This window comes from Bradyrhizobium sp. 521_C7_N1_3, from assembly GCF_052075975.1.
GTDB lineage: Bacteria > Pseudomonadota > Alphaproteobacteria > Rhizobiales > Xanthobacteraceae > Bradyrhizobium > Bradyrhizobium japonicum.
The window spans coordinates 7,883,220-7,940,890 of the sequence record NZ_CP197232.1 but is presented as its reverse complement, the minus strand read 5'-3'; the positions used below and the strand labels follow the sequence as shown (position 1 = coordinate 7,940,890).

At 60.2% G+C, this 57,671-nt stretch carries 48 protein-coding genes and 1 tRNA gene (1 of these 49 only partly in view); 33 read left to right on the top strand and 16 right to left on the bottom strand.

From position 1 onward, the window contains the following. Window positions 1–129 precede the first annotated feature (129 nt). The 5 genes from AB7008_RS37385 to AB7008_RS37365 all read left to right on the top strand — a co-directional run bounded on the left by AB7008_RS37385 (window position 130) and on the right by AB7008_RS37365 (window position 8,937). On the top strand, window positions 130–2,661 hold the full coding sequence (locus tag AB7008_RS37385; RefSeq protein WP_249156129.1) for an ATP-binding protein: 2,532 nt from the start codon (window positions 130–132) through the stop codon (window positions 2,659–2,661). 633 nt (window positions 2,662–3,294) lie between these two features. Beyond that, on the top strand, window positions 3,295–5,307 hold the full coding sequence (locus tag AB7008_RS37380; RefSeq protein ID WP_441260413.1) for a ParB/RepB/Spo0J family partition protein: 2,013 nt from the start codon (window positions 3,295–3,297) through the stop codon (window positions 5,305–5,307). A 720-nt stretch (window positions 5,308–6,027) separates the two neighbouring features. Beyond that, window positions 6,028–6,339, top strand: coding sequence for a DUF736 domain-containing protein (locus AB7008_RS37375; RefSeq protein ID WP_441260412.1), 312 nt, complete (start codon window positions 6,028–6,030; stop codon window positions 6,337–6,339). Between the two features lie 666 nt (window positions 6,340–7,005). Next, a complete protein-coding gene (locus AB7008_RS37370; protein ID WP_441260411.1) occupies window positions 7,006–7,329 on the top strand; it encodes a DUF736 domain-containing protein in 324 nt (107 codons plus the stop codon). A 519-nt stretch (window positions 7,330–7,848) separates the two neighbouring features. After that, window positions 7,849–8,937: an IS110 family transposase gene (locus AB7008_RS37365; RefSeq protein WP_441259472.1), complete on the top strand. Its 1,089-nt coding sequence runs from the start codon at window positions 7,849–7,851 to the stop codon at window positions 8,935–8,937. Window positions 8,938–9,798: 861 nt separating this feature from the next. On the opposite strand, the gene AB7008_RS37360 is transcribed toward AB7008_RS37365, so the two are convergent. Continuing rightward, the gene (locus AB7008_RS37360) at window positions 9,799–10,197 is read right to left on the bottom strand and encodes a hypothetical protein (protein WP_441260410.1); all 399 of its coding nucleotides are present in this window, start codon (window positions 10,195–10,197) and stop codon (window positions 9,799–9,801) included. A 76-nt stretch (window positions 10,198–10,273) separates the two neighbouring features. Here AB7008_RS37360 and AB7008_RS37355 point away from each other — a divergent pair, with 76 nt between their 5' ends. The 4 genes from AB7008_RS37355 (at window position 10,274) to AB7008_RS37340 (ending at window position 14,163) form a co-directional block, all read left to right on the top strand. After that, entirely contained in the window at window positions 10,274–10,474 is a 201-nt protein-coding gene (locus AB7008_RS37355; protein WP_441260409.1) for a helix-turn-helix domain-containing protein, read from the top strand. A gap of 907 nt (window positions 10,475–11,381) precedes the next feature. Further along, window positions 11,382–12,458: a glycosyltransferase family 4 protein gene (locus tag AB7008_RS37350; protein ID WP_212455319.1), complete on the top strand. Its 1,077-nt coding sequence runs from the start codon at window positions 11,382–11,384 to the stop codon at window positions 12,456–12,458. Between the two features lie 12 nt (window positions 12,459–12,470). Further along, window positions 12,471–13,466 (top strand): L,D-transpeptidase family protein, encoded by a 996-nt coding sequence (locus AB7008_RS37345; RefSeq protein WP_376707397.1) that lies wholly within the window; start codon window positions 12,471–12,473, stop codon window positions 13,464–13,466. 259 nt (window positions 13,467–13,725) lie between these two features. Further along, window positions 13,726–14,163, top strand: coding sequence for a YybH family protein (locus tag AB7008_RS37340; protein WP_071916327.1), 438 nt, complete (start codon window positions 13,726–13,728; stop codon window positions 14,161–14,163). A 250-nt stretch (window positions 14,164–14,413) separates the two neighbouring features. Here AB7008_RS37340 and AB7008_RS37335 read toward each other — a convergent pair whose 3' ends face one another. Next, window positions 14,414–14,755, bottom strand: coding sequence for a hypothetical protein (locus AB7008_RS37335; RefSeq protein WP_441260408.1), 342 nt, complete (start codon window positions 14,753–14,755; stop codon window positions 14,414–14,416). 504 nt (window positions 14,756–15,259) lie between these two features. Between AB7008_RS37335 and AB7008_RS37330 the strand changes: the two genes are divergently transcribed. The 4 genes from AB7008_RS37330 (at window position 15,260) to AB7008_RS37315 (ending at window position 20,385) form a co-directional block, all read left to right on the top strand. Next, window positions 15,260–16,384: an ABC transporter substrate-binding protein gene (locus tag AB7008_RS37330; RefSeq protein WP_249156508.1), complete on the top strand. Its 1,125-nt coding sequence runs from the start codon at window positions 15,260–15,262 to the stop codon at window positions 16,382–16,384. Window positions 16,385–16,485: 101 nt separating this feature from the next. Beyond that, window positions 16,486–17,424, top strand: a complete 939-nt coding sequence (locus AB7008_RS37325) for an ABC transporter permease (protein WP_249156509.1) — start codon at window positions 16,486–16,488, stop codon at window positions 17,422–17,424. Then, a complete protein-coding gene (locus tag AB7008_RS37320) occupies window positions 17,418–18,206 on the top strand; it encodes an ABC transporter ATP-binding protein (RefSeq protein WP_212455318.1) in 789 nt (262 codons plus the stop codon). The genes AB7008_RS37325 and AB7008_RS37320 overlap by 7 nt, the downstream gene beginning before the upstream one ends. Before the next feature lie 1,975 nt (window positions 18,207–20,181). Beyond that, entirely contained in the window at window positions 20,182–20,385 is a 204-nt protein-coding gene (locus AB7008_RS37315; RefSeq protein ID WP_441260407.1) for a hypothetical protein, read from the top strand. Window positions 20,386–20,546: 161 nt separating this feature from the next. Here the strand turns inward: AB7008_RS37315 and AB7008_RS37310 are convergent, their stop codons facing one another. Then, window positions 20,547–20,723, bottom strand: coding sequence for a hypothetical protein (locus AB7008_RS37310; protein WP_193375721.1), 177 nt, complete (start codon window positions 20,721–20,723; stop codon window positions 20,547–20,549). 1,096 nt (window positions 20,724–21,819) lie between these two features. Here AB7008_RS37310 and AB7008_RS37305 point away from each other — a divergent pair. After that, window positions 21,820–22,065, top strand: a complete 246-nt coding sequence (locus tag AB7008_RS37305; RefSeq protein ID WP_080584285.1) for a PilZ domain-containing protein — start codon at window positions 21,820–21,822, stop codon at window positions 22,063–22,065. A gap of 670 nt (window positions 22,066–22,735) precedes the next feature. On the opposite strand, the gene AB7008_RS37300 is transcribed toward AB7008_RS37305, so the two are convergent. Then, the gene (locus AB7008_RS37300; RefSeq protein WP_212102564.1) at window positions 22,736–23,650 is read right to left on the bottom strand and encodes a LysR family transcriptional regulator; all 915 of its coding nucleotides are present in this window, start codon (window positions 23,648–23,650) and stop codon (window positions 22,736–22,738) included. Window positions 23,651–23,949: 299 nt separating this feature from the next. Here AB7008_RS37300 and AB7008_RS37295 point away from each other — a divergent pair, with 299 nt between their 5' ends. The 8 genes from AB7008_RS37295 to AB7008_RS37260 all read left to right on the top strand — a co-directional run bounded on the left by AB7008_RS37295 (window position 23,950) and on the right by AB7008_RS37260 (window position 30,144). Then, window positions 23,950–24,501, top strand: a complete 552-nt coding sequence (locus tag AB7008_RS37295; RefSeq protein ID WP_212102565.1) for a flavin reductase family protein — start codon at window positions 23,950–23,952, stop codon at window positions 24,499–24,501. Further along, window positions 24,498–24,902, top strand: a complete 405-nt coding sequence (locus tag AB7008_RS37290; protein WP_441260406.1) for a nuclear transport factor 2 family protein — start codon at window positions 24,498–24,500, stop codon at window positions 24,900–24,902. Before AB7008_RS37295 ends, AB7008_RS37290 begins: the two co-directional genes overlap by 4 nt. A gap of 21 nt (window positions 24,903–24,923) precedes the next feature. After that, window positions 24,924–26,504: a 4-hydroxyphenylacetate 3-hydroxylase family protein gene (locus tag AB7008_RS37285; protein WP_212102567.1), complete on the top strand. Its 1,581-nt coding sequence runs from the start codon at window positions 24,924–24,926 to the stop codon at window positions 26,502–26,504. Window positions 26,505–28,019: 1,515 nt separating this feature from the next. Further along, window positions 28,020–28,715: a hypothetical protein gene (locus AB7008_RS37280; protein ID WP_212455313.1), complete on the top strand. Its 696-nt coding sequence runs from the start codon at window positions 28,020–28,022 to the stop codon at window positions 28,713–28,715. Window positions 28,716–28,734: 19 nt separating this feature from the next. Beyond that, complete coding sequence (locus tag AB7008_RS37275; protein ID WP_376707398.1) at window positions 28,735–28,878, top strand: helix-turn-helix transcriptional regulator; 144 nt, start codon at window positions 28,735–28,737, stop codon at window positions 28,876–28,878. Further along, entirely contained in the window at window positions 28,875–29,051 is a 177-nt protein-coding gene (locus AB7008_RS37270; RefSeq protein ID WP_212455315.1) for a hypothetical protein, read from the top strand. Before AB7008_RS37275 ends, AB7008_RS37270 begins: the two co-directional genes overlap by 4 nt. Beyond that, on the top strand, window positions 29,048–29,392 hold the full coding sequence (locus AB7008_RS37265; protein ID WP_212455316.1) for a hypothetical protein: 345 nt from the start codon (window positions 29,048–29,050) through the stop codon (window positions 29,390–29,392). Before AB7008_RS37270 ends, AB7008_RS37265 begins: the two co-directional genes overlap by 4 nt. A gap of 335 nt (window positions 29,393–29,727) precedes the next feature. Beyond that, complete coding sequence (locus AB7008_RS37260; protein ID WP_441260405.1) at window positions 29,728–30,144, top strand: hypothetical protein; 417 nt, start codon at window positions 29,728–29,730, stop codon at window positions 30,142–30,144. Window positions 30,145–30,809: 665 nt separating this feature from the next. Here AB7008_RS37260 and AB7008_RS37255 read toward each other — a convergent pair. Together AB7008_RS37255 and AB7008_RS37250 are read right to left on the bottom strand one after the other, a co-directional pair. Then, window positions 30,810–31,367 (bottom strand): cytochrome P460 family protein, encoded by a 558-nt coding sequence (locus AB7008_RS37255; RefSeq protein WP_212455311.1) that lies wholly within the window; start codon window positions 31,365–31,367, stop codon window positions 30,810–30,812. A gap of 278 nt (window positions 31,368–31,645) precedes the next feature. Beyond that, window positions 31,646–32,470, bottom strand: coding sequence for an alpha/beta fold hydrolase (locus AB7008_RS37250; protein ID WP_212455310.1), 825 nt, complete (start codon window positions 32,468–32,470; stop codon window positions 31,646–31,648). Window positions 32,471–32,798: 328 nt separating this feature from the next. Here AB7008_RS37250 and AB7008_RS37245 point away from each other — a divergent pair, with 328 nt between their 5' ends. Further along, entirely contained in the window at window positions 32,799–35,642 is a 2,844-nt protein-coding gene (locus AB7008_RS37245) for an ATP-binding protein (RefSeq protein WP_441260404.1), read from the top strand. A 245-nt stretch (window positions 35,643–35,887) separates the two neighbouring features. Here the strand turns inward: AB7008_RS37245 and AB7008_RS37240 are convergent, their stop codons facing one another. The 3 genes from AB7008_RS37240 to fumC form a co-directional block, all read right to left on the bottom strand. After that, window positions 35,888–36,619, bottom strand: a complete 732-nt coding sequence (locus AB7008_RS37240; RefSeq protein ID WP_212455308.1) for a YoaK family protein — start codon at window positions 36,617–36,619, stop codon at window positions 35,888–35,890. Window positions 36,620–36,621: 2 nt separating this feature from the next. Continuing rightward, entirely contained in the window at window positions 36,622–37,875 is a 1,254-nt protein-coding gene (locus AB7008_RS37235; protein ID WP_212455307.1) for a threonine/serine ThrE exporter family protein, read from the bottom strand. 76 nt (window positions 37,876–37,951) lie between these two features. Further along, window positions 37,952–39,376, bottom strand: coding sequence for a class II fumarate hydratase (fumC, locus tag AB7008_RS37230; protein ID WP_212455306.1), 1,425 nt, complete (start codon window positions 39,374–39,376; stop codon window positions 37,952–37,954). A gap of 317 nt (window positions 39,377–39,693) precedes the next feature. Between fumC and AB7008_RS37225 the strand changes: the two genes are divergently transcribed. Then, window positions 39,694–41,427: an adenylate/guanylate cyclase domain-containing protein gene (locus AB7008_RS37225; RefSeq protein WP_212455305.1), complete on the top strand. Its 1,734-nt coding sequence runs from the start codon at window positions 39,694–39,696 to the stop codon at window positions 41,425–41,427. Between the two features lie 172 nt (window positions 41,428–41,599). Here the strand turns inward: AB7008_RS37225 and AB7008_RS37220 are convergent, their stop codons facing one another. Then, a complete protein-coding gene (locus AB7008_RS37220) occupies window positions 41,600–44,926 on the bottom strand; it encodes an AAA family ATPase (protein ID WP_441260403.1) in 3,327 nt (1,108 codons plus the stop codon). A gap of 500 nt (window positions 44,927–45,426) precedes the next feature. On the opposite strand from AB7008_RS37220, the gene AB7008_RS37215 reads away from it, so the two are divergent. Further along, window positions 45,427–46,989 (top strand): winged helix-turn-helix domain-containing tetratricopeptide repeat protein, encoded by a 1,563-nt coding sequence (locus tag AB7008_RS37215; RefSeq protein WP_212455303.1) that lies wholly within the window; start codon window positions 45,427–45,429, stop codon window positions 46,987–46,989. A 310-nt stretch (window positions 46,990–47,299) separates the two neighbouring features. Here the strand turns inward: AB7008_RS37215 and AB7008_RS37210 are convergent. Continuing rightward, window positions 47,300–47,357, bottom strand: a tRNA-Met gene (locus tag AB7008_RS37210). Window positions 47,358–47,526: 169 nt separating this feature from the next. Between AB7008_RS37210 and AB7008_RS37205 the strand changes: the two genes are divergently transcribed. Next, window positions 47,527–48,363 (top strand): hypothetical protein, encoded by an 837-nt coding sequence (locus tag AB7008_RS37205; protein WP_441260402.1) that lies wholly within the window; start codon window positions 47,527–47,529, stop codon window positions 48,361–48,363. A gap of 538 nt (window positions 48,364–48,901) precedes the next feature. Here the strand turns inward: AB7008_RS37205 and AB7008_RS37200 are convergent. After that, window positions 48,902–49,282 (bottom strand): hypothetical protein, encoded by a 381-nt coding sequence (locus AB7008_RS37200; protein ID WP_212102583.1) that lies wholly within the window; start codon window positions 49,280–49,282, stop codon window positions 48,902–48,904. Window positions 49,283–49,593: 311 nt separating this feature from the next. On the opposite strand from AB7008_RS37200, the gene AB7008_RS37195 reads away from it, so the two are divergent. Beyond that, a complete protein-coding gene (locus AB7008_RS37195; RefSeq protein WP_441260401.1) occupies window positions 49,594–49,779 on the top strand; it encodes a hypothetical protein in 186 nt (61 codons plus the stop codon). A 532-nt stretch (window positions 49,780–50,311) separates the two neighbouring features. Next, window positions 50,312–50,719 carry an ester cyclase gene (locus AB7008_RS37190; protein ID WP_212455300.1) on the top strand — a complete coding sequence of 136 codons (408 nt, stop codon included), beginning with the start codon at window positions 50,312–50,314 and terminating at the stop codon, window positions 50,717–50,719. Between the two features lie 320 nt (window positions 50,720–51,039). Here AB7008_RS37190 and AB7008_RS37185 read toward each other — a convergent pair whose 3' ends face one another. Next, a complete protein-coding gene (locus tag AB7008_RS37185) occupies window positions 51,040–51,204 on the bottom strand; it encodes a hypothetical protein (protein WP_212455299.1) in 165 nt (54 codons plus the stop codon). 181 nt (window positions 51,205–51,385) lie between these two features. Here AB7008_RS37185 and AB7008_RS37180 point away from each other — a divergent pair, with 181 nt between their 5' ends. Beyond that, window positions 51,386–51,715 (top strand): hypothetical protein, encoded by a 330-nt coding sequence (locus tag AB7008_RS37180; RefSeq protein ID WP_373866022.1) that lies wholly within the window; start codon window positions 51,386–51,388, stop codon window positions 51,713–51,715. A 61-nt stretch (window positions 51,716–51,776) separates the two neighbouring features. On the opposite strand, the gene AB7008_RS37175 is transcribed toward AB7008_RS37180, so the two are convergent. After that, the gene (locus tag AB7008_RS37175; protein ID WP_249155617.1) at window positions 51,777–51,992 is read right to left on the bottom strand and encodes a phasin family protein; all 216 of its coding nucleotides are present in this window, start codon (window positions 51,990–51,992) and stop codon (window positions 51,777–51,779) included. Next, a complete protein-coding gene (locus AB7008_RS37170; protein WP_212455324.1) occupies window positions 51,953–52,375 on the bottom strand; it encodes a hypothetical protein in 423 nt (140 codons plus the stop codon). Before AB7008_RS37170 ends, AB7008_RS37175 begins: the two co-directional genes overlap by 40 nt. A 388-nt stretch (window positions 52,376–52,763) precedes the next feature. Here AB7008_RS37170 and AB7008_RS37165 point away from each other — a divergent pair, with 388 nt between their 5' ends. The 3 genes from AB7008_RS37165 (at window position 52,764) to AB7008_RS37155 (ending at window position 55,136) form a co-directional block, all read left to right on the top strand. Beyond that, window positions 52,764–52,949, top strand: a complete 186-nt coding sequence (locus AB7008_RS37165) for a hypothetical protein (protein WP_080588649.1) — start codon at window positions 52,764–52,766, stop codon at window positions 52,947–52,949. Window positions 52,950–53,545: 596 nt separating this feature from the next. Further along, on the top strand, window positions 53,546–53,794 hold the full coding sequence (locus tag AB7008_RS37160; RefSeq protein WP_014493335.1) for a hypothetical protein: 249 nt from the start codon (window positions 53,546–53,548) through the stop codon (window positions 53,792–53,794). 148 nt (window positions 53,795–53,942) lie between these two features. Next, window positions 53,943–55,136: an aspartate kinase gene (locus AB7008_RS37155; RefSeq protein ID WP_441260400.1), complete on the top strand. Its 1,194-nt coding sequence runs from the start codon at window positions 53,943–53,945 to the stop codon at window positions 55,134–55,136. 124 nt (window positions 55,137–55,260) lie between these two features. Here AB7008_RS37155 and AB7008_RS37150 read toward each other — a convergent pair whose 3' ends face one another. Continuing rightward, window positions 55,261–56,091, bottom strand: coding sequence for a glycosyltransferase family 2 protein (locus AB7008_RS37150; protein ID WP_212102578.1), 831 nt, complete (start codon window positions 56,089–56,091; stop codon window positions 55,261–55,263). Between the two features lie 1,152 nt (window positions 56,092–57,243). On the opposite strand from AB7008_RS37150, the gene AB7008_RS37145 reads away from it, so the two are divergent. Then, window positions 57,244–57,671 carry the beginning of a vanadium-dependent haloperoxidase gene (locus tag AB7008_RS37145; protein ID WP_212455391.1) on the top strand. Its footprint extends 1,360 nt past the window's final position, so the window shows 428 of its 1,788 coding nt (coding positions 1–428); its start codon is at window positions 57,244–57,246; its stop codon lies off the right edge, out of view.

Below are 57,671 nucleotides of genomic sequence, written 5' to 3'. Positions count from 1 at the left end.
CCGCTATTCGAGGGATCAGCATGAACCCAAGCGCATGCATAGCCATTCAACGTCGGATGAGTAACTCCGACGAGCGAGTGTTTTAAGGACGGGCCCGGCTCAAAAGTGACCCTTCTATCACGCCTATTCTTGCTTGTTGCTGCGGCCCTCTTGCCTGCGGTCGCGATCCAGGCCTACAGCGAATTCGGCCGGCGTGAAGCGCGTCAGGTCGAAGTGGAAAATCAGGCACTCAGCTTGGCTAAGCTCGCTGCCGCAAACCAGCAACAAATCGTTCAGGGGATTCGTCAGGTCCTGATCGCGCTGTCGGAACTGCCGGCAATCAAGGCGGGGGATCGCGTGGGCTGCAATGCTTATTTGGCTGCGATGAAGCCCCGTTTCCCTGCCTTCATTACCCTTATCGTAACTGACGTTAATGGTCTGTCCTTCTGCCACACAGATGGCAATCGGCCGGCGGTTGATATCTCCAAGCGCACCTACTTCGCGAGCGCTCTCAGGACCAGCTCTTTTACGATCGGAGAATACTCGCAAGGTCTGTCGTCGAAGCAAAGAGTCATACAGTTTGCGATGCCGTTCTACGCCAGCTATGGCAAGATTGGCGGCGTCATAGTTGCAAGTCTTGGCTTGGATTGGCTCGCCGATTACATCGCTCGAAACGGAGTGCCTGAGGGCGCAGCTCTCGCAATCACGGACCGCAACGGCACGTTTCTCGCCCGTTATCCTGATAATGACCGGTTCGCTGGCACAAAAATGACCAGCGGAAAGTCTTTGGACCTAGGCGGCACGGCCGATATCGTCGACGTCGATGGTGTAGAGCGGATCGAAGCCTATTCCGCCCTGCAGGATGGTTTGGGGGCACTTGTTGTCGACTTCGGCCTCGACAAGGCATTGGCGTTCCAGGAGATCCAGCGCCAGACGCTGCGCGATGTCTTCTTGATCATCCTGAGCGCTACGCTGGTATTGCTGCTGACATCATTGGGCGCCCGGCAGTTCATCCATCGCCCGTTCGGGCAACTGGTCGACGCAGCGAACCAATGGCGGTTCGGCGACTTTGCCCGACGTGTAAATATTAGCGGAACTTCGGAGATCGCACACGTTGCTGACGCGTTCAATACCATGGCAAGCGCGTTGGAACATCGCGAGCAGGAATTGTCCAAGGCGAAAGAGATCGCCGAGCAGGCCGCTGCCCGGATCACGACGATCTTTGAGAGCACCAACGACAGCGTGCTCATCGTCGATCGGGATTGGCGCGTCACTTACTCAAATGGGCCGGCTTGGACGCGTTTCGCAGAAGGCCGCGATATCGTCGGTATGAGGCTGCCGGAGGTATTTCAAGGCGTGTTTGATGGGGAGGTCTTGCGCGAGGTTAAGGAGTCGGTGTCGGAGCAGCGGCCGGGCTTTGTCGAAGCGTTCTGTCCCCGTCAAAATATCTGGTGCGCGATCAATGTCTTCCCTTCAAGTCAGGGATTCGCGATTTTTCTTCGCGACATTACGGAGCACAAGCTTGCGTTGGAAGCGCGCCACCAGATCGAGGACCAGTTCCACCAGAGCCAAAAAATGGAGTCCGTTGGCCAGCTCACGGGCGGTGTTGCGCACGATTTCAATAACCTTCTCACTGTCGTCTCCGGCAACCTTGAACTCATCGAGATGACGAGGGACGTAGCCAAGATCCAGCAATTCGCTGCTGTCGCACGGCGTTCCATTGATAGAGGGACAAGGCTGACGGCGCAGCTTCTCGCCTTTTCGCGGCGGCAGACATTGAATCCAAAGCTCGTCAACGCTAGCCGGCTCATCGGTGAATTCCAGGGGCTCATTCGTCAGGCGGTCGGAGCCGCCTGCAAGATCAAGCTGCAGACCGAGGATCGATTGTGGTTGTGCCACGTCGATCCGTCGCTGCTGGAAACCGCCCTCCTCAACCTGACGCTCAATGCGCGGGATGCCATGCCGACCGGAGGCGTACTCGAGATCGCGACGCAGAATGTCGTCGTGGAGGAGGGCGCGGTTGCAGGTTGCCTTGCTGGACAGTATGTCGTGCTCTCCGTCTCCGACACCGGGTGCGGGATGACTCCCGAAGTGCGGGATCGAGTGTTTGAACCCTTCTTCACGACCAAGGAGGTCGGCAAGGGGACAGGGCTTGGCCTCAGCATGGTCTACGGCTTTGTCCGGCAGTCCGGAGGACACATTGTCGTCGACAGCACGCCGGGCGTGGGAACCAGGATGGCTCTCTACCTGCCCAGGGCCGCCCAAGGACCGAACGAAGAGGAGCAAATTGGGCAGCCTGAAATCATGCCGGCAGGCTCCGAGCGCATCCTTGTTGTCGACGACAACGAGGATCTCCTGGAGGCAACTTCGGAGATGCTGACCACTTTCGGCTACTACGTCTCTTGCGCTGGAAATGCCGCGGATGCGCTCCGGTTGCTACAAACCGGCCAGGAATTTGAACTCCTGTTCAGCGATGTCGTCATGCCAAACGGAATGAGCGGTGTCGAGCTTGCCCGCGAGGCGAAGCGACTAAGGCCAGGCATCAAGATACTGCTGACTTCCGGCTACGTGAGAGACGAACTGGAGCGGCATAATGCTGTGGATGAGTTCCCGATCATTCATAAGCCCTTTCGTCTCGCAGAATTGGTGCGGCGCCTGCAGGCAATCCTGCGCGAAGTATGATCCCTGTCATTCGAGGCGCGTGCGGCTATCGCGCACCGGGCTCTTGTGAACCGTACCGCTTCGCGTTGCGGCCTTCGGCTTCGATCCCTCGCGCAAGTACATATAATGTGTCGCTCGCCGGAGGCACTCGCACGAAGGGCTGCCGCTTCGCGGCACCGCTATCACTGCCCGTCGCGCGGGTGCCTTGTTAACCGGTCTCGCGACTGCACTCGGTCCCGGGTCCCGCCGCGTGCCGCGTCGGCGCTATGCTGACCCTCCTGCGGGTGCCTCTCTTGATTTGCTCACTGTTGCTCTTGTTTTCGATTTCTTGCTTTGGCCTGTGCTGACTTGCTCAACATTCCAACGCTTGAGAGCTAAAGGGCGCTGCCCCTCGCGCGCGCCAGGGTGAAGCGCCGGCAGGCCGGCGCCGACCCGAGCGGTTTCCCCGGTCTTCCGTGCTTTCGAACGGTGTCGCCTTCTCGAACAGCTGACATGCGCCCGTGCAGACCCGCTTCTTAGGAGCGGCCCTGATCGGGCGGGCGATACCCCACCGCTCGGGTCGCCCTGGCACTTGCTACCCCCGGTCTCGCCGACGGGCAGGGGTGCAGGCGCGTGGTGCGCCTTGCACCCATAGAAGCAAAAGGAAGAATGATCATGTCGGCAAAGCACGTTGAAATCATTCCCGCGAGCGGGACGGAAGTCTTCATTCCGCTCAACAAGCTCAAGAAGTCCCCGAACAATGCACGCAAGACGCCGCATAGCGAGGCGGCGATCGAGGGCTATGCGGCGAGTATTGCCGCCAAGGGCATCCTGCAAAATCTGGTGGTTGAGCCCGAGCTGGACGGAGAGGGCGCAGCCACGGGGTTCTATTTAGTGACCATCGGCGAGGGCAGGCGGCTTGCTCAGCTTTTGCGTGTGAAGCGGAAGGAGATCAAGAAGACCGAGCCGATCCGCTGCATCATCGACACCGCGAATGACCCCCACGAGATCAGCCTGGACGAGAATGTCACCCGGGAGAACATGCATCCCGCCGACCAGTTCGAGGCGTTCAGGAAGCTTGCGGACGAGCGTGGCTACGGTGCGGAGGAGATCGCCGCGCGCTTCGGGGTGACGCCGCATGTGGTGCGGCAACGCCTTCGCTTGGGTGCGGTCTCGCCAAAATTGATGCAGCTCTATCGCGCTGGCAATCTGACGCTTGAGCAGTTGATGGCCTTTGCCATCACCGACGATCAGGCCCGGCAGGAGAGCGTTTATGAGCGCCTGTCCTACGACCGCGATGCCAGCACCATCCGCCGCCTGCTCACCGAAACTCACGTCGCCGCAACGGATCGCCGCGCGCGGTTTGTCGGGCTCGAGGCCTACATCGAGGCGGGCGGTACGATTTTGCGCGACCTCTTCACCGAGGATCGGGGCGGGTATCTGGAGGACGTGGCGCTGCTCGATCTCTTGGTGACGGCACGGCTTGGCCGGGAGGCGGATGCCTTGCGGGTGGCCGAGGGATGGAAGTGGACGGAGCCCCATCTCGACTTCCCCCACGCCCACGGCATGCGCCGCGCCTACCCGCATCCGGTCGAGCTTTCGGCGGAAAATCAGACCGCGCTACAAGCCGCTCAAACCGAGTTCGACCAGCTGACCGAACAGCATCAAACGGCCGAGGAGCTGCCTGATGAGGTGGATGCGCGGTTCGGTGAATTGGAGAGCCAGATCGAGCAATTAGAGGCGAAACGGCAGGCCTACGATCCCGGTGATGTCGGGCGCGGCGGCGCGTTTGTGATCCTCAATCATGACGGCACCATCAGGATCGAACGCGGTTTCATCCGCCCTGAGGACGACAAACCTCATGCCGAAACCGAGCAGGAAGGCGACGCCCAGGCACCGGACGAGGAAGGTGAAGGAGGCGATCAAACCACGCGCGATGGTGAAGGAGGGGAGGGAGAAAATGAGGACGAAGAGGAAGAACAGAAACTGTCCGACACGCTCATTCGTGATCTCACCGCGCATCGCACCTTGGGGCTGCGTCTCAATCTGAGTGAGCAGCCGGATGTCGCCCTCGTGGCGGCCACCCATGCGCTCGCCGCGCAAATCTTCTATGTCGGGGCTAATGCCCACGCGGTCGGCATTCAGCCCGTGAAGACGGATTTGGCCACGCATGCGGTTGGAATCGAGGACACTCCGGCTGGGAAAGCGTGGTCGGATCGCCATGCCAATTGGGCGAGGCAAATGCCGCGCGACGTCGCCAAGCTGTGGAAATTCGTCGTCGAACTCGACCACGACAGTCGCATGGCGTTGTTCGCCCATTGCACGGCATTGACGGTCAATGCCGTCAAATTGCCATTTGACCTCCGGCCGCGCGCATTGATGGCGGCTAGCCGTTTGGCCGGGGCCGTCGCCCTCGACATGACCGGGTACTGGCGGCCGACGGTGCTGAGTTATCTCGGCCGGGTCACCAAGGCGCGCATCCTTGAGGCCGTCCGCGAAGGCGTCAGCGAGGAGGCCGCCGAGCGCTTGTCGGGCATGAAAAAGGCCGAGATGGCGGCAGCCGCCGAGCAACTATTGGCGGCGACCGACTGGTTGCCGCCTGTGCTCCGAACGGCCAAAGCGGAGGATCAGACTGGTGCGCCAGACAAGGCGCAAGGGCATGATTTCTGTTCGCAAGCAGCAGAATAAGAGGTGAGCCGGGGTCGCAAGAGCAACCCCGGCTCGCATCAAATTCCGGCCGCGCGCGTGACGGTGCGCGGCCGGTTCAGCTGAAGCAAAGCGAGCGATGACTCACGCTGGCCCGTCTCCGAATGCGGGCCAAGATCCGTCCTATCCGCGCCGTCTGCGGCGGCCTGTGGGGATGTCCCACGCCTCCTTCTGCCCTGGCGAGGCGACCGAGCTGCGGGCATCGCTCATGTCGTGATCAACGACTTCGATGACGCAATCGCTGTCGCGGACGGCCTTCTTACAAGCTTGACCGAACTCGGTCGCTCCTGCGAAAATGCGGTCGGGTTCGCTTGGTTTGTCCGTTCGTTCTTGCTTTTGATGCGCAGACTTTGGCTATCTTCTCGATCGATCCCGCCATTTTCCAATGCTGTGGTGGGCGCTGGCAGCCATGGTCATCGCCGTCAGTCCGGTCATGGGCTCGCGTCCAACGCACCCTCGATTGGCTGATCAGGCCCGAGGGACGGCAAGAGCCTCGATCGCCTTCCCGCAACAGCTCACGCCTGCTTTTTTCCCCTGCCGCCAAGCGGCGGCATTCCTCGCGGGAAGTCAAAAAAGCAGGCTTTCGCCGTCCTCCGCTGACGCTGCAGGCCTGACGGCTGCGGGCCGATCGCTCCCCGGGCCAAGGATCGCCATCGAGGCTGCGATGGGCGCGGCCCGAGCAACAAACAGACGGAGATCATCATGGCGACCATCGGCACTTTCACCGCTTCGGACAACGGCTACACCGGCTCGATCAAGACGCTGACGCTGAACATCAAGGCCAAGTTCACGGCCTCTGAGAAGGACAACGACAAGGCTCCCGACTACCGGATCTTCGCAGGAGCGACCGAGTTCGGCGCCGCCTGGAAGAAGACAGTTCGCGACAGCGATCGCGAATATCTCTCGGTCAAGCTGGACGATCCGAGCTTCCCGGCTCCGATCTACGCCTCGCTGGTCAAGATCGAAGGCGAGGAAGGTTTCAGCCTGATCTGGTCGCGCCGCAGCGGCGACTGATCGCCGGGGATCATCGGCCCCGCCTCCCCGGAGGCGGGGCCTTTTGCGTTTCCTGCGCCGCTTTGAAGGAGAGGGAGAAGAGGGCCTTCTCCCTCAAAAGGGAGGCGCGCAGCGACGGATTCGCGGCGCACCACAAAGGTCGTTCGAGGTACCGAGTGGCGAATTCATCGAGCTTTGGAGCGCTTTTGTTGGCCGGATCATGAGCTCAAGCGCGAACTGCGCTATCGACTGATAGCGCCGGATTCGGCTTGATAGCCGGCACTTGGACCACGCCCCGGACGCGAAACCGAGCCGCCTTCCCGACGAGATAATCGGCTCTCGACTGCGAGAAACTCGATAGGCAACGCATTCGTCGATGCGTCGCCCAAGCGCCGTTTGTGCCGGTGAATAGCGCTCCGAGGTAAGGCCTGTCTCCTCCGTCCAAGGAGGGCGATTCCCTGCTTATGGCGCTGCGACCTATGGCAGCCGTCCCCCATCCGAAACCCTCGCACGCTTCCTTTTTTCCCCGCCGGCAAGCCGGCTCCTCGCGGCCGCTTCGCTGCAAAAAAGGAGCGGGCTCGGGTGCTCCGCTGCGCTTCGCCCCAAGGGTTCGGATGTGGGCCGGCCGCCATGACGGTCTCGCCATCGCAGGGCATCGGCGCCTTGCGGCAACGAAGGAGACAGACCATGACCGCGATCGGATTCGTCACCCGCACAAGTCACGGCGGCTTCAGAGGCCATCTCAAACTTCTGCCCATTTGCGCCGACATCGACATCGTTCCGAACCGCCATAAGTCAGGCGATAGCCCATCAGACTTCCGCATCTTCACCCAAGGGGTTGAGGTCGGATCCGGTCGGATTTTGACCGGCGAGAGCCGCGGAACGGACTACGTCAGCCTGTCACTCGCAGCGCCTGGCCTCGGAGGCCGCAAGCTCTGCGCCAACCTTGGGCGAACGGTCGGTCTTGTCGGTGACGGCAGCTTCTTCTTGATCTGGAATCCCGTCGACTAGGTCAAAATGTCGGGCTCCCACGCATCGCGTGGGAGCCCTTTTTCTTGTCTCCCGGATATCAGGTTTGAAGATCCCCTACGGGTGCAAGAGCGTCCCCAACAGGGCACACGTAGAAGAGCGAACGCGGCTGAGCAGACTGCGAGACATCGCACTACGATCGAAGAAATACACTCGCACGGAACGGAATTGTGCCTGGAGTTGAAGGTCGGTGGATGGCTTTTTCTCTTCGTTCCGATGCAGAAGATCGCTCCGTCGCCATTTGAATTTACGCCAATCTATTGACAGCCAAGAGGCTGGAATTGATGGCTTGGACACGCGCCGAGCGGTCAATTTTCTCACGTGCCTCGTGGATCAGCAGATGCGGTTGCGGCAAGATGAGGAAGGGTTAGCGAGTAGCAAAGAGCAGACGGAGTGATTGCCGCCCGTAATCGGTCTGCGCCGGGAATTGCCGCTGCTCACGTGGCTCAGCGGCCGAATAAGCCGCACACTGCGCCGCCTCAGCAACGCGGGAGGCGTGCGATGGAATGGTTCTGTGGACTGGATGTCGGCATGGACGAGAGCGCGATTTGCGTGGTCGACGACAAGGGGGAGGTGGCCCTGCAAACCACGGTCTTGACCGATCCGGAGGCGATCAAGGCGGCGCTCAAACCGTATCTCGCCCGGCTGCGGCGGCTCGGTCATGAGGCCGGGGCGCTGTCGCCCTGGCTGCATCCGGAGCTATTAAAACTGGGCTTGCCGGCGGTGTGTCTGGAGACCCTGCACGTCCGCGCGGCGCTCAACGCGCAGCGCAACAAGACCGACAAGACGGACGCGCTCGGCATCGCCCACATCATGCGGACCGGCTGGTTCCGCAAGGCGCATATCAAGAGCGAAGCGTGCTACCGGCTACGGCTGTTGCTGACCCATCGGCGCAATCTGAAGCGCAAGTTTTTGGACCTCGAGAACGCGGTCCGGCACTCGCTGAAGGCGTTTGGCATCCGCCTGAACCGGGTCGGGCGGGGCGGTTTTGCGCAAGCGGTGCGCGAGGCGGTAGCACAGGATGCGCTGGTCAGCGAGCTGATCGACGCCATGCTGAACGCGCGCGCGGCGCTCTGGAAAGAGTACTGCCGGCTGCACAATCTGGTGGTGAAGCTGGTCGCCGGCCACGCGCTGTGTCGGCGGTTCATGCAGATTCCGGGTGTCGGCCCGATCGCGGCGTTGAGCTTCATGACCGCGATTGACGACCCTTCCCGGTTTAGGCGATCGCGCGACGTCGCCGCCTATTTTGGCCTGACCTCGCGGCGCTGGCAGTCCGGCTCCTCGATCGACATCCAGGGCCGGATCAGCAAGGCCGGTGACGGCGATGTGCGCCGCGCACTCTACGAGGCTGCGAGTGCGCTTTTGACCCGCTACAAGAAGAAAGACAAGGTCAAAAGCTGGGGTCTGGCGCTCGCCAAACGCAGCTCGCACCGCAAGGCAACCGTCGCGGTGGCACGCAAACTCGCCGTGATCATGCACGCGATGTGGGTCGATGGCACGTTCTACTGTGGTGATCCGGACGCCGCCAGGGCGGACGTCAGCGCACGCGCCGCCGTCAAGGAACGCAGGCTGCTCGCGCCCCTCGCGTGAGGTCGCAGGGCCCGATTTGGGAGATCGTTGAGCTGATGAACGCGACGTTTTGAACACGGAGATCCGCCGCTGGCGGATGAGACCTGGTGCAGATCCACGACGACGGAACGCACGTTATCTTGCGTGTGGCCACGCTCCGGAAGGAGCGACTGGACCACGCCGTAGTGCCTGTGATGTGGCTCCGTCAGACCGATGGAAAGATGCGCTGCGACGGTTACCGGCTGCCTTGTCGCAGCGAATTTATCCCCGTCGACAAGCGCGGAAACCTGCACGGCGCACCGGGACTCTCGCGGCCGGCGACGCTGCGTGGCGTCGATGCAAAGACCTTGTCACAGCAGAGAGAGGAAGCGAAAATGGGTGAGAGCAAGCAACCAAGACGACCGATTAAACCTGCAAGATAAAAGTACTGGCGCCAAAGGGCGGCTAAGTCGTTGTCTGCACATCCAAGAGTTGGCGACATGGCAAGGTGCCATGTCGCCAACTACGGCCTAAGGCAATGCTACCGTTCGCTAATTGAGTCTGCGTCTTGATGGCAGCTCGCTGGCTTCTCATATCTGCGGGATACTTCAAGAAGATCTTGCGGCACGCGCGGCGTCGACGACGAATTCGAAGTCAAGCTTGGCCGGAGAGAGAATGCCAAAGCTAGCAAGGGAGCCGGCGCGCGCGCCTAGCGCTAGTTCGGATCGCGCGTCGCGCTTTACAGGCGACCGGATTAGTCGTGGATACGCGCAACGTGCGGTGCTTGCCCGGGGGGGGGAAGCTAGGGGCCACGCCGGGTTGTGATCAACGTGCGTATTTTGCGCATCAAGGCGAGTGGTCTTCACTGCCCGTTCGCAGGCTTGATGCCATGATGCCATCGAGTTACATCGCCGCGAGGGCAATCTTTACCCGCTGGATAGAAATCTCGAGCGCTCCGAGGAAAGTGAGGAGTTCGTGCCGGCCGGCCTCCTCCATGCGGAGGTTGTCGACGCTGATAGCTGCTTCAACCAACTCTATGAGGGAAACCGCCTCGCATTCGCGGCTAGGCGTGCCGAGATCGACGCCTGGTAGTTGAGCGTTGACGACGATCTTCCCGTCGATCGTCATTCGAGCGGAAACTTTCAATGGAACGCATTGAGCTACTGTCGGAGCTGCGATTTCAACGATAGCGGCGGGGACACCTGTCTCCTTGCATCGGTAGCCGAAGCGGTATGCATCGCTCGCGAGCCCGGCACAATCGTGCCTTGGGAGTTCAATGAAAGGTTCGAGATCAACCGGCACAAGCCTCTCCTTTTTGTTGAGTATACTCAATTGATGAGTTTACTCAACAAGAAGCATCTCGCCGTCGATGGACGAGATGAAGCAGATTGTCGCTCGGAACTTGAGGCGTCTCCGCCACGAGAGAAAACTCAGCCAGGAAGAGCTTTCGTTTCAGGCGAAAGTCGATCGCAGCTACATCAGCCAGCTGGAGACAGGTGTCTACAGCGCATCGGTCACGATGTTGGCAAAGCTGGCGAAGGCTCTGGGCGTGGAGGTCAGCGAGCTATTGAAGCGGTAGCGCGGCGGAAGGGCTAGCGGCGCGCAGGGCGCCGTGCCGATCGCGAGGCGAGCAATGCTCATCACGGCCCAAGCCTCACTAGGAGCCGTCTCAAGCTGTTGTAGAGGTATGTCGGCGACAGACCAACCGATGCGGAAGCCTTGACCGTTGTGCGGCAGGTCCAAATGAACGCGCGCCTGACAGAACCCGGCGGGGGCGGGATCGGTACGTTTGTATGAACTGCTATGACTTAAGTCCGTTGGAGGATCCCATTAGGCGCTGTTGGATCGAGGGTCTTCTCCGGCCGCTCGGCAAGTAGGGAAGTAATCCGGCGCAGGGCTTGCTCTTGCTCGTCGATCTTACTCGCATCGGCCATGGTTTAGCATTCGGCACTGGAGCTCGAAGCGATGGGATTGCGCTTGGACGGCGATGGCGAACTCCAGGTGTCCCGTGAGCCGTCACGGCCTCGATACGGCCCAGCTCCGTCACTGAGCTTAAGATTTTCGGGAAAAACTGGAAACCTCCGCTCGGGCGATGAGTTGCCGTCCCACGATGTCAATTTTGTTGGACGCGGAACATGGTCGACGAAGCCCCTGCGGCGGCGAGCCGTGGATACGGTTTGGTCCCTCTATCGCGCGAAGCGTCGCGACGTGGATGCCGGGGACAGCCGGCGTTGTCTGCTGCGGCGCCACCTTCAAGGAAGATAGCAAGCGCGCGTGAGCGAGGTCGAAGAACTGACCGGATTCGGCCTGGCCTACTCGAACCGTCTCCCCAAGGACGAATGTTGAGGCTTATGGAGAAGCTCGTCAGGCAATTGGTGGCAAGCACCGCGAGGCCGGACTGGACGCTGTTGATCAACTCCGGGCTCGTTTCGGCTGCCATCATGCTGATCCTCCTATTGATGTTTCCAGTCTAGAGGATCGGCAAGATGCGCATTGCTCAGCTTGCTCCCCTCGCCGAAAGCGTTCCTCCAAAGCTCTACGGCGGCACCGAGCGGGTCGTGGCGTGGTTGGTGGACGAGTTGGTAGAGCTCGGTCACGAGGTCACACTATTCGCGAGCGGCGGTTCCAGGACGAAAGGCAAACTCCATCCCGTGTGGCCACGCGCGCTGCGCCTCGGTCGGAAGGGCGTGGACCCCAATGCGGCCAGTGCCGTGCTGCTGGAGGCCATCGCTAGGCGCGCGAAAGACTTCGACGTGATCCACTCACACATCGATTGGTTGCCGCTTCCGCTGCTCAGCCGGCTCGGCGTGCCCTTCCTGACCACGATGCATGGTCGGCTAGACCTCCCCTGCCTGCCGGACGTGGTGCGCGAGTTTCCCGGCGCGGGCTTCATCTCGATATCCGAGCACCAGCGCGTGCCGCTTCCTGACGCGAACTGGATCGCCACGATCCAGCACGGGCTGCCTTCGGATCTCTTCCGCCCGTCTTTCGATGAGGGATCCTATCTCGCCTTTCTCGGTCGCCTTACGGCGGAGAAAGGTCCCGAGGACGCGATCCAGATCGCGCGGGCGGCCGGAGAGCCACTGCGCATCGCCGCCAAGATCCCGCGCGGTGAGACCGGATACTTCAAGAAGAAGCTTGAGCCGCACATAGATGGTCGAACGGTTCAGCTTGTGGGGGAAGTCGATGATGCGAAAAAGCAGCCGTTCCTCGCCGACGCAGCGGCCCTCCTGTTCCCGATCGATTGGCCTGAGCCCTTCGGTCTCGTCATGATAGAGGCGATGGCTTGCGGGACGCCCGTGATCGCCTACCGATCCGGATCCGTGCCGGAAGTCGTTGAGGACGGCGTGACGGGCTTCATCGTCGAGAATGAGGACCAGGCGGTAAGGGCGGTTGGAGAGCTTGGCCGCCTCGACCGGAGGGTAGTCCGCGCCCGCTTCGAGGCGCGCTTCTCCGCAAGCCGGATGGCGCGAGAGTATGAGCGCGCCTACCGAGGCTTGATCGCCGATCCCGGCGTGAAGGAAACGGACCTTTGCCCAGGTGCTCAGCCGTGGATACCATGAAAGGATTTGGCGATGTGGCCTCGAAAGGTGAAACACATCATTGTTCTCCTGGCCGTGATGGCCGGCCCGGCGGCGCGGTGCGCCGAAATGGGCGTGGCTGCTATCGATGCCGCCGAACCATCGAGGAAGATCTTGTCGAACGAGAAGCCGACGCCGGCGGGGGTTCGGTTACAAGTCCTGCTCGACCGGGCCCACTTCTCGCCAGGTGAGATCGACGGCAGATTCGGCGAGAACGCGAAGAAGGCCCTACGCGCCTTCGCGGAGGCGCGGCAATTGCCGAGCTCGGACGTTCCGACCGAGGACGTCTGGAACGCACTGCGCGCGGACGATCGGCGGGTCACGGCGAACTACACGATCACCGAGCAGGATGTCGCCGGACCTTTTCTTAGCAAGCTCCCGTCCAAGATGGAGGAAATGAAAGACCTGCCGAAGCTGGGTTTCACCAGTCCGCGAGAAGGACTGGCCGAGAAATTCCATATGAGCGAGCGACTGCTGGCGGCGCTCAATCCCGGGCAGCGCTTCGACCGCCCCGGCGACGACATCATCGTGGTGGATACCGGCAATGCAGAGGCCGACGCGCCGTCGAGGGCGGACAGGGTCGAGGTCGACAAGAGTCGGCAGACCGTGAAGCTGTTCGACAAGTCTAACGCGCTTATCGGCTTCTATCCGGCAACGGTCGGGAGCGAGGAGAAGCCGTCGCCATCCGGTACTCTGAAGGTGACCGAGGTCGACCGAAATCCGACCTATCGCTACAATCCGGACTACCACTTCAAGGGCGTTCAATCCCGAAAACCTTTCACCATCAAGCCGGGCCCCAACAATCCGGTCGGAACGGTGTGGATCAACCTCACCGCTGAAGGATACGGCATTCATGGCACACCCTCGCCCGACAAGGTCTCGAAGGCGGAATCCCATGGCTGCGTCCGTCTGACCAACTGGGATGCGGAGCGGGTTGCAGCGAGCGTCGCGAAGGGCACTCCGATCGCCTTCGTCGAGGGCTCACGATGACAGCAAATGCACCGCGGTGGTTGAAGTTCGGCGCGTGGACCGGCTGCATTAGCGATGTCATGACGCGCGAATGGACTCCCGAGGTGAACGGCGCCGTTGAAGTTGCCATCGCCTGCACCTCTTTCGTAATGAAACAATGTCCGGCCCCAGCGCGACCGGCGACGGTGTCGTCATGCTGACGGGGAGCGCAACCGCGGCAGACGACCGTAGAGATGATCTAATCATTCGAGAAAGGCGTTATCCAACGGAGGAGTATCCTATGAAGTTGGCTCAAACATCAACACTACTCATTTGTCTGCTCGGCGCGCCGGGAATTTCGTTGGCCGCGGACGCCAAGGGGGACGTGGAGAAGGCTTACGCCGCTTGGGACGCCGCATTTAACAAGCACGACGAGAAAGCCATCGGCGCCTCCTACGTCGCGACGGCAAAATTGATGCCGCCCACACATCAGGTCGCATCGGGTCCGGCCGAGATCGAGAAGTTCTTTGCCGGACTCTTCGCGAGCGGTGTGACGGATCACAAGTTGGAGATGATCGATGCCGGCGGGGACGACAAGGTAGTCTTCGGCACAGCCAAGTGGAGCGCTACGGGTAAGGACAAGGAGGGCAAGCCGTCTCCCTTCAGTGGTTTAGCGACGCACGTCTTCGAACGCCAAGCCGACGGATCGCTCAAATTGAGGCTGCAAACATTCAACTAAAGCGGTCGAAGCTTAATCGGTCCGGCGGGGCGGCGGCCTTACCGGAGGCCCAAAACGGCCACTTGTCTCCGGTGCAAGATATGCCCGGGTTGGGTAAAACTGCGAAGCTGATCGGCACGTCTCCGAAGAGCCAAGATCAGAGTGATCGTCGCATTCGGTCGCGGCGTGGACTTGCTACCTGCGATGACGCGAGGATTCCACGGCTATCCCCGCACAACTGCCACCTCTATGCGCTAGTGCGGCAGATGAGCTATCTGCTGAGGTCATTTGGAGCAACGGCCTCCTCGAACAGCTCAACCTTGCCGCGCGTGTTGTCTGTTACCGCAAAAACCTCGTAAAAATCGATCCGCGGCTTCATGCCGTAGCGCTGGATGATGCCCTCGAGCCACGGCCCGGTGTAGAACGCCGTAGCGTCCTCGATACGCTCCCACTGGTACACGCCGCCCGCCCAGCCGCTTTCGGACCAGATGAAGTGCTTGCTGATCAGTCCCGTCACCTCGCGGAAGTTGGGGGCGATCTTGTGAAAGTGCTCGCGACACGCGGCGTAGTCGATCTTCGGCGGCAGGGCGTATCGTACAACGGCGGTAATCATGCGACCTCCCTTGTAAGTATGCCCCCGCGCAACATTGATGGCATTCCCAGGGTCAAGCAAGCGAGGCGAGAAGCCGATGGTTCAAAGGCGCAAAGCCTAACCATTAGCTTCCGTTCGTTGCCACAAGCCGACCATTCGAGAGTGTGCTGGACCTAGCGTCAGAAGTTCAGACTATTCTGCATGATCTCGGTACAAGCTTTGCTCAATTCGCGCAACGCAGGCTCCATGTGCTGGTGCGTGTGCCCGACTGAGGTTTTGATCTTCTACTTGCGCCGATCGCGATCAAATGCGACAGACGCCGCCGTTAGTAGGTCAAGACGATTGACAAGAGCCTTAACCGCCGCGCAGCTGGAGCTATCTCCTCCCAATTTTTTGCGTTAATGTGAACGTCTTCACACCTGTGTAGCAGGCGGGCTCGGATGATGCCCAAAGAGAGGTAAGCTAAGGCCCCCGCAAAGCGCCGCCCAGTTCTATTCCATTCACACGCGAGTTTGGGAGTGACACATGGAAAAGCGCGAAATTGGCAACAGCTTAACGAAAGGTCTGTCCGAAGCGAAGGGAGGCAGCTTCTCCCGTCGCTCAGTGCTGACGTTGGTTTGCACTCTCGGCGCCGCAGCGCCGTTTGGAATGTTCGGAGCGGCTCGCGCGCTGACGGCATCCGGGACTGGATCGCTGTCTTATATCCCTGGCTTTATTTGCCGCGCCGCAGCGAACAGTGAAGAGCTGCAGGGCCCACCCCGTCAACTAAAACTCGCTTGGAACGCGAATGCGGCGTGCACGGTCGCTGCGGCAGTCGCAAAGGAACGGGGTATCTTCGCCAAGCACAATCTCGACGTCGATTTCGTCAATTTCGGCGGTACCACCGATCAGTTGCTGGAGGCGATTGCAACTGGCAAGGCGGATGCCGGTTTGGGATTGGCCTTGCGCTGGCTCAAACCGCTGGAGCAAGGTTTCGACGTTCGGATCACCGCCGGTGTGCACGGCGGCTGCATCCGGCTCCTCGGCTCCAAGGCCGCGAATATTGACAGCCTGGAGTCCCTGCGCGGCAAGGCTATCGCGATTAGCGATCAAGCGAGCCCAGCGAAAAACTTCTTTTCGATCTACCTCGCCAAGAAGGGTATCGATCCGGCCCAAGAGGTGGAGTGGCGCCAGTACCCGGCCAATCTGCTCGCGCTTGCCGTCGATAAGGGCGAAGTGCAGGCGCTGGCCGAGATAGATCCGCTGCCCTATCTGTGGCTCAAGGAAGGTAAACTTAACGAGATCGCGACCAACTTAACGGGTGAATTCGCCGACCGCACCTGCTGCGTTCTCGCGGTACGTGGCAGCCTCACCCGAAGCGAAATGCCGGTGGCGGCCGCTCTGACACGATCGATACTGGAAGCGGCAGATCGAGTTGCCAGCGATCCCGCCGATGCCGCGGCAATCTATTCGGGCTACGGCGGAAGAGGCTCCGTAGAGGATCTCGCCACTATGTATCGTAGCCATACTCACCACAGGCATCCCGTCGGGGCGGAGCTCAAGAAGCAACTTCTACTCTACACCGATGAACTCAGAGCAGTGAACGTCATCAAGCGAAGCACTGACCCGGCCAAGTTCGCTGATCGGATTTATCTTGACGTTCTGAGCTGAACCGATTGGGAAGATTCGCAGTGAGCTCGGTCATCGATGAAGTGCCGAGGCCATCAGAGAAATCGGGTTTCGGCTTTTTTGAAAGTTCGACCACTCGGTCGTTGATCGGCGGACTGTCTGTAGCCGCGGCATGGTCTATGGTCGCCGTGCTCACTGCGCTCTGGCAGGATAAGCCCGAGAGCGATTGGGCCTACACGGGCGGGCTCGCCATGGCCTGCGGAGCGTTGGCCCTTGCGTTCGCCCTGGCAGCCTTTACCGGCGTTCGTTTTGTTGCTTTTCAGCGTCTACAGCGGTTTTCTCCGTGGCTGTTCGCGCTCGCGCTGTTTTTGGCTGCTTGGGAGGCCGTCACAGCAAAGCTTGGATTGCTGCCGCTGCCGTTCTTTCCGCCGCCGCAGGCCATTGTCGAAGTCGTAATCGATGATTGGGGGCGGCTGGCTGGAGGCATCTTCGCCTCAGCGCGTCTGCTCGCGACCGGTTATTTTCTCGGTGCGGCGGTGGGGTTCGTAACCGGCGTGGCGATCGGCTGGTCGCGGCTCGCCGGTTATTGGATCCACCCGGTTTTGCGGTTCATCGGGCCGCTGCCCGCGACAGCTTGGCTACCGCTCGCATTTTTCGTTTTCCCGTCGAGCTTCAGCGCCAGCATTTTCCTGATTGCGCTCGCCACCGGATTTCCGGTCACCGTGCTGACCTGGTCGGGCGTCGCCTGCGTGAAGAGTGCCTATTACGATATTGCGCGGACATTGGGAGCAACCCAGCGCTTCCTCGTGCTCAAGGTTGCCATTCCGGCGGCAATGCCACATGTCTTTGTTGGCCTGTTCATGGGTCTCGGCAATTCGTTTGCGGTTCTTGTCGTAGCCGAGATGCTGGGCGTGAAGGCGGGGCTCGGCTGGTACCTGCAATGGGCGCAAGGTTGGGCGGCCTATGCCAATATGTACGCCGCGCTGCTGCTCATGGCGTTCTTGTGCTCCGGGCTGATCACGCTGCTGTTCCGCTTGCGAGACCGCTTGCTATCCTGGCAGAAAGGTCTGGTGCGATGGTAGCGGCGATCGCAAGCGATCACGCGGCCCGTGGATCGACGCTAACGCTCCGCGAAGTGAGCCACAGCTTCGATCTCGAAGGGCAGCCCCTGCCGGTATTGGACCGCATCAGCCTTCAGGTCGGCCGCGGCGAATTTGTCGCTCTCCTGGGTCCGAGTGGTTGCGGAAAATCGACCCTGCTGCGGCTGGTCGCGGGGCTCGACACTCCAACAGCCGGCTCGCTGCTAGCGGAGGGAAGGGAGATCAAAGCACCCGATCCGTCGCGCGTCGTCGTTTTTCAAGACCCAACGCTCTATCCATGGCGGACGGTACGGAGCAACGTTGCGCTCGGTCTGGAAGCCCGCGGGTTGCTACGCACTCATGGCGGGCGTATCGAAGACGCCTTGCGCCTGGTGGGGCTCACGGGCTTCGCCAATGCCTACCCGCACCAGCTTTCCGGTGGCATGGCCCAACGCGCGGCTCTGGCGCGTGCGCTTGTCAACGACCCAAAGGTGCTCATTCTTGACGAGCCTTTGGGCCAGCTAGACTCGCTGACTCGCATCGCAATGCAGGCGGAACTTGTATCACTTTGGCAGCGCTCGAACTTCACGGCGCTGATGGTCACGCACGATGTCGAGGAGGCACTCTTGCTTGCTGGCCGTGTCATCGTGCTGAGCGACCGGCCTGCACGGATCAAGGCTGAAGTCGTCAACGGCCAGCCCTATCCTCGCCACCGGGGCGATCCGCACTTCGTCGAGCTTCGTCGCGAGGTGTTCGAGCAACTCGGCCTCGATGAGGCTTGGTAGCCCTCAAAAGGACTTCGCCGTGACGGATCTTCTCATACGCATCACAGAGCAAGCAGCACGGCGTGCTCGCCGCGATCGCAATGCGATTGTGTTAGCGGCGGTGTAGCCACCTCCTGGAGATCTGAAAATTTGGGAAGCGCACAGGGGGCACGAACGCAAGGCAGGACTATGAAGTGGATGCTGGTGGTTCTGGTAGGCGGCGTCTCGCCCAATAACACCGATCTGGTGTTCGACAAGTTCACTGACTGTCTCGCCGCCGAAGAGCAAATGCGGCAGCACTACGCTGACGCGTTCGATGCGTGGGATCGCATGGCTGCGGCAAGAATCGACCGGCGCAGGGACTACAAGAAAGCCCGCGATGCTGAGGCCAAACGACTGCTAAGCAACGTAGGGACGTGTGTCCCACATGGTGGCGGCGATCAGCAGCCCGTCACTGCACCGCAGCAGCAGCCTCCCGCTACATCGTCGCAGCAGCCCGCGCCGCCACCCTCACCGCAGCCAACGCCTCTGCCGCCCCCGCGAACTTAGCGGCAGGGATGGCCTTCCAAAGATGCCGAAACGAAGGTGTCGGCTAGCAGTCTGAGGAATGCCGTACTTTCGGCGATACAGTGAGACGAAGACGACTTCGCGACTAACATCTGGCATTAGGCTCGCCGCTGGCGGGCGCAACGGCATCCGATTGTTAGCGTTACTTGGATGGCTTAGTAGCCGTTGGTCGCTTCGTGGTCGGCTTGTCTGATGTGATCGTGTCTACCTTCTTCAGCGTTTGCGCAAACTCGGACTGGAGATGTTGTCCGTGCTCATCATCATTAGGCTCTGAGAGGAGCGCGATCTTCACGAGAAAGCGGTTCAATAGCGAAGCTACCAAAAGGTTTTCCGAGTATCGCGAACGCAGGGCCGTAAGTTGCCGACGCATCTCAAGAAGGTCGAGGGCGCCGCTGTCTGACTGCCTTTTCAAATGAAGCTCGCAAGATGCCTGCAATCAAACGAAGCCGCCGCGCCGAGTATAATGGCGCGACGACGCCGCCATCGGTGGACCCGGACGGGGCAATGTCCGGCGCGGAGAGGCTAACGCTGTACAGGATCGATGCAATCGAAGACCCGAGTTAAGCTTGACGTCGGCGCGGAAAGTTAAATCTGGAACTCGAGAGGGCCTGTCTCACATTCGACTTCCACAGAGATAACGTGGTCGGAGCCGGGAAAGGCACGGATTTCCTGAAGCGCAATGCGTTTGAGGTCGGCCTTTGAAATTAACGCTTTTGCCACCTTCAACTCCTGAAACGCACTCACCTTAATCAACCGAAGCTGCGCGGCTAAGTTTCTATGGAGGCTGCGACGCTTCAATTATATAAGCCGCGCCGCGGAGCGGGAGCGTCGATTGAGCATCAGGCCGCTTCGTGGCATTCGCAGTGATGAAAGCCTCCAGCGAAGTAGTCTAGACCCCAGCATCGGCATCGATCGCGCGCTGGGCCACGCGTCGGCAACTTCGGACGACGCGTCACGCGACCATCCTTCAATCGCGTTGAACGCGGCGATCCGCACCGGATTTGTGTGTTCACCGGCTAGAAGTTGGTGCAGCACCGCTTCAAGATCGGTGTCCTGTTCGTCCGTCTCACGCCATGCGCGGCCGGCGCGGGCACCAACGAGGCATCGCTTCAGAAATCGTTATCGGGTCGTTCCGCGGCCGCCGGCCAAAAGAACGTATGCGGGGGCCTGCTCGTCGATTGAGGATAACCGCGCAGGTCTTTGGCGCCCCCTTGTTCTCGTTCTTGTAATGTTCCTGCGGATCGGGGGTACTGTCCGCATTTAACCCCCAGTGTCCTAAGCTGAATTCCGCAGTATCCTAGTTCTGCTTTAGCTGTTGCAACTGTTGCGTTCGTGAAACGTTAACAGCCACCACAGAACGGACCGTGGCTTTTATCTGTGATGAGAACGCCGATTGCGCTCCCGCCCCACCCAAGCAGGGAGCAGCGCCATGTCAGAGCGTCGGCGTCGTTTCAAGCAAACCCAAGTTCTAGAAGAACGTCTTGCCGCCGAGGCGGCCAAACTACGCGACCAAGCTCAGCTCTTGCCGCCCGACCAGTTCCGAGACGAAGTGCTCAAGAAGCCCCGGCAGGCCGAGACGGGCGCGCATATGAGCGAATGGCTCAACTCTCCCGGCTTGCAGCCTCCGAGGTGAGGCCATGATTGAACAGCCCCACGTCAATCCGTATTCACTCCAGGCGCGTATCTGCCTTGGGATCGCAGCCTTCGGCGCTGCACTGTTCGTTGCGGCGCTATTCATGGGGATGCGGTAAGGTCGCCTCAGTTGTCGGCCTCTTATACTTCGCATCCGAAGACCTATGCGGCGACATCGAACGATGCGATTAACGCTCGCAGGTCGTCGGCCAGCTCACGATAGTGCTGGCCGGCGCGCAGATACAACCCGCGATTACTTCCATCTGATTTTTTGGCTAGCAACTCGCATTCCGCGGCGAGACTTTCAAAACGTTCAAGCTTGGCCTGGAAACCGATCATTGGCGGGGCCCCGAACTCGTTACTAAAAATGGACGAGGACCGTAATCGCTCGATTAGGTCAGAGCCAACATTGTTACAGAGCATAATGTTCTTGCGTTGAGACGATTTCGGCTCTCGCATTGCATCAACGCTGATTTCGACTATGCGTCAAACGGCCCTAGATTGCCCCTTCTTCACATGGTCTCTCGCAAAGCGCCTTGACTAGGGACGGGCCTTCAGCCGGTTCGGGACAAATCGGCCCTACTTGGAGAGTTAAGTGGCTGAGGAGAGGGACACCGAGTTGTCCAAACAACGGACGCGATATAACAATTACTGCGGCAAGGATGGCCTTCGCAGCCTCTGCACAATGGCCGGCGGGCATCACGGCCGCCGGCCATCGCTTGCGCTACCCTGCGCTTGGGGGGTGATCGGCAGCGCTGACCGCAAGCGTGCCGAACGCCGCTTAACAACTCGCTAACCAATTCGGGCGGGCTTTGGATATTTCGCGGGCAAGAACGCGGCGGCCTGCGCCGCGGCTCGTTGGGCCGACGCACTAGCGTGAGTAAGCGGGGCCGAGGGCTGAGCGAAAGCATGCACCCCGGCCGCCGGGCAGCAACCAACGCCGATTGCGGTGCACGTTGGATGCGGTGGGTTTTTCTTTGCTCGAAGAGGCTAAAACGTCGTCTCGGAGCGTGGCGTCGTTTACGGAAGGTAGTCGCCAATCGCGCAGCGGACGTTCTCAGTGCCTAGAGCGCATTAGGGCCCTAAGTTTGCAATACTTTCAACTTGTCCTGCCTGTTGCCATCGGCGTGCTTGCCGGCCTTTTCGATCTCGAACGACGCCGCTGCCTCGTAAGCGGTAACCCGACGTCAATCGTTATGGCTGTACGATTTGCCATCGCGGATTGGTGACGAGTACCGCGGGTACGCATGGGCATTGAGAACCCGTCAGCCCTACGTGGCTGGCGGGTTTTTCTCCTTGACGCCCAGCGCGAAGACCTCGCTGCCAGGCAGAGTGATCGCACGCGCGTCTCCACTGATGCCAAGCCGAAGGTCAAGAATGCAGTGGCGTTCAGGAAGACTGACCTCCTGAGAAGGATTGTGGGCGAAGAGAAACAGTGCAGGAACGTCGCAGGCAGCAGCGGATCGAAACAAACGAAATCGCCTACATCTTCGGCGACGGATCGAGCACCTGTTGTCGCGTCGTTGACATCACCGATCATGGAGCAGCAATTGAACTGCCGTCAGATGGGCACGGTATGCGGAGCCGGTTCAAGCTCATGATGGCTAAGGATCGTGTCAGCAGGAGCTGTCGTCTGATCTGGTCTACGGGCAGTCGTATCGGCGTTGAATTTACGGATTGACGTAAAGCCGACTGCAGCACGCATGATCCAAGCGGCGCTGCGGGAAATAAGGCTGGCCCGCGCGCGCTTGCGCGATTTGCAATGCCGATAGGCCAACAGAGCAGCAGTCCGGGGGACCGTCAAAACGGCCCCCCGATTCAAACCCCGACCGCTTGCAGGGCGGGGTATCGCCTTGAGCGAGATGCCCCGCGCCGTCGCGAAACGTGATCCCTGCAGACCTCGAACAATCCTGCGTAGAACAAAGCGCGCTTCAACCTGCGGCGATAACTGGGGCCGATGGGCCAGCCTGACCTCGCTTAGGGCAGGGCTCGCTTTCAGAGGGCCTGGCCAAAGAGCACTTTTGAGCGCGAGAAGCACCAAAGCTTGCTGTTCTCCAACGTAACCGTTGAAATCACAGCAAATGCGAACGCCCTCCGAGCGCACCATAAACCCACGATACCGTCACACGAGCCTAGTGATGAAGGAAGGCTCGCCGGAAAATGGGGGCGGGCTGAGGCATTTCCAGGCGCTTCGCTCAGAGCGGCGGGGCGCGATGTGATGAAGTCTTCCATCTAGTCCCGTTCGCGATCGGCCCAACGCATTCTGCATCAAGGTTACGCTCCGCCGTCGCGTTATGCGGAGCGATGGCCGATAGAGGCAGCCGCGACGCCGGCGTGAGCGGGTATGGGCTTCAATCGAGTTGCTGCGCGACTTTAAGCAGTTTTTCTCTCAGCCACCTGTGCCCCGGATCGGTCGTGTGGCGAGGGTGCCAGTACATGGCCTCGTGAATGTCCGGAACCGATATCGGGGACTCCAGCAGCTTAATGTCCACCGTGCCAATCAGTCTCTTGGCCGCCCGTTCCAGCACGAGGCTGACGAGCCGCGTTCCCTCGATGAGAAACGGGTTCAGCAGAAAGCTTTCGACCGTCACCTCGATACGGCGTTGAACGCCGGCATCGGCAAGATGTTGGTCAGCAAGGTTCAGCTGTCGATCGTCTCCGATGCCGTAGACGAGATGTGGGAGTTCGAGAAACTGCTTCTCGGTCAACGTATCGTCTTTGACGTCGGGGTGATTTGCATCGATGGCGCAAAGCCAGCGATCGCTCAGCAGCGAGGTCGTTGGGTAGTCGTTGGGTCCGAAGAGTTCGATCGGCTCGATGACAATGTCAGCCTGGCTTGTCTGCAGCACACGCGCGGCATCGCGAGCCCGGGGCAGTAGATGAATAGTTACGTTCGGCGCTTCGTTTGCAATCATCCTGACGAACGGCGTGAGCAGAACCAATCCTGCATAGTCGGACGCACTAATCGAGAAGGTCCGGGCATCGGTGGCTGGATCGAACCCAGGACGACGAAGCAAGATCTGCTCGACCTTGCCGAGAGATTCTCTCAGCGGGACTATAAGGTCCTCCGCATTTCGCGTGAGAGCCAGATCGCGCCCAACGCGCACGAGCAATGGGTCGTGAAAGACTTCGCGCAGTCGCGCAAGAGCGGCGCTCATCGCCGATTGGCTGAGACCGATGCGCTCGCCCGCCCGGCTCACGTTGCGCTCTCTGAGGAGTGCATCAAGTATCACAAGCAGGTTTAGGTCGACATTTCGCAGGTTCACTCCGGGCCTCCCAATGGACACGACTTCGGACGTTAACAACTTGCATCATTGTACACTATCGGAATCAGATTCGCTTTTGCCGCATTCCGTTCGGTAGTATCGCGCATTTTGCGCCTGCGAGCTGTTGCCGCCGAATGCACTGCGCCCTTGGACTTCCCCGCTCCTTAAGTCGCGTCTAAACGTGCACATCAGGCGGATCAATCGATGCGGCGGATAGCTGGGATATTTATTATCGATTAGACGCCAGGTACGCACGCAACTTAGCCTCTGTGGCACGATAAGTCGCAAAGAGGCGCGCCATGAAGAGCAACTCGGGAATTGGAGACGGTCTCGGAGCGTCGCGTTTGCAGATGAATGCGGATGCGTTCCGGGCTGCGATGCGACACTTCGTCGGAAGCGTTAGCGTCGTGACAACGTGGCATGGCGACAGGCCGTGGGGGATGACCATCAACTCGTTTACCTCGGTCTGTACCGATCCACCGACTATACTGATCTGCTTGAACAGCAAAACGGTGACCGCCGCGCACGTACAGGAAGGCGGTCGCTTCGCGGTGAATCTCCTTACTAAGCACCAGCTTCAACTATCGGAGTTGTGCTCGCGTCCCAGCGTCGACAAATTCATCGACGAGTACGTCCTGCTGCCGGTCAATGTTTCTGGCGAAAGCGGAGCTCCACGGCTTCGCGAGGCATCGGTCGTGTTCGAATGTCGGGCGGTCGAGCAGCTCGTGGTCGGAAGCCATCGCATCGCCATCGCCGCGATCGAAGGTATTCATGCCCCGACTGCCGGTCCGCCATTACTCTATGGACAGGGCCGCTACATGCTTGGCGTCGATTTGGGGGCGCGCGTATGACGTCCTTGTTGACCCCGAAGGAAGTCGTCAACGCGCTTTACGATGCCTACGGCAGGCACGATCACCGCGCGATCCTCGCGCTCTATTGCGACGATGCGACGCACGACGAAATCTCGCAACTCAAGACGAAGCTGGGCGCTGTTGAGATCGCGGCCGGAATGCAGAGGCTGTTCAGCTGGCTCCCGGACATTCGCTGGGAAGTGAAATCCATGATTGTGGGGGGCGATGGAACTGTCGCCGTCACGTACGTCATGCACGCGACCGCTCCGCGGAAAAACGGCGTCACCGAAGCTAAGGCCATTTCGTTGCGCGGCGTGCAACTAGTCGAAGTCGAAGGCGGTCGGATACGTCACAGCGAAGACTACTGGGACGCAGCGACGTTCCAGCGGCAAGTTTCCTAAAGAGCTGAGAAGGAGTGAACTATGAGAACCGGTGCTGAGTATCTTGAATCTTTACGTGATGGCCGCCGCATTTATGTCGGTGGTGAGCTGATCGAGGACGTGACCACGCATCCCATGACGAAAGGTTACGCGAATGCGATCGCCGAGTACTACGATCTTCACCTCAATCCAAAGAATCTTGCCATCACGACCTTCGTCGACGAGAGCGGCAAGCGTCAGTCGATGCACTGGTTCCTTCCGCGATCGAAGGAAGATGTGGTCAAACGCCGCGAGTACTGCGACTTCTTGTGCCGTCATTTCAAGGGAGGCATCTTCACACGACCGCCGGCCGGCATGAACGTTGTCATGTTCACCCAAGTAGACGATCAGAAGCCCTGGTCGGACAATTCGCGCTTCAGCGGCAAGAAACGCGATCTTTCCGGCAATATTCAGCGTCAGTGGGAAGAAGTCACGTCTCAAGATCTGGCGATCTCTCCGATGTTCCTCGACGTCCAGTTCGATCGCGGCCGTGACAATGCGATGGCCGAGACGCCGATGCTGAAGATCATCGAAGAGCGCGACGACGGAATCCTCGTCCGTGGCTGGAAGGCGATCGGCACGTCTGTCCCGTTCGTCAATCACCTCCTCATTGGAAACCTGTGGCGCCCCGGCCAGACCGCCGAGCAGACCGTTTACGCGTTGGTCCCGATCGCAACCAAGGGTGTTTCGGTCGTGGCCCGCAAGTCCAACGCGCAGCCGGACGCAGATCCGTATGATCGTCCATTGGCCACAATCGGCGACGAGCTCGACGCGATGGTCTACTTTGATGATGTCCTGATTCCGTGGGACCGCGTGCAGCACATCGGCAATCCGGATCACGCGAAATGGTATCCGCAACGTCAATTCGACTGGGTGCATCTCGAGACCCAGATCCGTCACTGTGTCCACGCAGAACTGATGGTCGGCCTCGCTCTACTCTTGACCCAGTCGCTGGGCACCAGCACCAACCCGGTCGTCGCGGCGCAGCTCGCCGAGCTAATTCGCTTCCGCGAGACCTGTCGGGCCTTCATGATCGCCGCCGAAGAGACCGGATTCGCGACGCCCGGGGGCTTGTTCAAACCGAACAACATCTACATCGACTTCGGCCGTGCATACTATCTCGAGAACCAGGCCAAGATGGTGAACACGTTGATCGATTTCTGCGGTCGCGGTGTGGTTATCCAGCCATCGAAACGCGAGATGGAAGATCCATACATCGGTCCGAAGCTCGCTGAGGCCCTCCGCGGTGCGGAGATCAGCGCCTACGATCGCATTAAGATCTTCCGCCAAATCAGCGAGCGGTTCCTGAGCGAGTGGGGCAACCGTCACGAGATGTTCGAGAAGTTCAATGGCACTCCTCTCTATCTCATCAACTTGCTGACGATGCAGCGTACCGAATATCAAGTCGACGGCCCGTTGACTAAACTGGCGCGGGACGTCCTCGGCTTTGGCGACACGGCAGAACTCGGTAAGCGTGCGCAGGAGGCCGAGCAGAGGTCCCACTATGCCAGCGTTCGCTTCCAGCCTGAGTATGCGAAAGCTCAGGACGTTAAGAAGTCTTACATGAACGACGCTGCCGAGTAAGCGAAGCGTCTAGACCGCGGAGGCCTACCTAATAGGCCTTCGCGGTTTTCCAGGATCGTTGAACGACGAGCAGAATATTGCGGTGTTTAGGCCGCTCCCGCGAACGAAAAGTGCACGTATCTGGTGCGGTTTCTGGTGCGCTCATTGCGGTGGGGGCAACGGAGACCAAGTAAGATACTGCTATTCTTGGTGGGCCCGGCAGGACTCGAACCTGCAACCAGACCGTTATGAGCGGCAGAATATCAATCGGGTTCGTTGATTTTGCTAGGTTTTCGCTTGCTTTCGATCGCGTTTGTTGCGTTCCAATCAGCCGGGGCCAGCGGATCAGGTACGCAAGAGCGCGGGCGCGCGTCCAATCGGAAGCGCGGCGTGAAGAAGCGAATGACTATCAGAGGATCCTCGCGCTATTTCCAGCTAGCGTTCCTGGTCGCGAAGACGCCGCCCAAGATGTCTTCGTCGCATTGTTGGACAAGTCGCTAAGGCGGGAAGGTGTAAGGGCGCGGGTAAAGCAATTCATCGCTGGCCACAATCGGATGTTTCCGACGAACTTCGCCAAGTTTGGCGACAGTCCGTTGGTATCTCTCGACGAGGCCCTGTTCGAAGACGGCTCCGGCACCAGAGGCGACAACGTCATCCGAGGCTTCTGGGCTAGACCCGGCCGGGCGGGCCGCAGAACGCCGTCGAAGCGCCTGCGGACTATTGCGGCTCGCTTGGTTTATCTCGCTCATGGCTCTCCGCTTCGGCGGCCGCGCACGCGTCCATGCCATGGCACTTGCTTAGATAATACCGACTGCCTGCGACGATCGAGCAAACGATCACCACGGAAACCAGCAAGAAGATCCACCCTCGCTTCGACATTCCTTGACCTTCCGCAGTGATAGCCTTCCGTGAGAGGCGCCCGCAACGAGAAAGGCTATCTCATGTTCGATTCGGTCGGTCGCGCCGGACCTTCTGGAATTCCTCGGGGCCTTTGACGAGGCGCCGTTTGCGGCTTGCTCGGTCGTCCGGACTGACCGATACGTCCGCTATTTTGTCGATCGCGCTGCCAGCCATCTCGCGAGCGCGCTGTGTTTGATCTTCGCCCTTTGGACGTTCTTCCCTCTTTGGAGGGCGTGGCGTCGGTACTTTGAGCCCGAGCTCTACAAGGCGGCGGATGGCTTCGGAGCGGCCGGGCTGATCCTCTTGGCTGGCCGCCCATGCATCAACACTGGCCATAAACTGGTTAGATAGACGGAAGGCGCGCGCGGGATCTCGGCCTGTCGCTGGGCGGCCCGCGCCAGGCCTCTTTCCACCGCTGCGTTTTGGTATTGCCTTTTTCATATTTTGGTCATACCATTTTCAGGCTTGATTAACAAGCGGCCTGCCGTCGTGTTGGAAGCACGCCGACAGGCCTGGCCCAAACTATGAGGTAAGTCATGGCTCAGGTTGATTCTGAGAGTAGCATAGCTATGCCGGCGCAGCCCGCCGGGGCGCGTTTCCCGTCGAGATCCATCTCTATCGGCCGCCGCGGCTTCCTTGGGCGCGCCGCAGCGGCCCTGGCCGCAGCCGGCACCGCGTCACCCGCTGCAATCACAGCCGCGCTTGCAGCGCCTGAGGAGCATCCGGCTGCTCGATGCCGGCAGGCGCCTGGACGGCCTGATCGAGGAATTCAAGGCGGCCGCCGCCCGGCTGGCGGATGCCACAGCTTTGGCTAGAACGCGGGTCCCGGACGTGCCTGAGGAGATCGTTTGCGATTCGCGGGAGTGGTCAGATTGCTGGTACGACTACTGCGACGTCGACGGCAAGGACTTTCCAACCGAGACCTACGTCGACGATCACGGCAAGACGAAGTGGCGCCCTCGCTTAAAGTTCGTCGACGCCGACAGGCTGCGGGCATTCGCCAAGGAAATCCGCTGCGACGGCCGGACGGCCTTCGGCAAACGCGTGAAGCGCATGATCGCGGCTGCCGAGCAATACGAAAGCGACCGCGCGGCCGCCATCGAGCGATCAGGGTTGCCCGAAGCCCAAGAGGCGGCTTTTTTGACGTCTCAAGCGATCGACAACCTTGCTCGCGAGGTCGCGGCGATTGAGCCAAAAACCTCGGCCGGGCCGCTGTACTGGCGCGCATGCTCTGCGCCTATGTCGAGACTGAGGGACTACACCGGCAACAGGCATCATGGCGTAATGATCCTAGGCAAGCCGCTCGCGGAGGCCGTCGCTCGTCTTGCCTAAGCCAAAGAAAGCCCGCTCGGTGGACGATGAGCCGGCGAAAGGCCGTTTTCCGAAGCGCATTCGGATTTCAAGTCGGAAGTCGGTTTATGGAACGTCAGAAATTGACGCATGGCAGGCCGATCCTGAGGGTTGGCGCGCGCCTCCGGCGGAGGCTGCGGCATGAGCCAATTGCCTTCCACATTCCGGCAGCAGGACGTGACGCGGGCTGTGCGGGCCGTGCGCGCGGCGGGAGAGCCGGTTCGGCGCGTCGAGGTCGACAAGTCGGGCCGCATTGTCATCATCACCGGTGATCCAGACATCGGCGATGAGCCGAATGAGTGGGACAAAGTCCGGTGAAGAAGCGATATCCGAAATACACGCACGCTTTCGTGGACCAGGACAGGACGCCGCGTTTCTATCTCCGCGTTCCCGGCCGGAAGCGAGTCCCGCTGCCGGGGCTGCCGTGGTCGCCGGAATTCATGGAGGCGCGGGAGAGGGCGCTTAATGCTGACTGGGAAGCACCGCCGCTCGGCGCGAGCCGCACCGTCGCTGGGACCGTCAATGCTGCGCTGATCAGCTACTACCAGTCGAGCTCTTCCACGTCCCTGGCAAAGAGCACGCAGGGCAATCGTCGCTCTATCCTAGAGCGCTTTCGGAACGAGCATGGCGACAAGCGAATCGCCATGATGCACACGTAGGCGCTTCAGAATATTGTGAACTCGAGGAAGCCTGCGGCGCAGCGCAACTTCGCTAAAGCGATGCGCGGCTTCATTGACCATTGCGTGCAACTCGGACTTATCAAGGTGGATCCTCTACTGGCGGTAAAGCGCGCCAAGATGAAGAAAACCGGCGGCTTTCACACGTGGACCGAAGACGAAATCGTTCAGTATAGAAAGCGCCATAAGCCCGGCACAAAGGCGCGTCTCGCGCTGGAATTACTCCTGCAAACCGGTCACGCGCGATCGGACGTGGTCCGAATGGGGCGACAGCATGTGAAGCGCGGCAAGCTTTCGATGCGCCGCCAAAAACAGGCGTGCAGTTCGATATCGAGTTGCTGCCGCGATCTTGTCGCGGAGCTGAAACTTCATCCGACATCGAGCAATCGGCGTTTCTCACGACCGAGCTCGGGGAGCAGTTCACCGCGGCCGGCTTCGGCAACTGGTTCGCTGACCGATGCAAGGAAGCTGGCGTTCCAGGTAGGGCGCATGGGCTCCGCAAGGCCTCTGCGATCCATCACGCGCTCAACGGCGCTACTGCTCCTGAATTGATGGCTTGGTTCGGCTGGAAAACCATCACCGAGGCACAGCGCTACATCGAAGAGGCGAATCGTATCCGCCTTGCCGAGAGCGCCGCCAACAAGGTCAGAGCAGGAACAGCAATTGGCAAACCACCGAACCAGTTTGCCAAAGAGACTCGCAAGTCATTGAAAAATAAGAGAGTGAAATCGTGAGTGGCGATCCCAGCAGGGCCCGTAGATTTTGGATTTTTCAATGATTTCGCCACAGGTGGGCGACATTTTCGCTCCACATGATTTCAATGGGTTCCACTGGCTTGTTACCCACTCCTCGAATGACTAGGAAAAATCAGTATTGGTTGATGGCGTCAAAATTGACGGCTTCCGCGTGCACCGGGCATAGTTTTGACCGGTTCGGTTTCGTCACTGAAGTGCAGCGAATCGTCAAGACCGCGCGAGTAGCTACGGTGACAAGCTACAGGTGGCAGCCGCCAAGTTTGCGCGACGTGTGGAAGCGAACAGTCGGGTAGGGCTCTTCGGCGTGAATCAGCCGTTTTGACGGGCGGCTTGCCGTTTGGACCCATCAAGCAGACTGTTCGAGGGCCCGCTCTGACCTCGCATTCGGGCCGTGAGCGGACGCATCTTCTATCCGGCGTAGTCGTTAAGGTCCGGGCCGGTCAAGCTTGGCATTGGTTCGCGCGGCCCCAAGGCTCGCGACGGACTTGGCTAGGTCAGTCTAAGGCATTCTCGTTCTTCAGAAGCCAATCTTCGACCGAGTTCTATTGTGGGTTGCCTACCGACTGCGGCGCATATCCCTGCCTTAAGCTCCGACCTCAATCTGGACGGACCAATAAACCTTGTTAGCTCGCGCTATCCGATACTCACCTCTTTCCGTACTCCGTGAATACGTAGTCGCGGTTCTGCACCACCGTGTGGCACGCGAAGCCGCACTTCGCGTCGTTTTCCTGCGGCGGTTTGGAGGCTGCGGTAGAGGGCTTAAACATATCGGACGCCGCGTCATAGTCGAACGCGCCCCAGCCCCATCCGCCGCTATCCGCGAACCTCTTGCTGTCCTTCACCATGAAATCAACGTCATGCTGCGTACCTGGCACGGACGGCTGACCGGGGTACGCCTCTTGTTTTTTCGGTGTCCAATGAATTTTCGCCATTTTCGCGCCGTCCGGGAAAGGCTTGCCATTGCCGGGCACGCCTTCCTTATAGGCACTGATCATTGCCGGATTCCCCACGATCACAGCAATGAGACCTTCGTTCTCACTGATCGCGATCACCGGCCAGTCCTCGTATCCCCTGAACTCTGAGAACGCGAGCCCATTCGGGACTTGCACAGTGTACTTGTCCTGCGCAGAAATCGCGACACCAGCCGCCAACACGGCGAGCGACACCGAAATACTTAGACGGATCAACGTGCTTCTTTTCATTGTCGCATCTCCTCCCTCATTCGGTTTAGCGGCGGATAACTCCTTGCTGAAAATCGCCTCGTCGTATTGCCTTCTCCGAGGCTTAAGACTGCGCCGACCGTTGGTCGGGTGTTTCCGGCGGACTCAACAGGTATCCGATGGCGGGAACGAAGCTGCGAAAAGGTGCGTCACCTCGACTCAGCCGTAACGTCGAACTTTCGGGTCGCATTCTGAATGACATGATCGGCATTCGTCGCACGTTGATGTTGTCGGAGGTGCTCGAACGTAGGTACCGTAGTTCAGGACTTGATGAACGCCAGTAAATCGCCGTTGATGGTGGACGCCTCCGTCGTCGGCATACCGTGCGGAAAACCCTTGTAGGTCTTCAGTGTCCCTTTCTTCAGAAGTTTGGCAGAAAGGGGAGCCGAGTCCGCATACGGGACGATCTGATCGTCGTCCCCATGCATCACCAGGACCGGGACGGTGATCGTCTTGAGATCCTCGGTAAAATCGGTCTGCGAAAAGGCAACAATTCCGTCGTAATGCGCCTTGGCACCGCCCATCATGCCCTGTCGCCACCAATTGTCGACGACGGCTTGCGAAGTCTTGGCGCCGGGTCGGTTGTAGCCGTAGAACGGACCCGCCGCGAAATCGCGATAGAACTGCGAGCGGTTGCCAGCGACTTGGACCTGAAGTCCGTCAAAAACCTCCTTTGGAAGGCCGCCAGGATTGGCATCGGTCCTCATCATGAGAGGCGGCACCGAGGAGATCATGACAGCTTTTGCGGCTCGGTTTTCCCCATGCCTTGCCAGATAGTGCACCACCTCGCCACCACCGGTGGAATGTCCGACGTGAATTGTATTGTTGAGGTCGAGATGGACGATTAAAGCTGCGAGATCGTCGGCATAATGATCCATATCGTGGCCATCAGCCGTCTGGCTGGAGCGGCCGTGGCCGCGACGGTCGAGGGCGATGACGCGATAGCCGTGATTGAGGAAGAACAGCATCTGCGTGTCCCAGTCGTCGGCCGACAGCGGCCAGCCGTGGCTGAAGACGATCGGCTGGCCCGAGCCCCAATCTTTATAGAAGATGTCGACGCCATCCTTGGTCTTGATGAAAGGCATGATTTTCCTCCCGCGTCGCCAATCGGTTGCGCACGCGTCCCGCAACCCATCCTGAGCTGCAGTTCGATTGCTCTGTGCACAGGGCCGACGTCTTTCGACTTCTGGAAGCCTCTAGGCAATTGCGCATGATTTCGACGTGGCCGATGCTGCTAACATTCGCTCATGAGTAGCGAGATTGCTCGTTGGCCCTTGTTAGATGCCGTTGGCAGTTGCGAGCGGGCGCCAACGCAGACGGCGCGGAACTCGGTAGGCGTCCGAAAGCTGTGGTGACTGACCTGCCGTTGGTCTAAGGTTCAAGCCGTTCAGCGCGGTACCGGGCAACGATGCCATGATCACACCGTCAGCGCAGGACAGCGAGGTTCTTTCGTTCGGGCCCTTCAGGCTGATAGCGAACGAGAGGCGACTGACGAGAGACGGCGAACCCGTTGAGCTGAGTGGTCGTGCGCTCGATATTCTGCTGACGCTAACTTCACAACCGCACAAAATCGTCAGCAAATCCGAAATGATGGCCCAGGTGTGGCCCGGGATTGCGATCGAAGACAGCACTCTTCGTTTCCACGTTGCGCACTTGCGAAAGACGCTCGGTGAGCCGGAGTCTGGCGCTGGATACATCGCAACCGAGCCGGGCCGCGGCTACTCTTTCGTGGCTCCGGTTTCACGGACGGGTGGCCCGTCACCCCAGCCAGAGAGCCTCGAAGGAGGTTTCCGTCACGCCAACCTGCCTGGTTGTCCCACCGAAATGATCGACCGGGAAGTCGACCTTGAGCGCGTGCGCACGCACTTGTACGCTGGGCGTTTCGTCACCATTGTGGGTCCTGGTGGGGTCGGAAAGACAACGCTCGCTGTCGCGCTGGGGCATCGGCTAGTGGAGGCCTTCGCTGGCGCGATTCTGTTCGGCGATCTCAGCATGGTGAGCGACCCGGCCCTGGTGCCAACCGTAATCGCCTCGATGCTGGGATTGTCTGTGCGTTGCGACGACGTGACGCCCAGCGTAGAGGCCTACCTGCGGAACAAGCGGGTGCTGTTGATCCTGGACACCTGTGAACACCTAGTTGAGGCGATCGCCCAGTTTGTTTCGAGGATTTTCAGGGCCGCACCTCAAGTCCACATCCTCGCAACAAGCCGCGAGACGCTCCAGGTCGGTGGTGAGTATGTTCATCGGCTTGAGCCCCTGAAATGCCCGCCTGACGATGCGGTGCCAACCGCGGCAATCGCACGGACGTTTCCGGCGATCCAACTCTTTATCGAGCGTGCCCTGGCGGGTGGTGCCCAGCTAGACTTCTCGGACGCTGAGGCGGCGACCGTCACGCGCATGTGCCGCAAGCTTGACGGGATGGCACTCGCAATCGAACTCGCGGCGCGTCAGGTGGAAGCGTACGGTATCGATCAGACCGCCGCGCTTCTCGACGAGCGTTTGACGCTGTTGTGGGAGGGGCCGCGCACGGCGCCGCCGCGTCAAAAGACCTTGCAGGCCACGCTGGACTGGAGCTTCAAACTGTTGTCGGAGCTTGAGCGGACAGTGCTCCGCCGGCTGGCCGTGTTTGTCGGCCATTTCACCCTCGACGCGGCCCTGGCCGTAGTCACTAGCGAGAACCTCGATCGAAGCTCCGTCTTCAAAGCCATCGGTAGCCTGGTGGCCAAGTCCATGCTCGCGCCGCGCCCGATGGTCGGCCTCATGCGCTACCGTCTGCTGGACACCACGCGCGCATACGCCCTTCAGATCGACATCGAGGAGAGCGACGCCGCCGATCTGGCCGCGCGCCACGCTACCTACTTCCTGCGCTGGTTGAAGCAGAGCGGAAAGGAGTGGCCGACGCTATCGACCGGCGCCGAACGGGTTCCGCATTTCGCCAACTTGGACAATGCCCGCGCCGCCCTCGAGTGGTCCTTCGGTACCCATGGCGATCCCGAGGTCGGGATCAAGCTTGCTGCGGCCGCGGCGCCGGTTTTCCTTGCGATGTCCCTTCTTTCCGAATGTCATCGCTGGTCCGAGCGAGCGCTTCTCGCTCTCGACGATACCACTCGTGGCAGCCGTGTGGAGATGGATCTTCAGGCGGGCCTCGGAATTTCGTCGATGTTAACGATGGCGAACGGCGAACATGCTCATGTGGCGCTCACGAGAGGTTTGGAGCTTGCGGAGAAGTTTCTCGATCCCGAAAACCAGCTTCGCTTCATCGGCCAGCTCCATATGCTTCACAGGCGCGTAGGTAATTTCAATCGAATGCTGGCATTCGCTCAACGAAGCGAGGCGGTCGCCACCGTGGTGGCCGATCCGACCGCGATGGCGACAGCGGATGTGCTGCTCGGAGTTTCCCATCATTTAATCGGAAACCAGGCCGACGCGCGTGCGTACGTTGAGGCGGCTCTCGCGCGGGAGCCCTCCGGCGATCCAGCCAAGGCACGTCACTACGGTTTCCATTACGAACGCGCCCGCATCGTGCTGGCGCGGACTCTGTGGCTCCTGGGCTATCCGGATCAGGCGGTGCGAATTGCACGCCAAACCGTCGGGGAATTGGCCGCGACCGAGCCGGTCACCGTTTGCATTGCCCTCATATGGGGAGGGTCCGTCTTCCGGTGGACCGGCGACTTGACGAGCGCCGACGAATGCATCGATCGTCTGATCTGGTACACTGACCGGCATTCTCTGACGCCATACCGGGCCGTCGGGCGCGGCCTTCAAGGCGAGGTGTTGATCCAGCACGGCGCGATCGAGAGGGGATTGGAGCTGTTGCGCGATGCGTTGGCGACCCTGGATGCGGAGGGTTACCAGCTCTACGCGACCGAGTTCAACAGCTCGCTGGCCCGGGCCCTCGCGATGTTGGATCGCGATGACGAGGCATTGTCGATCATCGACAATGCGATCGCCCAGGCAATGCGGCACGGCGACCTGGCGGTGCCCGAGCTACAGCGCATCCGCGGAGAGCTGCTGGAAAAAGCGGCCGATGAGGCGGGGGCCGAAGATGCCTTCTGTCGCGCGAGGGAGCTGGCCGATCGCCAATCGTCGTTGTCTTGGCGGTTGCGCGCATCGAGCAGCCTGGCTCGACTGCAATTTCGACAGGGCCGACGCGAGGAGGCTCTGATCGGACTCGCTGAAACCTATACCCGTTTCAGCGAGGGGTTCGGTACCGCCGACCTCAAGGCCGCCGATCTTCTGCTGAAAAGCTTCGTTTAGAACAGGCGAGATCGAGGAGGCGCAATCCCCCAGTCCCGAACCGGTCAGCTCTCGCCGAGGTCTAGAATGGCATCGATGAAGGCCTGCGGAGCCTCCGGTGGCAGATTGCGGACGGGCTTCACTCCGATTCCCGAGTAGCCGCCGGTCACGATGACGGACTTGCCCGTCAGGTCGATGTCTTTGATGAATTCGGCCGCCCGTAGTTGCGGCGCCGAACCCCGAGCCGATCGGTGATTGTCGCGTCTTCACCGGAGCGCGACCAAAAGCGCGGCCAGTGCCGTGGGCAGCGACCAGGTCCATTCGCCCATCACGGAGATCGCCGCTGCGGCAATCGCGCATCCGAGCAGAAAGCCGAAGAGAAGATAGATCGACCTTTTCAATCGGCCGTCGTCCGCATTCATCAGCGGGTGGCCGCGTGACAGCGCGTCCATGATGGAAAGGACGGTGTTGGCAAGGTTGCCGGTCATGACGGCCGTAGAGATCGCTCGAGGCAATGCTAGGCGAAGCAAGGCGTACTGACACGCCATGGCGGAGACCGCGATGAGGGCGGCGATGGCGGCGAGGACCCCGTGAGGATGGCTTGAGGGTTTCGCCACCACGCTGAACGCAAGAACCGCGGCAAGGAGGAGGAATTGTACCCCTAGGAGAAGCCGCACGAGTGGAGGGCCTTTTCGGTTGGAATATTCGGCTATCAGCCAGACCAGCGCCATCGCGACCATGAATACGGGAATCGCCAGTAGTTGCGCGGGATTCACCGGGCCACCGCGCACCACGACCGCGCTACCGACGACGAGATTGCCCGTGATGTGTGCGGTGAAGATATTCCCCAGCATGAAAAAGCCCGTAAGATCGACCATGCCGGCGATGACGCTCAGTACCGGCGGAAATCGCTCCTGCATGCGGAGCAAGGTGGCTTCTTCGTCCGGAGTGACGACGGGCGCCGGATCCGCTGCGGACTTTCGAGCGAATACCAGCATCTTCAACCCCTTTGAGCTTGAGCGCGCTGATCAGCGAAGTAGTCGATCATCAGCTTCGGCACGACCAGGCCGAAGCTCATCGCCAGCACGATGGCGACGGCAGTCACCCCGTCGGCGATCGTGCCCCCGACCAGCTCCGAAGTGGCATGGGCCGTGTCGGCGATCTGCGTCAGCCCGCTCATCATCCTGAAGGCGTAGACGCCGGGTATCATCGAAACCACGGACGCGAAACCGATCGCTGCGAACGGCAGATGCTCGCGCCGGGAGACCGGCGTGAGCAGAGATCCGACCACGAGGCATGCTACGAGCGCCCCCGTCGCCACTCCGAAACCGAGCTCGTTGATCGCAACCCAGCGCAGGGCGTGGGCCAGCGCGCCGATCGCGACCGGCCAAGCCAGCATGTTCAACGGGGTGGAGAAGAATACGCTGTAACAAGCTACCGCGGCGCCGGCAGCGATGACGTCGAACCACAGTGGTACCGCCAGCCCTGGCGGGTCGATCGGCAGCGTTTCATTCGTCAGGGTGAGCCCCAGCAGCAGTCCGGTCGAGATAGCCAGCACGACGAGCCCGGCGTACATCAGCCGGGCCGCCCCGAGGTGGATGCGGCCCCTGATGAGGTCGATCGCGCCGTTGAGAATGTGTGGCCCCGGGACCAGTACCATGCAAGGGCACACGATGACGAGACGGAGCGCGGTGCTCAACTGATAGCGCGCCGCCAATCCTCCGATGAGGCCCGCGAGCAACGCGGCGCAGAACGGCTGAACGAAGATGTTTGTGCTGACGCCAGCGAGGGCGCGGCGGAGCAGGCCGCCGGCGCCTGCGCTCGCGAAGATGACGAGCGCAGCAGGCATGTGCTGTATGCCGAAAATGATGGCCAGCGAGACCGCGCCCGCTGCCGCAGCCAAGGCAAAGAGCCACGCGGGTGCCGGCGGCGCTTTGGCGATGACCTCGATACGCTTGTGCGCCGCTTCCGGCGGCAGCCGGTCGGCCACGATATCCGCCACCGCCTGCATCGCCGAAGCGACGCGAGCCATGTCGACCCCGACAGGGTCGGCTGCCGCGTAGGAAATCGACTTGGCCCCGCCGCTCTCCTCGTTCAATTGCAGTTGGCCCCAGCGCGGCAAAAGCTCCGCCTTGACGCCGAGCTTGTAGCCGAGCCGCTGGATCGCGGCGGCGATCTGGTCGGTTGCCTGGCCGTTGACGTAGAGGACCGTAGCGAATGCGAGGATCAGACTGGAGCGCTGCTCACTGGTCATGGCCCCCTCTCTTGGTCGGTATCGCAGGAGCTCGAGGACCGGCCCGCGACCGGTGCTCGCTCGAGCACGGCGTTCTTCAGCCGGCGGCAGATGCCGTCGGTGCGGCCGCCACGTAGGGTTTCACCATCTTGGCGGGATCGACCACGCGGTCGAACTCGTCTTCGTTGACGAACCCGAGCTTGAGCGCCGCATCCTTGAGCGTGAGATCGTTGTCCATTGCGTAATGGGCGATCTTCGAGGCCTTGTCGTAGCCGATCACGGGCGATAGGGCCGTCACCAGCATCAGGGAACGATCGACATACTCCTTGATCTTCTTCACGTTTGGCTTGGTCCCTTCCACGAGGAACTTGCGGAAATTGACGCATCCGTCGCTCAGAATCGTGATCGAGTGCGTGATGTTGAAGATCATCAGCGGCTTGTAGACATTCATCTCAAGATAGCCGCCGGCGCCGCCGAAAGCCACCGCGACGTCGTTCGCCATGGTCTGAACTGCGATCATGGCAAGCGCCTCGCACTGGGTAGGATTGACCTTGCCAGGCATGATGGAGGATCCAGGTTCGTTCTCCGGTATCAATAGCTCGGCAAAGCCCGCCCGCGGCCCGCAAGACATCAGACGGATGTCGTTGGCGATCTTGTAGAGCGACACCGCAAGCGTGCGGATGGTGCCGGACAATTGCACCAGCGCGTCATGCGCGCCTTGCACGGTGAATTTGTTCGGCGCGGTCTGGAACGGCAGACCGGTAAGCTTGGCGATCTCGGCGGCGGCCGCTTCGGCAAAGCCGGGAGCCGAATTGATGCCGGTGCCGACGGCCGTGCCGCCGAGCGCCAATCGATAGACCCCTTGCAGGGCCGCTTCGATCCGTTCCAGGTCGTCCGAAAGCATGCCGGTGTACCCCGACCATTCTTGGCCTAACGTCAGCGGGGTCGCGTCCTGCATGTGGGTGCGACCGATTTTGACGATGTCGTCCCACTCTTTCGACTTGGCGGCGATCGCGTCGCGCAGCGTTGTCACCGATGGAATCAGGCGTTGCTTAACGTTCACGGCGGCGGCGATATTCATAGTCGAGGGGAAGGAATCGTTCGACGATTGCGCCATATTGACGTGATCGTTGGGATGGACGGGCCTATGGCTGCCCAGCGCCGTGCCCGCAAGCTGGCTGCACCGGTTGGAGATCACCTCGTTGACGTTCATGTTGAATTGGGTACCGCTGCCCGTCATCCAGACATGAAGCGGGAACATGTCGTGGTGCTGACCGGCCAGGATTTCGTCGCAGGTCTGGACGATCAGTTTGGACCTCGTGTCGTCCAGCCGCCCACTGTCACGGTTGGCGACGGCGGCGGCTTTTTTCAGGATCGCGTAGCCCGTGATCATCTCGCGGGGGATCAGATCGGTGCCGATGCTGAAATGCTCAAGTGACCGCTGGGTTTGCGCTCCCCATAATTTGTCGGCGGGTACCTCGACGACGCCCAAACTGTCGGTCTCTTTTCTGACTTCGGTCATACGTTGTTCCTTCCTTCGGTTACCTCGCTGCTCACGATGTTGCGCACACAAAAATCATGCGCTCGCCGCGTTGGACCGCGGCGATGGCGTGGCTGCGTTTCGTCCCGATGATACGCGCCAAATCCGGATGATTGCCCGTTGTGAGTTGTTGGAGAACGTTGACTCTTGCGAGTATTCACGGACGGCGCGCACTCGGGAGAGTTTACCGTTTCTGCCCAGCTTGCGTGCTGTCGCTTGAAACTCTATTTCTGTTGGCCGAAACGAAGGACTGTCGTTCTTTCGTAGTGGCAATTGCGGCGAGCGCCCGGGCACGACGCATGTTCCGGAGATCCATCAGGCAGAAGATCGCTGGCATCGCCGCTGGATTGATCGTGCTTGCCGTGATGGCCTCACTGTTGTCGATGGTGCTGGCAAGCCGGGTCGGCCATCTGCTCGACGAGCTCACCAACCGATACATCCCCGCCTATGGGCATCTCGCCCGCGTCAACATTCGCTCGCTGGAGCGCTCGCTTGCGCTCCGGCGCATGGTGATGGCGAAGATGCAGGCGCTGCCGGACGAGGTCGCATACTCGGCCGCGCGCAAGGCCTATGAAGATATCGATCCAGTCCTGACCGGAGAAGCGGCCGCCGCACGAAAGCTGATCGATGCGATCATTCAGGATCCCGACACGCCATCGAACAAAGCCGAACTGGGCCGCATCGACGACCGGATCGACAACGCCATCAGCGACCTGCGCCGGCGCCTCGTCGAGGAGAACGCGACGCTACTGCGGCAAATGAACGAGAGCGATACAGCCGGCGTGAAGCTAACGATGGCCCGCACGGACCAGCTACGCGACGAGTTCCATGCCAGGATCGAATCCATCCGGACCGACATGCTGGCGCAAGTCGCCGCCGCCGCCAATAACGTGATGACTGCACAGAATCGCGCAATCGTCATCTCCGCAATCGTCACCACCATCGCCGGCGTGCTCGGATTCGTGTTCGCGATGCTCGTTGGCAGCGGCATCACACGCCCGGTCATGCGGCTCCTGGAGGGCACGCGCGAGGTGGAGGCCGGCCGGCTCGACGGCAGCATCACCATCACGACGCAAGACGAGATCGGCCAGCTCTCAGCCGCATTCAACCGCATGATCGAGACGTTGCGGCATAACCGGAGGGTCCGCGAAACCTTCGGTCGCTACATCAATCCGCGAATCGCGGAGGGACTGCTCGAGCAGCCGGCGATCGCCGCTGCGGAGGGGCAGCGCCGGCTCATGACGGTGATGTTCTGCGACATGAAGGGATTTACCAGCCTGAGCGAAGGCGTGACGCCGCGCGGCCTCGTCAAGATCATGAACCTCTACCTTGCGACCATGTCCGAGCCGATAAACGCCCAGCGCGGCATCATCGACAAGTATATCGGCGACGCGATCATGGCCTATTGGGGCGCCCCCTTCGTCGAGGAGGCCGAGCAGGCCGATCTCGCCGCGCTTGCCGCGCTCGACATGATCGGATGCGTCGCCGGCTTGCGGAAGGAGCTGCCCGAGCTCCTGGGGGTGCGCACAATTCCGACTGACTGCGACGTCCGTATCGGGATCGCGACAGGCGAGGCGCTGGTCGGCAGCATCGGGTCGCGGCTCATGATGAGCTACACCGTGCTGGGAGACACGGTGAACCTCGCTTCCCGCCTGGAGGGCGCCAACAAATTCTACGGCTGCCGCTGCCTGATCTCGGAGGCCACCGCCGCCGCTTGCGCAGATGCAATCGAGCTGCGCGAGATCGATCGCCTAGTGGCAGTCGGCCAGACGCAGTCTCAAGCGGTCTTCGAGATCATGGCGAGGAAGGGCGAGGTCACCTCGCAGCAGACCCTGCTGCGGCAGCATTACTCGGAAGGACTTGCCGCCTACCGCGAGCGCCGTTGGGGCGATGCGACGCGAGCTTTCGCGGCGGCGCTCGATGCCGTACCAGGCGACGGCCCGTCAATGGCGTTGACGGCGCGGGTGGACGAGTACACGAAGACTCCACCGGCGGCGGAATGGGATGGGGCGTGGCAGATGGACCGTAAGTAGCGTCGCTGACCCGAAGCGGTCATTCTGACGGCATGAAGCGGGATCCGATGCCTACGCTCTGCGCGCCGCCGACTAGCCGCAGACGACACCTGAATGAGATCGTAGACCAGAGGCGTCCCGCCTTGGAATGTGGGCAAGTAGCAGCTCTCCCGCAACGCGCAAGGCGGGACTGTCAGGCCAGGTGGTTGAGCAGCGCCCTGGCGTCCCTCAGGACTGGCGTGTCGAAGCCTTCGGTGAACGAGCCATACGCCGGCGCGAGGACGTCGTGAGCTTCCATGCACTTGCCTTGGTCGCGCCACAGGCGGGCGAGGCTGGTCGCAGCGCGCAGCCCAAACGTCTTCGCACTCTGGCGCTTGGCCACCGCGAGCGCTCGATGATAATTCTGCTCCGCAGCTGCTTGGTTGCCCTGCGCGTTCACCATGTCGCCTCGAAGTCGATACAGCTCGGCTTCACTGGATCGTTCCTCGGTCGTCTCGATCAGCTGCGCAGCCTCGACGAGGCAGTTCCGCCCCGCCTGGAGATCCCCGACCTTGGCGTGAGCCTCGGCGAGAAAACAAAGCGCGCGCGGCGTGTGCACGACAGCTCCGGCACCACGAAGCACCGAGAGCCCTTTCGCGAGCAACGGGATGCCGTCCTGCGCTTGTCCAAGTGCTGTCAACGAGCGACCACGCTGGAGAAGCCCGAGACCCAACCAGAGCGGAAAGCCATGCTCGTTCGAGAGGGACAGCAGTTCCTCCGCATGCCGCAATGCGTCAAGCGGCAAGCCAGCGGCCGCCTCCACTGCACACACCTTGCTCAAGACAAAGGCCACGGTGAACGGATGGTCGAGCGAGCGGGCCTCCATTAACGCCTCGTCGACGCGCGCGCGTCCCTGATCGATGTGGCCCAGAAGCGCCAATGTGACCGCCAAGTGAGCCTGGCTCGCCGCGTGCGGATCGGCCACCGCTATGGCGGCACAAGTCGCGCGAGCGGCGGGATCTCTCAAGCCGTCACACAGCTCAAGAAGGCCGCGTGCTGTCACAAACTCCCCGCGATAGTAACAACTGGCGCCGTGGATATAGCGACCCAGCAGCAGAGTGGCTCGATCGCTTCTTGTGTCGCCCAATTTCTCCATCTGCTCGGCAAGGGATACCGCCAGCTTGTGCTCGGCCCGAACCGAATGGAAGCCCCATTGGAAATAGAGCAGCGGAGCGAGACGATCCGGTCGATCGAACCGCTCCGCGAGTGCTCGCGCCCTGTCGAGGGTATCGGCCACTGCCGGCGCCGAATACCCCCTAGCCGCCATCAGAGCCCGCCCGAGGGCAATCTGCAGGTCGAGTTCGTGCTGCACGGGCCGCGACTCTTCGGGCATGTTCGCCAGCAGTTCGAGACCCCTCTGCAACTGCGCTACCGCTTCCGTCATCGCCGACCGCGCGACCGCCTGCTGGCCGGCCTTGAGTCGATAGCCGACCGCCTTGTCGTTGAAGGCGGCCTCGGCACAATGGTAGGCCATGAGTTGCGGCTGAGCGGCCGCGATTTCAGGGAACTGGTTCTCTAGCGTCGTCGCAACGCGGGCATGGATATGCTGACGTCGACCGCGCAGCATGGTGCTATAGGCTGCGTCCTGCACCAGCGCGTGCTTGAAGGTGTACTCTGCATCAGGCGGGATCCCCCGCTGGAAAACCAGTTCGGCGCGAACGAGCTGCGCCAAGGCCCCATCTACCTGCTGCTGCGGCATCGCGGCGACCGCGCTGATCAGTTCATGCGAGAACGACCGCCCGAGAGCGGCGCCGATCTGCGCCAGCTCGCGGACTGGCGCCAAGCGATCGAGACGAGCCAGGAGCGAGGCGTGGAGCGAAGTAGGGATGGCAAGTCGAGGCACGGGCGCCCTCGCATCGAAGCGGTCACCAGCGTCGGCCAGAATGCCACTGTCGATCACCGCCTTGGTCAGTTCCTCGATAAACAGCGGTACGCCATCGGTCCGATCGATGATCTGTTCGGCGATCTCTTGGGGCAGCGCCTTGCCGCCGGTCACCTGCATGATCATCTCGGCGCGCTGTGGACGCGACAGACGACTGAGGCTCATCAATGTCACGTGCGAGCGCCCGGTCCAGGGCGGCGCCAACTCGGGCCGGAAAGTGATGATCAGCAAGACCCGGAGGGTGGCCACCCGGTCGACGACGAGGTCCAATAAGTCGAGCGAGGTGGGGTCGATCCAATGCACATCCTCGAACACCATCAGCACGGGCCGGCGCGTTGCCAGTCCCTCGAGCTGGGCTAGGAGGACCTGGAGCGTCTTCTCCTTGCGCTTCTGCGGCGTGAGGCTGAGAGGTGGATAGCTATCGCCCGTTGGCACGGACAGCAGGTCCGCGATCAGAGGAACGGCCTCGCTAAGGTCCGCGTTTGCCTCCGTGAGCAACGCCTCGAGCTTGTCCAAACGTTGCTGGTCCGTATCGTCACGCCGGAATCCTGCTGCGCGCTCGAGCTGTGATATGGTCGGGAAAAGTGCACTGTCCTGGTGATGTGGCGAGCAGAAACGGCGCAAGCGGATATGTGGATCATCGCTCAGCCGCTCCACCGCGGTCTCGGCAAGGCGCGATTTGCCGATGCCGGGCTCACCCGATATCAGCACGACCGAACCATCACCACGTTTTGCCTGCTGCCAGCGGCGCATGATCAGCTCGATCTCCTCATCACGACCGAGTAGTGGGGTTCTGGCTACGCGCAAGGCCTCGAAGCGGCTGTCGACCGCGCTCGCACCGATGACTCGCCAGACCGGCACCGGATCGCGGAAGCCTTTGATGGACACGCTCCCGAGAGCGAAATATTCGAAGAGGCCGCCGATGAGGCGGCGGGTGCTGCCGTCGATCACCACTGTATCCGGATCGGCCAGCGCCTGAAGCCGCGAGGCCAGATTGGCGGTCTCACCGACCACCTCACACTGCTGCGATGGGCCGTCCCCGATGAGATCACCGACGATCACCAAACCAGTGGCAATCCCAATTCGTGCTCGCAATCTTACCCCTGGACCGGCATCGAGGCCCGTCACTGCCGCGACCAATGCCAGTCCGGCGCCTACAGCGCGCTCGGCATCGTCTTCGTCCGCCCGCGGATAGCCGAAATATGCGAGCACGCCGTCGCCCAGATATCTTGCAACGAATCCACCAAATTTCTCGATCTCCTGGGCACAGCAGCGGTGGCACGCACCAATGATTTCCCGCAAATCCTCCGGGTCGAGCCTTGTCGAGAGCGCCGTCGAGCCAACCAGATCAGCGAACATCACCGTGAGTTGACGTCTCTCGGCCGAGGTCCAGGGAGTACGCACGGGTCTTCGTCCGGTCTCAGCGATCTCCGCAATCGCGCGCAACATCTTTTTGCGATGGCCGAGCGAGACACCAAGTTTTTCGAGGTCATTGTCAGTCAGTTCGCGCAGAACGCTTGGATCAATGTCGTTCTCGGCAAAGCGCTGCGCGTATTGCCCTAGGCCAAGTGTATCGAGCCACTCCGCAATCTGCTGCATTGGCTCCACCGACTGTCTGATTGACGGCCAGCCAAATTTTGGACTACGGCAGAAAAGTCTATCCCGATCTTTTCAGCATAGCATACTTCTAGCTTGCGGGGTTCGGCCGCGGCTTACCTTCGATTGTTGCCAAATGGTGCAACAGTACTGGTGCCAACTACCAAGCCGCGCATGGCATGATGAGAACAACTCGACAAATAACTGCAACGATATCCGCTATCGCTGGCCAGGGACACATGTCTCCTAGTGGCCCATCAGCGAAGTGGCGCCCCCCCCCCCACACTGAGGTCAGCTTAGTGGGGCGTAGCGGACGAGATTTGCTCACGCTGAGTTCTTCGCCTTTTAACCCATACCGGAAGTCGGGCTCCACGGCATCAGATGAGATACCACGGCTCAAAACCCGCCCAACCATTGGCTTACATTTTTTATATCAGCGGCGTATTCTTTGGGTGTGCGAAGATGCCTTTCTGCGATGGGAGGCTACGTGAGGGGCTGGCAACTTGCGCTATCGCTTCGAGGAGTTCGCATTTGACACCGACCGGCGCGAACTTCATCGCGGGGCGGAGGGCGTTTCCATTGCACCACAGGTGTTCGATCTGCTCGAATACCTGATCCGAAACAGGGAACGCGTCGTCACCAAGGACGAGCTCATCAACGCAGTGTGGAATGGTCGCATTGTGTCCGATGCTGCGCTTACGACCCGCCTGAACGCTGTCCGCGCTGCCATCGGCGATACCGGTGAGGAGCAGCGCTTCATCAAGACGCTTCCGCGCAAGGGCTTCCGTTTCGTCGGAATCGTCCGGGAAGCGCCGGAACCGGTGGACGCAGCAGTTACCGACAATCAGCAAATAGAACTTCATCAACCCAACCTAGCGCTCCCCGACAAACCCTCCATCGCCGTGCTGCCATTTGAGAACATGAGCGGGGATCCAGAGCAGGATTTCTTCGCCGAAGGCATGGTGGAAGAAATCATCACAGCTCTGTCACGCTTCAAGTCGCTGTTTGTCATCGCGCGCAATTCGAGCTTCACCTTCAAGAGCCGGGCGGTCGATATCAAGGAAGTCGGGCGAAGGCTCGGCGTGCGCTATGTCCTCGGAGGGGCCGTTCGGACGGCTTCGACGAAAGTTCGCATCACAGGGCAGTTGATCGATGCGGTTACTGGCGCGCATCTATGGGCGGACAGGTTTGAGCGTGATCTGACCGACGTCTTCTCTCTTCAGGACGAAGTTACCATCGCCGTCGTCTCGGCTATTCAGCCAAAGATGCTTCAAACAGAAATTGAAATGGCGACGCGGCGGCGACCAGAGAACCTCACTGCCTATGACTTTTTTCTCCGAGCGATGCATCAGTATCACCTGACGACCCGCGAAAGTTTGGCCGAGGCGATCAAGCTGGCTCATCGCGCTTTGGAGCTGGACCCGAGGTTCGGTTTTGCGGCTGCATTGGCAGGCGACTGTCATGCGAGCAACGTTGCTCTTGGCTATGCCAACGATCCCCAGTTCGACTGCAAGGAAGCAGTTCGGCTTGCTCGTTTGGCATTGAGCATCGATGATGGTGATCCGGACACACTGTCAAGGGTTGCAGTAATCTTGGCGGGTATGGTCGGGGATAACGAAGCCGAGATCGAAATGGCTGACCGGGCGGTAGCACTCAACCCAAACTCATGGCGTACTTGGAACAACAGAGGCTGGGTCTATATACTGGCGGGTCTCCCAGAGGAGGCGATGCGGAGCTTTGAACGCGCCGTTCGCATGAGCCCCGTAGACCCGCTGCTACACATGACGTTTTTTGGCATTGGGAATGCTCTCGTGAGGCTTCGCCGCTTTGACGAGGCGATTCTACTATTTAAGAAAGCTCTTCGTCACAATCCCTCCTTCATGCCAGCTTACCGCGGCCTTGCGTCCGCCTTCGCCCATCTCGGACGCGACGCTGAGGCGCGAGAGGCGGCCGCGCGCGTGCTTGAGATCGATCCCGCCTTTACAATATCGGCTTGGATGGCCCAGGTCCCCAAGCACTCAACGCTATTTGTTGAGGGGCTTCGGAAAGCGGGCTTGCCCGAATAGCCACTGCGTAGGAGGAACGAGGCGATCGAGTGACTGCTTGTGGCCCTTAGCGGACTTGATTGGCGTCATGACTGACTTCCGCTTTACCAGAGATGGCCGACATCATCGCCAAAGGCAGAGGCTGTTTCCGACGGTCCCTCTCCGTCGGCCGGGGGATCGTGGATGCACTGTCGCATCCACTCATCAGCAGGCGAGCTTGCCTGTCACCCTTGCGAACTGTGCACGAACGAAAAGTGGACGTATCTGGTGCGGTTTCTGGTGCGGTCGTCGCGGTACGGGCAACGAAGATCAAGCAAGATACTGATATTCTTGGTGGACTCGAACCTGCAACCAGACCGTTATGAGCGGCCGGCTCTAACCATTGAGCTACAGGCCATGCGAAAGCGGCCGGAGCTATTGAGTGCACTCCCCTTGTCTGCGCAATCATCTCGCCTGCGGCCAAAATGAATCCACGGCGTTGCCGGATTTAAGTCGCATTGCAACCCAGATCACGGCCAACGCTCGTGGTCGGGCAGGGGCGCAACACCGGGGGTTTCCATGTCCGGTCATTTGCGAATTTGTTTTGCCGCTTTTGTATGTCTTGCCGGTCTGTCGACGACGTCTGCGTCGTCGAACACATTTTCCGCATTCCTCAATGCTGATCCCGCGCCAGCCCCCGCGCCCAGTTCCGCGGAAGTGGAGTGCTTGTCGCGGCCCGGCAAGTCGACCGCCGACGGCCAGCACTGGGTCTATCGGGTGGAAGGCCGGCGCAGATGCTGGTACCAGCGCGCCGAAGGGACAGAGACGGTGAAGAAGTCGGTCCAGTATCGCACCGCGAGACATCGCGTCGCGATGGCCGAAGAGAACAAGACCGCAGCGCGCAAGCGGAAGGCGGTGGTGGATGCGCGCGCGGAGCTGCAGCGCTCCGCACCCGAGGATACGTCTCGGCCGAGCCCGTCCGCGCCCGTGCAGGTGGTTGATGCCGGTCCCGTCCTTGCGACCGGGACCGCGACCCGCGTGTCGCCGGTCCCCCTTTTCAAGCGCGACCGCCTCACGGCCGACGGTATCACGCCGCGCCAGGTCGGCGTCCAAGCTGACGTCCAAGTCGACGTGGAGGCAATGCTGGCCGCCACGCCGGCCGTCAGCGACGTGGTCGCCGATTCGGCGACGCCGCTCGCCTTTTCCATCGCCGACGCCGGCGATGACGGGCAGGCCTGGACCTGGCTTGGCACGCTGCTGATGGTTTTCGGGTTTCTTTCCGTCTTGAGCGCGAGTCGAACCATTCGGTGGGCCGTGCTGCTGCAACAGTTGAGGTCATCGTTCGTTCGCCAGGGGCTGCTGCAGGTCAAAGCGCGACCTCGCGGGGAGGTGGTGCGAAGCGGGCATTCTGCCTGAACCGCACGTTTCGGATCGGCTCGAGGCGTCCGCTTTCGGAGATGATGTGAGGGGGCATGCTGGAGGACGCCGATGCCCCCTTGATCTGGCTCAAAGCCGACTCCCGCGAGATCATGGCTCGCTGACGGTGCAGCTAGGGTCCGTATCCGCCCAGCTGCTGAACGGCTGGCCGTTTGCTTGCCGCTGTTGTCTCAGCGGTTGCGTCGACCAACCGGGGAGCGTCGCCCATGAGTAAGACTTGCTTGCTTGCCGTCCTTTGCGCCCTCGATCTGGCTGTGGCGACGCCCGCCTTTGCCAAGACGTCGCGTACAAAAGTAGTGACGATCGCCGGTGCTCACCAAGCTGCGTCTCCGGCGGCGAGCTGCAGGATTATCTGCAGGCAGGACCTGTTCGATCGCAACAACAGGAACAACGTGCGGTCAGGTTGGCCTGGTCCCCCGGCTCAACCGGCGCAATTCTAACGCAGTCTCGTGACGGCATTTCAATGTGGTTCAATTGCAGAGGCTGAACGAGCAACTCCGCCGATTTTAGGGGTGAACTATCTCACCTTGGATGGATCGCCAGCGGTCCGCATGAGGCGATCCGCCTTCACCAGCACGCGATCGTCAGTCGCCTGCGGCCGCAATGAGAAGCTGACAGCGACAAAAGCGACGCAGAGCACGATGCCCACCGCCATGGTGCGCTGAAAGGTTGGCCTATCAGCATTTTGAAATGAGGGGAGGTTGCTCCTCTTCGCCAGCTGTTCAAATCCAGCCTGGGAAAGCTTTTGCAATTGTTCGGCTTCGCGATGCTCGATGGAAAGCGCGCGGCAGTGAGCGGCCATCTCACGATAGTGTTCTCGTGAGGAAAGATCGATCGCCGTCGCAGCGCGTTTTTCGAACGCTCGGGCTCGGTCGGCAAGCTCTTTTGCTTTTGACATCGGGCACCTCATTCCAAGGTGGTCCGCTGGACACCATTTCGTAGGTCGGCCGACGTCTCAATTCGGTTCAACGCTCGGACGGCTCCCTTTCACCTTGGTGGACCTCTTAGCTGGTACGATGCGAATGAACTGACAAATATCTCCAGCTTCGATTGCTCTTCGTCCCGACAGGGCTCGACGTCTGTCCCGTGCTCGCCTTGCCCGCCGCCGGCGGGGGTGGGGCAGGGACCATGTCCCATCGTGCCGTAATAACTTCACAGTTTGAGGAACCAATACCCATGCTGGCTGGGGGATCAGCGCATGGGGGAGCCATGACTGACAGCGATTGGAAGGAGCGCTGGCACGATGTCGAGCGCTTTCGTTTGATGGCGCATGAAACGACAGACCCAATGGCAGCGGCTCTGCTTCGCGATATCGTGTTGGACTTGGAAGCGGAACTGAATGAGTTGGTCGACGTAGAGGCGCAAGGGCTGCCATGGCTTGGAGCAGCGGCATGAGTGAAGGCCTCGTCGATCGATCCGCCTAGAGCATGATCCGGGCCCGAAGGGCCGCGTTAGCGCAAAGTGCACCAACGGTTTTCCCTCGCGACAAACGCGGAACGCGTTTGCGCGGAGATCATGCTCAAACAACAACCTAAAGCGCGATGACGATTCTCCTGACTTTATCGCGCTTTAGGCAACCGGTGTCTGCTCGACCAGCAACTCGCCATAGCTTCGGGCATTACAGTGCCAGCACCGTCACCGTAATTCCGAAAAGCCTCGCCGAGGTGGATGTCCAGGTCGAAATTGACTGCAGAGGCTGCTCCTCCGAATCGTGGGTGCCTCAAACGGCACCCACTCCTTGGCACTCTCGTGCCGGTGGAGGAGCCGTCCACAGCATCACTTTCGGACGTTCTCTTTGATTACCAGATCGCACCAGCGGCCCCAAGTTAGTCGGTCGATGTACAAGATGTATTGGGAGCGAACGAGCCACGCTCGGCGGCGAACGTTCTGCGCCGACGACTGGCGGAATGAAACCGCCGGAGGCAGTATGGTCGACACCACACTTTCCACTACCTATCGCGAATACATCGACTGCCTGAACAGGCAGAATTGGGCTGAACTGGAGCAATTCGTTCATGTCGATGTGCACCACAATGGTGAACGGATTGGGCTATCTGGTTATCGCGAAATGCTAGAGAGAGATTTCCGCGAAATTCCGGACCTTCATTTCGATATTCAACTCATAGTATGCGATCCACCGCTTATTGCGAGCAGGCTCGGATTTAACTGCACGCCAAGAGGAAATTTCCTCGGCCTTGACGTTGATGGGCGAAGGGTTTCCTTCGCCGAGAACGTCTTCTATGAGTTCGACGAGCGGAGAATAAAAGCGGTGTGGTCGATCATCGATAAGGTAGCGATCGAGAGACAATTGGGGCAGAGCAACGATCCCCGTTAATGTTCGTGGTCCGCTTCGAATCACTTTCAGACCTCCACGCGGTCCTAATCGAAGTCCGCTCTTACTGCACCAGCAGACATGAGCGGCGGAAGGCCTAAGGACGGCGGTCCGCCCGCAAGTTGTCTGGGTCTTTCTGAGTTTGCTGCATGCGGGGACGGCGCGACGGCCGTATTAGTATTTTCGCAATCTCATCTAAATTTCGTCCCGTATCGCACACAGAGGAGCTGCCGCGCCCGGCAGCGTGGCGCTGACCGAATACGAGAAGCATCTGATGGTCGATGTCTACCTGCTGTCATAAGCGCCTTGGCGGTAAGGCCCCCTCACTGCGGCCAATCCTTGCAGAGCGTGATGCCGATCATGATCAGGGAGCCAATTGCGACCACCATCAGGCAGACAAACGGCAACTCTTCCAGCACGCAGATGACGACCGCCCGGACGCGGAGGGCTTTCTTCGTTTGCGCAAAGCGCCAGCCTGCCACACCCATCGGACGTCTCCGTTTGGCCCCCAGCAGCGGCGGTCTTATTCTTCAGCACGAAGCGATTTCCGGCTATCGCCCATTCGGATGTATCCCTGGATCAAGATGAAGGAACCCTTGCACCAGCCATGGCGCCAGCGGATTGATGCGAGTAGATTGCTGCCTGTCGTGGCAAGCCACGCGGCTTTGATTGGAAACCGCGCACGCCGTGGCCCGTGATGTGATCCCAAGTTATTCGCCTTGCCAGGAATATCGCAGCATGTGGAACTGGATGATGCTGGGGCTAGAAAGCAATCGCGTGATTGGGCTGCGGATTGCGAAGCTGATGCGCGGCGGCAAAGCTGCCCAACGTGAAGCCCACCGCATGGTCAGTGAAAAAATGCTCGCGGCGGCGAAGGCCAGCACCAGCCTGATGGCGGGCGCTTCCGGCGACAAGATTGTTGAGCAATATCGAAGAAAGGTGGCGGCAAACGCCAAACGGCTCAGTCGCAAGCGAACGCGCAAACGAAAGTCGCGCTGAATTCGCCGGGGCGGCAAGAGCGGCTTGCCCTAGCCGCTCTCTCCGTTCAAGTCCGCCCCGCTTAGCGTGGGATCTGATCCATAGTTTGTTTAATTTTCTTCCCGGTATCGTCGACCATTTTGAGCGACAAGTCGGCGATACGACGGCTGCTTTCCAGAGCGGTCTCCACGGTCTCCCGCACCATGTCACTCTGCACCGCTGTAAAGTCCTGTGGAGTTCGGCACGTCCACAACCTGTTCAAGTGGTCGATGTGCTTCTCAAATTGTTGCCGAACCATCTGGAGGTACTCTTGGGACATTCCCCCATCACTTTGGCGGCGGCTGTACCACTGTAAAGGAGCGTCTGTGCGTTGCGAGCTGACCGTTCGGTTGCCGCCGTTGTCTTTTGCGCATCTTCTTCAGATAAGCCAAGCGTGCGACTAAACTGCTCGCTTGACCGTCCCATTACCGAGGTCGCCTCTTCGAGGCTGGAGCGCCAGGTCTGCTGTAACGTCTCAACGTTTTGCTTGAGCATATCAGCGCTGGCCCGCGCCACTTCCTCGCCGGCTTCAGCCGTAGCTTGCCCGATGCGCGTAGTCTGCTCCGCAGCCCTCTCGCCTGTACGGCGGGCTGCGTCTTCCATGTTTTGTGTCGATCTCTCTTCCGGACGCGGGTTTGCCATCTTTAGTTCTCCAATGATTGTGTCGATGACTGCCCTCAGCCTATTGTGCAGAAACGCGATCTTGATGAGACCGTTCCTCTCGCAAAGGCGGTGCGCGGTGTGGCGCAATGCCGTCGTCCGACGTTGTGTGTGAGCGATTCCGGTTTTTGCGCAAACCGGACATTCGGCCGGACCCACAAGTCTGAGAGGCGCCAACAACAGACATCGCTGGCGCAAATTCTAAAATACAAACTTGCGCAGTCGATTGATCAACAGCGCTAAAGCAACTAGATCGCGTGTTGCCATTTTTTCCTGAGTGTTGCCGCGTAGGCACACCGCATGCTGGCCCCATCAGCTACGCTCAATAAGATCGATCCTAGACTCGTCTCTAGCAGCAACGGGGGACCTCATGCTGAAATTCGGAATCGTTGGCATTGCATCGTTGGCTTTGGTGGGAACGGCGGTCGCAGCGGACCTTCCTCGCCCGCAGCCAGTTGTCCAGACTGCGCCAGTTGGTAAGTGGCCCGTCGGCAAAACCCCGGTCGGCAAATACCCGATCGGCAAAGCTCCGGCCCCGGTAGTAACCAAGGGCTAATCTGAAGATTGGAGCGCCTTCGGCTCTTTGAGGCCGAGGGCGTTCGTCTGACAACGCCGCACAAACACGACCTCCGATCGCCTCAGTCTTCAGGGAAGGACATAAATCCTCCCGAGGTCTGCGGTGGGTCAAAGGGAGACCTCGTCGGCCACTCTGCTATCTGTCCGCGATATCCCCTCTAGCGGACATCCGAGCGTTCAGCCCAAATTTCAGCAATGGGCCAACAGGGGAAACAGCGCGGCTTGACCATCCACTGCACAAGCACGTCCTCATGGCGTTCGGCGCGGTCAAGCCTGGAATGCCTCAGCGACAAGATGAGAAAAAGCCGCCGCCGGTTTGGAACGGCGACGACTTCTTTACGCGCTCAGACGGCAGCGACTACCCGCCGCGTCGCATGAAGGAAACGGTTAGCGGGCTGCGACGCCATCAATTGGATGACGCTCCTGTTTGCGCAATTCATCGACTAGACGTTCGAGGTAGGGCGGCAGAGGCGAGGCTTCGCGAGAGCGATGCTACGAACGCCCGTGTGAGTGGACGCAAGATGAGTGCTGGCAGATTCTTGACACCATTGCGGCCGATCGTGCGGGATTGATTGGATGGGCATGATCATGGATGTCGATACGCGAACGACTATCGACCAACCGGACGATCATGGAGACGTTGTTGCGGCCCTGAAGCAGACGATCGAACAATTGCTGGCACGAGTTGTGGAACTCGAGCAGCCTGGCCTTCTCGGGGGCCGGCCCGTAATCCCCCTTGTGACCGCTGAGGCACCCGCCAACGTCGCCTGTTGGCGCGAAGCGGCGTTTGACCGTGACCGCTCGAACTTCGGGTGCTCGGCGTAAAGCAGAAATCTTTTGCTCGACACGAGCCTTACCGCTTCTGACCCGAGCGGACTGTCCTCCCAATACAGGATAAGAGTACGCAATTGGGCCTGTCGCAGTTTGTTCGTGCTGGCGCGCTGGGCTCGCGCGGAGTATTTCTGTATGTAGAATGCGGAACAATCCCATCATTGTGCAAAAATACGGCGGCACCTGTCTTGAAACGCCGGCAAAAATCCGTGCGGTCGCGAGCGGTCTCGCCGACCTGCACAGGCGTGGTTATCGGGTCGTAGCGATCGTTTCAGCGATCGGCAAGACCACCGACGAACTTGTCAAGCTGGCCTATCAAGTAAGCCCGCATCCCAATCGCCGTGAGCTTGATATGTTGCTAACCACCGGTGAGCGCATCAGCATGTCTTTAATGAGCATGGCGCTGTCCGATCTCGGCACACCGGCGATCAGTTTCACCGGAAGTCAAGCCGGAGTGATGACCGACGACTCGCACTCTTCCGCGCGCATTTTAGATGTGCGGCCGGTTCGCGTGCGCGAGGAGCTCGACCGCGGACGCATCGTGGTTTTGGCCGGCTTTCAGGGCGTGAATCCGGCGACTAAAGAAATCACCACGCTGGGCCGAGGCGGCAGCGACACCACTGCGGTCGCCATGGCAGCTGCGCTAAAAGCCGAATGTTGTCAGATCATCAAAGAGGTCGACGGAGTTTGCTCGGCCGATCCGCGCATCGTGGCAAATTCAAAACTCTTGCGTCAGCTGGATTTTGCTTCGCTGTCGGAGATGTGTTTTTGGGGCGCCAAGGTCTTGCATTGTCGCTGCGTGGAGCTGGCACAAAGCCAAAACGTTCCCTTGGTTCTGAAGAAACTGGGTGGCGCCGAACAAACCACGCAAGTGATGAGAGAGGTTATTGGGATGGAGAGCGGAAAGGTTTTGGCCGTCAACTCAATAACTCGCATTGAGCATGTGGAGATCGATTCCGCGGATCTCAATCAGGGCTTCGAGAAATTCGCGCGGCATCTTAAACAAAACGGCTTATCCTGGCCGCAGCTCCTCGCGTCGGCTTGCGCCGGCGGAAAAACCCGCATCATGATGACTTCCGATTCGGAGTCGCTCGACGCGTTGCTGCGCACGCTGGAGAAGAGCAAAGACTTGCGCCAACAGCGTGAGGCCTTGAGTTCGGTGAGCCTCACTTGCTTTGGCGGCGTTTCTTCAGACTTGCCGTTTAAGGCGATTCAGGTTCTGCAACATCACGGGATTGTCGCCGACAAATGCGTTTTGTCGCCGCATTCTGTGAATCTGATCATTCCTGCGGAGAACCGCGAGGCAGCGATCAAGGCTTTGCATTCGCTGATCTAATTGTCTTGCCTAGAATATAGGGGCACTCCGCGCGAGACACCCTGCGTGAGAAACTCGGCGTGAGGTTGTCGCCCGAGCGGTCACATTGGCGCAGAGCGGAGGGCACGCTCGATCTTCGGACAAGTCACATCTTGACCGCGTTCGCGAATAGCGTGTCACCCCACTCGTACAAGGGGCGCATGAAGTCAGATTGAGTGTGGATTGCTCGACCTTTGCGATCCCGCCATTTTCGTCCGTAGGTATCGAACGGAAAGTGTCGCATGTAGTAGTCGCAAGTCTCCTCCCAATGTTCGACCGACAATGACTTGCCATAGTGTTGGCAATACAGACTGGTCGCCACGCGTTCTACACCGACCGGCTCTCGCCCATTCGCGAAGGCGACCCCCGACCGGTTTCGCCACAACATCAGAATATCCCGCTGTTCCGGGCCGAAGAAACGACGAAAGTGCAGTAGTTCGCAATCGGCACGATAGGGCGCGTCATCGCCACGAGTCATATAGGCGTCAAACAGCTGAACCCGCACGCCGTCATAGACGCTGGAATGAGTTCGTTCGACGTGTCCGCGCAGATCTCCGGTAACACGCTCATCCGGATCGAAGCAAAACGTCCAGTCGAACTGCAATTGTTCACGCGCGGTCTGCAGCAAAATTCCGCGATGTCGACGCTCGGCAATCCGGCGCGCCTCGATGTCCGCTTCCCACGACCGATTTGTCACAATTAGAGCGACTTTCGGGTGCCCGCCAAGAATCTCCAGCGTTCGATCCGTACTCGCGTCATCATAGGCGATTATCGCGTCCACGTGCTTCCCGACGTAGTCCAGTGCATCTCGGAGAATAAGTGCTTCATTGCGAACGCGGGTGATTCCGATCAAAAAGTGCCGATGACCGACGAGGCCTCTGTTGCAAACAATGATTTGCTCACCGTCGCGGAGCTGCCAACTGCTCGTGCCCGACATGGTCACCACCTGACGGCGACAAAGAATTGGCACTAATGATGGTGGGCGGGCGCAGTAACCGCAAGAGTCAAAAATTGTAGGGCTGATGCTGCCAGCGGTGCGCCGCCAACGCGACATTGGGGACAGCCACTCCGGTGGCCCGTTTGGGAGGCTCCCGAAATGGAATGTCGCCTCTTGGCCAGTAGCTGAACAGCCGACTGGGCGCTGGCAACGTCGCCTGTCGAGGATCAACCAGACATAAGAAACTTCGCGCCCGACCGCCGCTTTTGACCCGAAGCAGGTATGGCCGGAAATGACGCGCCGCGCGATTGGTAGCCGCTCGCGAAGCGCCCGCATGTTGTTTTCAGCGAAGCTTTACAATAGCCGTTTTTCAGTGAACGCTACTTTTGGTAGTCTTTACCATGTAGGTTTTAGAGCGATTTGGGGGAAGCTGTGAGGGCACCACTGTATCTTGCGTTGCTGCTGTTTAGCTGCTCGGGCCTGCGGGCGGCCAGTGTGGACCCGTCCGTTCTCGACAACGCGGTCTATCGGGTTGGACAAGATGAAGCTCTCATTATGCAAGTTGAGGGCGCTGGAACAGCTCCTTGCAGTCGTAACACTCCGGTTGGGGCAACATGTTACTGCAACAAAGGGGTCAGAAGAGGGCATCCGGTACCTGGCTGGACCGCATCGACAGCTGATTTAACAAATGATGGAGCAGGACACTACATGCGACCAGGCTGGCACGTCTCGGCAACCAAGGGGATGCACGGCGGAATGAAGTTCTGCCACCGCGATCAATGATGCTTCATCGGTGTTGCAGGTTGAGGTGGAGGCAGATCCTTTAAGTTCTGCTTCTGGCCCATCAGCGAAGTGGCGACACCCTCACTGAGGTCAGCTTAGTGGGGCTTAGCGGACGAGATTTGCTCACGCTGAGTTCTTCGCCTTTTGACCCAAAGGCGACGTCATTGCTCCGGTGGGCACTTGCGTTGTGCAAAGACACGGCGGGCGGTGGTTCCCCACCGGTGCACAATTGGTCTGCTCGACTCACCATTGATCGGAGTCAATCTCCTCAGTGTCCTCCCGGTGAAATGATTTCGACTGCAGCATGCGAGTAATAGGACGGCTCCGGCGCAATCCTGCCGAAACTTTCCCGCGAGGGAGGAGGCCTCCATGGCTGACCATTCCACCGTTTCAACTGAATCCAGCCTGGCGTCGCCGGGCCTGTCGACCGCGATCACTCGCCGCTCTCTGCTTGGCGGGACCGGCATTGCGGTTGGCGCCGCCGTGCTTGCGTCTCCGCCGAGCATGCCCGGGTTCGCCCCGGCGCTGGCGCAGCCTGTGAACGCGGACACCCGACCGCTCGACGCGGCGTTCAAGCACCGAGCCTTCGGAGTCCGCGTGGTCTGTGCGAGCAGCAACGAGAAAATTCCCATCGCGCCCCACCCTGCGAATGGCGACGAGGCCCGCTACAGTAACAAGATCGGTTCCGATTCACGGGGCCTGCCGCACGACAAACGCGGCGAAGTGACACCAGAGGCGTGGCAGGCTCTCTATACCGCCTGCCAGTCGGGCGATCCCGCCGATTTCGAGAAGATTCC

Excerpts from the sequence above, each read along its gene's own strand:
- AB7008_RS37380 (WP_441260413.1), top strand. The coding sequence starts at position 3,295 with ATGTCGGCAAAGCACGTTGAAATCATTCCCGCGAGCGGGACGGAAGTC.
- AB7008_RS37375 (WP_441260412.1), top strand. The coding sequence starts at position 6,028 with ATGGCGACCATCGGCACTTTCACCGCTTCGGACAACGGCTACACCGGC.
- AB7008_RS37370 (WP_441260411.1), top strand. The coding sequence starts at position 7,006 with ATGACCGCGATCGGATTCGTCACCCGCACAAGTCACGGCGGCTTCAGA.
- AB7008_RS37365 (WP_441259472.1), top strand. The coding sequence starts at position 7,849 with ATGGAATGGTTCTGTGGACTGGATGTCGGCATGGACGAGAGCGCGATT.
- AB7008_RS37355 (WP_441260409.1), top strand. The coding sequence starts at position 10,274 with ATGAAGCAGATTGTCGCTCGGAACTTGAGGCGTCTCCGCCACGAGAGA.
- AB7008_RS37350 (WP_212455319.1), top strand. The coding sequence starts at position 11,382 with ATGCGCATTGCTCAGCTTGCTCCCCTCGCCGAAAGCGTTCCTCCAAAG.
- AB7008_RS37345 (WP_376707397.1), top strand. The coding sequence starts at position 12,471 with ATGTGGCCTCGAAAGGTGAAACACATCATTGTTCTCCTGGCCGTGATG.
- AB7008_RS37340 (WP_071916327.1), top strand. The coding sequence starts at position 13,726 with ATGAAGTTGGCTCAAACATCAACACTACTCATTTGTCTGCTCGGCGCG.
- AB7008_RS37335 (WP_441260408.1), bottom strand. The coding sequence starts at position 14,755 with ATGATTACCGCCGTTGTACGATACGCCCTGCCGCCGAAGATCGACTAC.
- AB7008_RS37330 (WP_249156508.1), top strand. The coding sequence starts at position 15,260 with ATGGAAAAGCGCGAAATTGGCAACAGCTTAACGAAAGGTCTGTCCGAA.
- AB7008_RS37320 (WP_212455318.1), top strand. The coding sequence starts at position 17,418 with ATGGTAGCGGCGATCGCAAGCGATCACGCGGCCCGTGGATCGACGCTA.
- AB7008_RS37315 (WP_441260407.1), top strand. The coding sequence starts at position 20,182 with ATGTCAGAGCGTCGGCGTCGTTTCAAGCAAACCCAAGTTCTAGAAGAA.
- AB7008_RS37310 (WP_193375721.1), bottom strand. The coding sequence starts at position 20,723 with ATGATCGGTTTCCAGGCCAAGCTTGAACGTTTTGAAAGTCTCGCCGCG.
- AB7008_RS37295 (WP_212102565.1), top strand. The coding sequence starts at position 23,950 with ATGAAGAGCAACTCGGGAATTGGAGACGGTCTCGGAGCGTCGCGTTTG.
- AB7008_RS37290 (WP_441260406.1), top strand. The coding sequence starts at position 24,498 with ATGACGTCCTTGTTGACCCCGAAGGAAGTCGTCAACGCGCTTTACGAT.
- AB7008_RS37285 (WP_212102567.1), top strand. The coding sequence starts at position 24,924 with ATGAGAACCGGTGCTGAGTATCTTGAATCTTTACGTGATGGCCGCCGC.
- AB7008_RS37270 (WP_212455315.1), top strand. The coding sequence starts at position 28,875 with ATGAGCCAATTGCCTTCCACATTCCGGCAGCAGGACGTGACGCGGGCT.
- AB7008_RS37255 (WP_212455311.1), bottom strand. The coding sequence starts at position 31,367 with ATGAAAAGAAGCACGTTGATCCGTCTAAGTATTTCGGTGTCGCTCGCC.
- AB7008_RS37250 (WP_212455310.1), bottom strand. The coding sequence starts at position 32,470 with ATGCCTTTCATCAAGACCAAGGATGGCGTCGACATCTTCTATAAAGAT.
- AB7008_RS37245 (WP_441260404.1), top strand. The coding sequence starts at position 32,799 with ATGATCACACCGTCAGCGCAGGACAGCGAGGTTCTTTCGTTCGGGCCC.
- AB7008_RS37240 (WP_212455308.1), bottom strand. The coding sequence starts at position 36,619 with ATGCTGGTATTCGCTCGAAAGTCCGCAGCGGATCCGGCGCCCGTCGTC.
- AB7008_RS37235 (WP_212455307.1), bottom strand. The coding sequence starts at position 37,875 with ATGACCAGTGAGCAGCGCTCCAGTCTGATCCTCGCATTCGCTACGGTC.
- fumC (WP_212455306.1), bottom strand. The coding sequence starts at position 39,376 with ATGACCGAAGTCAGAAAAGAGACCGACAGTTTGGGCGTCGTCGAGGTA.
- AB7008_RS37225 (WP_212455305.1), top strand. The coding sequence starts at position 39,694 with ATGTTCCGGAGATCCATCAGGCAGAAGATCGCTGGCATCGCCGCTGGA.
- AB7008_RS37220 (WP_441260403.1), bottom strand. The coding sequence starts at position 44,926 with ATGCAGCAGATTGCGGAGTGGCTCGATACACTTGGCCTAGGGCAATAC.
- AB7008_RS37205 (WP_441260402.1), top strand. The coding sequence starts at position 47,527 with ATGTCCGGTCATTTGCGAATTTGTTTTGCCGCTTTTGTATGTCTTGCC.
- AB7008_RS37200 (WP_212102583.1), bottom strand. The coding sequence starts at position 49,282 with ATGTCAAAAGCAAAAGAGCTTGCCGACCGAGCCCGAGCGTTCGAAAAA.
- AB7008_RS37195 (WP_441260401.1), top strand. The coding sequence starts at position 49,594 with ATGACTGACAGCGATTGGAAGGAGCGCTGGCACGATGTCGAGCGCTTT.
- AB7008_RS37190 (WP_212455300.1), top strand. The coding sequence starts at position 50,312 with ATGGTCGACACCACACTTTCCACTACCTATCGCGAATACATCGACTGC.
- AB7008_RS37185 (WP_212455299.1), bottom strand. The coding sequence starts at position 51,204 with ATGGGTGTGGCAGGCTGGCGCTTTGCGCAAACGAAGAAAGCCCTCCGC.
- AB7008_RS37175 (WP_249155617.1), bottom strand. The coding sequence starts at position 51,992 with ATGGTTCGGCAACAATTTGAGAAGCACATCGACCACTTGAACAGGTTG.
- AB7008_RS37170 (WP_212455324.1), bottom strand. The coding sequence starts at position 52,375 with ATGGCAAACCCGCGTCCGGAAGAGAGATCGACACAAAACATGGAAGAC.
- AB7008_RS37165 (WP_080588649.1), top strand. The coding sequence starts at position 52,764 with ATGCTGAAATTCGGAATCGTTGGCATTGCATCGTTGGCTTTGGTGGGA.
- AB7008_RS37160 (WP_014493335.1), top strand. The coding sequence starts at position 53,546 with ATGGGCATGATCATGGATGTCGATACGCGAACGACTATCGACCAACCG.
- AB7008_RS37155 (WP_441260400.1), top strand. The coding sequence starts at position 53,943 with ATGCGGAACAATCCCATCATTGTGCAAAAATACGGCGGCACCTGTCTT.
- AB7008_RS37150 (WP_212102578.1), bottom strand. The coding sequence starts at position 56,091 with ATGTCGGGCACGAGCAGTTGGCAGCTCCGCGACGGTGAGCAAATCATT.